Below are 57051 nucleotides of genomic sequence, written 5' to 3'. Positions count from 1 at the left end.
CGATGAGGGAGTCACGCGGGAGGTCGAGCGAGACGTTCTTGAGGTTGTGCTCGCGAGCGCCACGGACGATGAGACGGTCGGCCACGCCGGTCCGCACCTTTCTTGAGAGAGCGGATGTGCCTGAACACCCAACAACCAAGGATGCCGGATGCTTCCATCGAGCTTATAGCACGCACATTCGATTTCCGCAGGGCAGTCACCCTCTTCACCCGAACGAGTGGCGGCGTCGGTGCTCCGCCGCAGGTCCGGCCGGTGCGGGCCTGGCCGCGGAGGCCCGAAACCCCCTAGGGTCGGCGCCATGATCGACCATGTGCGTGACATCGCCTCCGTGCGCGAGGCGACCGACCGGCTCATCGAGACCGTCTCCTCCTGGGACAACGCGGCACTCGCCGAACCGTCACTGCTCCCCGGCTGGACCCGCGGCCACGTCCTGGCCCACCTCTCCCGCAACGCCGACGCCCTCGTGAACGTCCTCCAGGGCCTGCCGATGTACAAGGACGCCGAGACCCGCGACGCCGACATCGAGCGGGACGCCGGCCGGCCGCTCGACGCCCAGCTCGCCGACCTGCGGGCCTCCGCCGAACGCTTCGAGAAGGTCTGCGGCGAGCCCGCCGACTGGGAGCGCACGGTGGAGCTGCGCAACGGCGTCACCGACCGGGCCGCCAGGGTGCCCTTCCGCCGCTGGGTGGAGGTGGCCCTGCACCACGTGGACCTGGGCGCGGGCTACGGGCTCGGCGACCTGCCCGAGGAGTTCCTGCTCCGGGAGATCGACTTCCTCGCCGACCGCTGGTCCGGCCGCCCCGAGGTGCCGCCGGTGACCCTGCGCACCCCGGACGGCACCGGGCGCGGCACGACCGGCGGCGCCGACGGGACCCCGGTCACCGTCACCGGCCCGCTCGACGAGCTCCTGGCCTGGCTGGCCGGGCGCGGCGACAAGGGCGCGCGCCTGACCACCGAGGGCGGCCCGCTCCCCGAGCTCCCGCCGCTGTAGCAGCAGTTGCCGCCCCGGTCACCGCCCGCCCGTCGGTGGCCGGGGCTAGGCTGAGGCCATGACGTACAGCGGAGTGGTGAAGGTCGGCGGTCCTGCGGACGTGCACGAGCTGAGCGAGTTGATGATCTCGAAGGTCGCGGTCGGCCCGATGGACAACAACGCGTATCTGCTGCGCTGCCGGGCGACCGGCGAGCAGCTGCTGATCGACGCGGCCGCCGAGGCCGGCACCCTGCTCACGCTGATCGGCGACGACGGCATCGCGGGCGTCGTCACCACCCACCGGCACGGCGACCACTGGCAGGCCCTCGCCGAGGTCGTCGCGGCCACCGGCGCCCGTACGTACGCGGGCGCGTACGACGCGGAGGGCATCCCCGTGGGGACCGACGAGCTGCTGGACGACGGCGACACGGTCCGGGTGGGCCGGGTCGAGCTCACCGCCCGGCACCTGGTGGGCCACACCCCGGGCTCGATCGCCCTGATCTACGACGACCCGCACGGCCACCCGCACGTCTTCACCGGCGACTGCCTGTTCCCGGGCGGCGTCGGCAACACGTGGAAGGACCCGGAGGCCTTCGCGAGCCTGATCCACGACGTGCAGACCAAGCTCTTCGACGTGCTCCCGGACGAGACCTGGGTCTACCCGGGCCACGGCAGGGACACCACGCTCGGTGACGAGCGTCCGCACCTCGCGGAGTGGCGCGAGCGCGGCTGGTGAGTGCCGTGCGCGGGCGGTGACCCGCGGGTCACCTCCGCGCGCCCCCGTAACCGGGGCGGCGCGCGGGTAGTTGGCGCGACATGCACCAGCACGAGCACCAGCAGCACAGTCACCCTCCGTCGATGGCGAGGCTCGCCGCCGCCTCGCTCGTCGGCACCGCCATCGAGTTCTTCGACTTCTTCGTCTACGGGACGGCCGCCGCGCTCGTCCTCGGCCCGCTGTTCTTCCCGACCTTCTCGCCCGTCGCCGGCACCCTCGCCGCCTTCGGCACCTTCGCCATCGGCTTCCTGTCCCGGCCGCTCGGCTCGATCGTCTTCGGTCACGTCGGCGACCGCCACGGGCGGCGCCCGGTCCTGTTCGCCTCGCTGCTGCTGACCGGCTGCGCGACGGTCGCGGTCGGCTGTGTCCCGACCTACGAGTCGATCGGTGTCGCCGCTCCCGTGCTGCTGCTGGTGCTGCGCTTCCTGCAGGGCCTCGGCCTCGGCGGCGAGTGGGGCGGGGCGGTGCTGCTGACCGCCGAGCACGCGCCGGCGCGGCGGCGGGGCCTGTGGGCGAGCTTCCCGCAGATCGGCCCCGCGGTCGGCTTCCTGCTGGCGAACGGGGTGATGCTGGCGCTGACCGCCGGGCTGAGCGACGCGGACTTCCGCTCCTGGGGCTGGCGGGTGCCGTTCTGGGCCGCGGGGCTGCTCGCCGCCGCGGGGCTCGCGCTGCGCTCCTCGCTCGCGGAGACCCCGCAGTTCGAGGAGCTGGCGGCCGAGGGCCGCCGGGCGACCGCGCCGCTGTCCGAGGTGGTGCGCGGCCACTGGCGCCTGGTGCTGCTCACGGCGGGCGCGCTGGCCGTCGGTTACGCCGTCTTCTACACGGTCTCGACCTGGGCGCTGGCCTACGGCACCGAGCGCCTCGGGGTGTCCAGCACGGTGATGCTGACGTGTGTGATGGCGGCGGTGGCGGTCAAGGGCGCGGCGACGCCCTTCTTCGCGATGCTGGGCGACCGCTACGGGCGCCGGACGCTGTGCCTGGCGGGCTGCGCGGCCTCGGCGCTGTGGATGTTCCCGATGGTGGCGCTGCTGCACACCGCGCGCCCACTGCTGATGTTCCTCGGTTTCCTCGGCTCGCTGCTCGCCTTCATCACGATGTTCGCCGTGGTGGCCGCGTACCTGCCCGAGCTGTACGAGCCGCGGGTGCGCTGTACGGGCGCGGCCGTCGGCTACAACCTGGCGGGCGTGCTGGGCGGGGCGCTCACCCCGATCGTGGCGACGGCGGTCTCGGACGGCGGCTCGGGTCCGCCGTGGGGCGTCGCGGCCTATCTGACGGTGGTGGCCCTGGTGAGCCTGGGCTGCTTCGCGCTGCTCCCCGAGACGCTGCCGGCGCGCGCGGCGGTGCCGGAGCCGGAGCGCGCGCCCGCATAGCCGCCTTCCGCTCGCGGCTCCGGCTATCTGACGACCGTGACCGGTCACCGCGACGCCGGTGACGGACGGCCTGCCCCCCACCTGATGGGGGGGCAGCGCCGCCGTCACCGGCTGCACGGGCCGGCGACGAGGCTCAGGCCTCGACGCTCTCCCGCTCCGGCCCCTCGGCCGCCTCGGCGGCCTCGCGCTGCGCCTGCTTCTTCGAGGCGATCAGGCTCGTGATCGTGGTGACGACCAGGACACCGCAGATGACGGCGAGCGAGAACGGGATGGAGATCTCGGGGACGTGCACCCCGGACTCGTGCAGGGCGTGCAGCACCAGCTTCACGCCGATGAAGCCGAGGATCACCGACAGGCCGTAGCTGAGGTGGACCAGCTTCTTCAGCAGGCCGCCGATGAGGAAGTACAGCTGCCGCAGACCCATGAGGGCGAAGGCGTTGGCGGTGAAGACGATGTACGGGTCCTGGGTGAGGCCGAAGATCGCCGGGATGGAGTCGAGGGCGAACAGCACGTCGGTGGTGCCGATCGCGAGCATGACGACCATCAGCGGGGTCAGCACCCGCTTGCCGTTGTTCCGGATGAAGAGCTTGGTGCCGTGGTAGCGGTCGGCGACGCCGAACTTCTTCTCGATGGACTTGAGGAGACGGTTCTCCTCGAACTCGTCCTCCTCCTCGTCGGAGCGCGCCTCCTGGATGAGCTTCCAGGCGGTGTAGATGAGGAACGCGCCGAACAGGTAGAAGACCCAGGAGAAGCTCGCGATGATCGCGGCGCCGGCGGCGATGAAGATCGCACGCAGGACCAGGGCGATCAGCACGCCGATGAGCAGCACGCGCTGCTGGAGGTGGGAGGGCACCGAGAACTTCGCCATGATCAGGACGAAGACGAAGAGGTTGTCGACGCTGAGCGACTTCTCGGTGATGAAGCCGGCGAAGAACTCGCCCGATGCCTGGCTGTTGCCGAAGACCATCAGGCCGATGCCGAACAGCGCCGCGAGGACGATCCAGACGACCGTCCAGATTCCGGCTTCCTTGACCGACACGTCATGGGGCTTGCGCCCGATGAAGAAGTCGACCGCGATCAGGGCGCTCAGACCGAGAATGGTCAGCACCCACAGGGTCACAGAAACGTCCACTGCGCCTCCGGCTCGTACGGCTGCCGAGACAGCCTCGTCGTTTGCCGGAGGTCTCTTCCACCCGGGACGAACCGGGCCGGCGCCCCGGGATCAGGTGTCCGACCTGTCCGTATTGACGGGTACGCCGCGCACTGGGGAGTACTCCCCTCCGCTCCGAGAAGATTACCCGAAGAACCAAGGGAAGGTAAAGAGAAGGGTAAAGCGGACCCAAAAGCGCTGGTCAGTGACTGTCCGGCCCCCATTGCCCACGGGCGTCGGCCAGCTGGGCGAGCACCTGCCGCAGCACCGCGCTCCCGGCCGGGAAGGCCGGCGGCTCGTACGTCCAGGCGTGGCCCACCCAGGGGTCGGCGAGGTGGTCGTCGGGGACCGGGGTGAGCCGCATGAGGGAGCGCCACAGCGGGTCGAGCACCGGCCCGTACGCCGCCGCGTCCGCCCGGTCCGCGACCAGCAGCAGCTGGGTCCCCACGGCCGGGCCCTCGTCGGCCAGGTAGCGCAGCTGGTTGACCGCCCGGTCGTCGAAGCCGTGCGGGAAGTCGTGCACGACGAGCAGCTCCTCGGCGGTGTCCAGGCCGGGCGGCAGCTCCTCGGAGGCGCCGGCCCGCGCCGCCATCTGCAGCAGGTCGACCCGCTCGGTGAGCTGGGTGAGGACGGCCGAGACCCCGGCCGCGCCGGCGGCCGGCGGGCCCGCGAGCACGCCGGACTCGACGAGCGGGGCGAAGGCGGCAGCGCCCGCGCCCGCCGCGTCGATCACCCGGACGCGGAAGGATCCCGCCGGGTGCACGGCGAGCAGCCGCGCCACGTGGGCGACGGCGCTGTCGAGGGCGAGCCGGCGCAGCTCGGCCTCGTCGAGCAGCCCGGCCGCCGCCGACTGGCCGCGGCCCGAGTCCACCCAGAGGCCGCGGGCGAGCGGCAGGCGGGCCAGGAACGGGATGCGCAGGCCGGTGCGCTCGGGGAGGTGGAGGTCGCCCAGGCGGACGGCCATCGGCGCCTCCATGGGCACCCGGTAGGCCTGCCAGACGGGGCTGTCCCAGCGGGCGTAGGCGGCGGGCAGCGCGGGCTCGACCACCTCGGACTCGGCCACGAGCTGGGCGAGGTCGCGGTCCAGGGCCTCCTGGGCGCGGGCGGTGAGCTCGTCGTGCTTGGCCTTGGCGGCCGCCCTGGCGGTGTCCCCCGCGCCGCCGATCCGGCTGCGCGGGTCCGACAGGACCCGGTCGAGCTCCTGGTCGAGCCGGTCCTCCGCGAAGCGGCAGGCGCTGCGGTACGCGGCGGTGGCGCGCGCCAGGTCCTCGAACATGCCCCACACCTGGTTGTAGAGCCGCTCGTCCATGGACCAGCCGGCGGCGTCGCCGGCGACCGGGGCCGGGAAGCCGGCGGGTGCGGAGGCCGGCTGCGGCCCGGGGGCCTGCGGGGAGCCGGCGGCGGGCTGCGGGGCGGCCGAGGGCGCCGGGCGGCGGCTCGGGTGGGTGTAGTCGATGGGGCCGGCGGCGGGCGGAGGCGGCGGGACCGCCGGCTGGGCGGGAGGCTGTGCGGGAGTCTGGTGGGGGGGCTGCGCCGCGCTCTGGGCGGCCTGGTGGGCGCGCTCGCCCTCGGGGACCCGGTCGGCGTCCGGGACGCGCGGCGGCGGGGCCGCGACCGAGCGGGCCAGTCCCTGGGCGACGGCGTCGAGCACGGCACCGGCGAGTTCCGCGGAGCGGTCGAGACCCTGGTCGGCGAGGAGCGCGGCGAGCCCGCCCTCGTAGCCCTGGCCGACGGCCCGCACCTTCCAGGCGCCCTGGCGGCGGTAGAGCTCCAGGGCGACGAGCGCGGACTCCCGGTCGAGACCGGTGATCGTGTAGCCGGCGACGGCGGTGCCGTCGGGTCCCGTCACCGTGACGACGGGTGCGGCCGAGGCGCCGAAGCGCGTGGGGCCGCCCGCGCCGACGGGCAGGGCGAGGAGCACGGAAACCCGGTGGACGGTGTCCCGTACCGCCTCCAGGTCGACCGCGAGCCGGTGGGCGGTGGCGGCCTGGCGGGGCACCTCGATCCCGGGGAGTGCGGCGGACCCGGGGTGGGCGAGGGCCTCGGGGCCCGCGATGCGGCCCTCCTCGTCGCCGAGGGTGGCCGCGGCGAGGACCGGATGACCGGCCGAGACCCGGATCTCCAGGCGGGTGTGGGGCAGGGGGCGGTTCTGCCCCCGGACCAGCTCGGCGGTCATCTGCTCCGTCTCTCCGTACGAACGTGGGCGCTGCGGCGCCGGGTTACAGGACCGGGAAGATGGCCGGCATCAGGTCCTGGAAGGTGCGGCCGTTGGCCGGGTTGCCCAGGGCGGTCATCTGCCAGCCGGAACCGGCCCGGTGCACCTTGGCCATGATCTGGGCGGTGTACGCGCCGCCGCCGTTGAGCGTGTAGCGGGCGAGCTCCTGGCCGTTGGTCTCGTCCACGAGGCGGCAGAACGCGTTCTGCACCTCCTGGAAGGTCTGGCCGGTGAACGAGTTCACCGTGAAGACGATCGAGTCGATGTGGACGGGGACCCGCTGGAGGTCCACCAGGATCGCCTCGTCGTCGCCGCCCTGGCCGACACCGCCCACCAGGTTGTCGCCGGTGTGGCGGACGGAGCCGTCGTCGCTCACCAGGTGACGGAAGAACACCACGTCCACCGGCTGCTTGTCGGCGAAGAGGACGGCGGAGGCGTCCAGGTCGATCTCGCGCGTGCGCGAGCCGAACAGGCCGCGGCGGGGCGCCGCCTGCCAGCCCAGTCCCATGCGCACGGACGTGAGACTGCCTCCGCCCTGCTTCTCCAGGCTGATGGCCTGCCCCTTGGTCATGTTGACCGTCACGCGCTGCCCCTCTCATCGGTGTGAGCAGCACCTTACGCAGGGGCACTGACAACGTGCCCGGAGCGGCCCGTTTTTGTGTCGGTCTTGCAACACACAGGGCCGCTTCCGGGACTTCGCCGGCAGACGGCGGCCGCCGGGAGACGGACGGCGCCGCCGGCAGGCCGTCAGGCCAGTCCGGCCTCCTTCATCTGGCGCAGCTCCTTCTTGAGCTCCGACACCTCGTCGCGGAGCCGGGCGGCGACCTCGAACTGCAGCTCGGCGGCGGCGGCCCTCATCCGGTCGGTCATCTCCTCGATGATCCCGGCCAGTTCGGTCGCCGGACGGTCGCCGAGCTCGACCGTCGAGCCGGCCTTGGCGCCCTTGCCCTTCGGCGCGTGGGCGGCGAGCGACGGCACCGGGGCCTTGGCGCCCTTGCCGTCCTTCCCGCCCTTGCGGTAGCCGGTGCCGAGCAGCTCCTCGGTGTCGATCTCCTCGCGGGCGATGGTGGCCACGATGTCGTTGATCTTCTTGCGGAGCGGCTGCGGGTCGATCCCGTTGGCCTTGTTGTACGCGATCTGCTTCTCGCGGCGCCGGTTGGTCTCGTCGATGGCCTGGGCCATCGCCGGAGTGACCGTGTCGGCGTACATGTGGACCTGGCCGGAGACGTTACGGGCGGCGCGGCCGATGGTCTGGATGAGCGAGGTGCCGGAGCGCAGGAAGCCCTGCTTGTCGGCGTCGAGGATGGCGACCAGGGAGACCTCGGGCAGGTCGAGGCCCTCACGGAGCAGGTTGATGCCGACCAGCACGTCGTACTCGCCGGAGCGGAGCTCGCGCAGCAGCTCGATGCGGCGCAGGGTGTCGACGTCGCTGTGCAGGTAGCGGACCTGGATGCCCAGCTCCAGGAAGTAGTCCGTGAGGTCCTCGGCCATCTTCTTGGTGAGGGTGGTGACCAGGACCCGCTCGTCGCGCTCGGTGCGCAGCCGGATCTCGTGCACCAGGTCGTCGATCTGGCCCTCGGTGGGCTTGACGACGACCTCGGGGTCGACGAGGCCGGTGGGGCGGATGATCTGCTCGACGAAGCCGTCGGAGCGGGAGAGCTCGTAGGTGCCGGGCGTGGCGGACAGATAGACGGTCTGGCCGATCCGCTCCTGGAACTCCTCCCACTTCAGCGGGCGGTTGTCGAGCGCCGAGGGCAGCCGGAAGCCGTGGTCGACGAGCGTGCGCTTGCGGGAGGCGTCGCCCTCGTACATGGCACCGATCTGCGGGACGGTGACGTGCGACTCGTCGATGACGAGCAGGAAGTCCTCGGGGAAGTAGTCGAGGAGGGTGTTGGGCGGGGAACCGGGCTGACGGCCGTCGAAGTGCATCGAGTAGTTCTCGATGCCGGAGCAGGAGCCGATCTGGCGCATCATCTCGATGTCGTAGGTGGTGCGCATGCGCAGCCGCTGTGCCTCCAGGAGCTTGCCCTGCTTCTCCAGCTCCTTCAGCCGCTGCTCCAGCTCGCGCTCGATGTCGTTGACCGCCCGCTCCATGCGCTCGGGGCCCGCGACGTAGTGGCTGGCGGGGAACACGTACAGCTGCTGGTCGTCGCTGATGACCTCGCCGGTGAGCGGGTGGAGCGTGGACAGCGCCTCGATCTCGTCGCCGAACATCTCGATGCGGACGGCGAGCTCCTCGTACACCGGGAAGATCTCGATGGTGTCGCCGCGGACCCGGAAGGTGCCGCGGCTGAACGCCAGGTCGTTGCGGGTGTACTGGATGTCGACGAAGCGGCGCAGCAGCTGGTCGCGGTCGATCTCGTCGCCGACCTTGAGGGAGACCATGCGGTCCACGTACTCCTGCGGGGTGCCGAGGCCGTAGATGCAGGAGACGGAGGCGACCACGACGACGTCGCGGCGGGTCAGCAGCGAGTTGGTCGCGGAGTGGCGCAGCCGCTCGACCTCCTCGTTGATGGAGGAGTCCTTCTCGATGTAGGTGTCGGACTGCGGGACGTACGCCTCGGGCTGGTAGTAGTCGTAGTACGAGACGAAGTACTCGACCGCGTTGTTCGGCAGGAGCTCGCGGAACTCGTTCGCCAGCTGGGCGGCCAGCGTCTTGTTCGGCGCCATCACCAGCGTGGGGCGCTGGAGCTTCTCGATCATCCAGGCGGTGGTCGCCGACTTGCCGGTGCCGGTGGCGCCGAGCAGCACGACGTCCTTCTCGCCCGCGCCGATGCGCCGCTCGAGCTCGGCGATGGCCGCGGGCTGGTCGCCGCTGGGCTGGTAGGGGCTGACGACCTCGAAGGGCGCCACCGTACGTTCGATCTTGGAAACGGGCCGCATGCAACCACCGTACGACCCGGCACTGACAGCCGGGGGCGATCGGCCCGGCGGCGGGCCGGTCGGGGCCGCCGCCGGTCCGCCGCTACCAGTCCTGGGAGCGGTACGTGCCGCGCTGGACGCCCCGGCGGCCGGAGCGTGCGGCGGGGCGCGCGGAGGACCAGTTCGCGGGCTCCCCGTAGGCGGGGGCGCGGCGCGGCGCGGGCACGCCGGGCGCGCCGTGGCGGTAGCCGCCGCGGGCGGTGGGCCGCTGCCAGTCCGGCTCGCCCATGACGAGCAGCGGGTCGAACATGACCACGACGGCGGCGAGCAGCAGGAAGACGGCGGGGCCGATCAGCATCGGCAGCAGCAGCGAGGTGGCGGTGTCCCCGGTGCCGGGCTCCGGGGTCCCGTGCAGGTTGACGTCGACGGCCGCCATGGCGGTGTAGTGCATGCCGCTGACGGCGAGCCCCATGACGAGGCTCGCGCCGAGGCTGGCCAGGAAGCCGTGCACGGAGACGGCGGCCCACAGGGAGGCGGTGGCGGCCACGACGGCGATGACCACGGACAGGGCGACGGTCAGGGTGTCGTAGGTGATCTGCCCGTGCAGCCGCATGCCGGCCATGCCCAGGTAGTGCATGGTGGCGACGCCGAGCCCGGTGATGGTGCCGCCGGTGACCAGGGTGAGGGCGGTCGCGCCGCGGTAGCCGACGATGAAGATGCCGATGCCCACCATGAGGATGGCGACACCGAGGCTGGCGAAGGTGATGGGCCGGTCGTAGCTGATCGGGGCCTGCCGGACCGAGAAGCCCATCATGGCGACGAAGTGCATCGTCCAGATGCCGGTGCCTATCGAGGTGGCCCCCAGCGCGAGCCAGCCGGCCTTGAAGGTGTCGCGGTGCCGCAGCGATCTGGTGGTGCAGCGCAGACCCAGGGCGCCGCCGAGGCAGGCCATGAGGAAGGCCGCCACCGGCGTGACAAGTCCGTAGCTGAATCCGTCGACCGTGCCCTGCATGAGCGTCCGTCCTCCACCCGTGGTGCAACGTCGTCCGAAAACAGTCGGTACCGCTGAGTAGTGCTACCGGATTATGGCGTCCACCACGGCCCTCCGGCCACGGGGTCCGCGAATTGGGCGGACCGCTGTCGGTGCCGGGTCGTACGGTGGGCCGCATGGAACACGAGAAGGCGCGGACGGACCGCGTCACCGGGCGGGTGGAATGGGCCGTGCTGCCCAGTGCCATCGGTCCCCTGCTGCTCGCCGCGACCGACCGCGGGTTGGTGAACGTGACGTTCCACGCCGACGGCCGGGTCCGCGAGCGGGCCCTGGAGCGGCTGGCCGGAGTGCTCCGCGCGGAGCTCGTCGCGGACGGATCCGGTCGGCTCGCCGAGCCGATACGGCAGCTCGCGGCCTACTTCGACGGGGAGCTGCGGAGCTTCGACGTCAAGCTGGACTGGTCGCTGGTGACCGGATTCAACCGCCAGGTGCTGCGGGAGCTCGCGGACTCCGTCCCGTACGGGACGGTGGTGGGGTACGGCGAGCTGGCCCGCCGGGTGGGCCAGCCGACGGCCGCGCAGGCCGTCGGGTCGGCGATGGGCGCCAATCCGCTGCCGCTGGTGGTGCCGTGCCACCGGGTGGTGGAGAGCGACGGCGGGATCGGCGGCTTCGGCGGCAGCGTGGAGACCAAGCGCCGGCTGCTGGCCCTGGAGGGCGTGCTGCCGGAGCCGCTGTTCTGAGCGACGGCTGCTGCACGGGGCGAGGTCGGGGTTCGTGCCCGCCGGCCGCCGGCTGTCGACCGTCGGCTGAGCTGGTGGCGGCGCTCGGTGGTCGGCTGAGCCGGTTGCGGCGGTCACGGAGTGGCGGCGGTGGTCGGGGCGTTCCCCCCGCGTGGGACGGCTGGCACTATGCGTAAGTGACCAACAGCTCGGACGCTCCTGACGCAGTGCGCTCACCCGCCCCACCGGCCTCCTCCGCGGCCTCCCCCGCGATATCCGGGATATCCGGGCTATCCGCCACCTCCGCCGCGATATCCCCTGCCCGGCTCCCCGCCGTCCGGCGCAGGATACGGGCGGTGCTGATCGCCACCCAGATCCTCGGCGGGCTCGGCATCGCCATCGGTGTCGCGCTCGCCGCCGTGCTCGCCAAGGACGTCAGCGGTACGGAGGCGCTGTCGGGTCTCGCGTCGACCGCCACGGTCTCGGGGCCCGCGCTGCTCGCGATGCCGCTCGCCTCGCTGATGGCCCGCCGCGGGCGGCGCGCCGGGCTGGTCCTCGCGTACCTGGTCGGGGCGCTCGGCGCGGGAGTCGTGGTGCTCGGCGCCGTCGTCGGCAGCTTCCCGCTGCTCCTGGCGGGGCTCGTGGGCTTCGGCGCGGGCTCCTCGGCCAACCTGGCCGCCCGGTTCGCCGCGGCGGACCTCGCCGAGCCCGACCGGAGGGCCCGGGCCATCTCCACCGTGGTGTGGGCCACCACCATCGGCGCCGTCCTCGGACCCAACGTCGCCGCCCCGGCCGGCCGGAGCGTGTCCGGCCTCGGCATCCCCGCCGCGGCCGGGCCCTTCGTGTGGGCGGCCGGCGTCTTCGTCGTCGCCGCCGTCATGGTGGCGCTGCTGCTGCGCCCCGACCCGCTGCTGACCGCCCGGGCGCTCGCGGGCCCCGAGGAGGCCGAGGGCGCCGACGGCCGCTCCCTGAAGGCCGGGCTGCGCGCCGTACGGGCGTCCTCACGGGCCCGGCTCGCGCTGGTGACCGTGGCCGGCTCGCACACCGCGATGGTGTCGATCATGTCGATGACGCCGGTCGCGCTCAGCCATCACGGCGCCGACATCCGGCTGATCGGCCTGGTGATCAGCGGTCACATCGCCGGCATGTACGCGTTCTCTCCCGCGATGGGCTGGCTGTCCGACCGGATAGGGCGGCTCTCGGTGATCGGCCTGGCGGTCGCGCTGATCGCCACGGCGGCGCTGCTCGCGGGCACGGCCGGGGCGGGTCATGGACAGGTGGCGCTCGGGCTGTTCGTGCTCGGGCTCGGGTGGTCGGCCGGCCTGGTCTCGGGCTCGGCGCTGCTGACCGACTCCGTCCCGCAGGCGGCCAGGGCCGCCGTCCAGGGGCTCTCCGACTTCATCATGAACACCTCGGCCGGTCTCGGCGGTCTCGCCGCCGGTCTGATCGTCTCCCAGGCGGGATACGGCTGGCTGAACGCGGTCGGCGCCTGCCTGCTGCTGCCGATGACGCTGCTGGTGCTGCGCAGCGCGTTCCGACGGGCCTGAACCGTCCGACCGGCGTTCATCGCGGCACGACCGGGGACGTCGCCCCAACCGCCACCCGGCGCGGCGAACCGGTGCCGTCGGCGGGCACGCTCCACACCGCGCCCTCGTGGGCGTACGCGATGGTGCCCGGGCCGGTCCAGGACGCCTGGTCGTCGACGGAGCGCGACTCGGCCAAGGGGTGCTCGCGGAGCGTGGCCAGGTCGAGGACGAACAGCCGCCATGGTGCGCGCGGATCGCCGGACACCTTCTTCTTGTAGGCGATGCGGGTGCCGTCCGGGGACAGCGAGGGGCACTCGACGTTCTCCTTCAGCGCGCGCGCCGACCAGTTGCCCAGGTCGCCCTCGACGAGGTACGTGCGTCCGCCGGTGCCGACGGTGGCGTAGAAGCGGTTGTCGTCGCGGGCGAAGGTGACGCCCCAGTAGTTGACGTCGGGCGCGTGGTGGCGGCGCCCGTCGAGGGTGAGCGGGATCTGCTCGATGTTCTTGATCAGGTAGCCGGTGCGCAGGTCGAGGATCGAGGTGCGGGTGGAGAAGGCGGAGGTGGCGTAGGAGTCGCCGGACGCGAAGGTGGTCCAGGCGAGCACCCGGCCGGAGGCGGACACCCGGGCACGGTTGGGGATGCCGGGGAGGCTCATGCGCCGCTGCTCGCGCAGCCGCCGGTCGAGCACGAGGACGTACGAGCGGGCCGGCACACCGGGGCGCAACTGCAGGCAGAGCGCGGTGTCACCGGCGGCGTGGAAGCGGTCGCACCGCGGCCCGAGCGCCACCCGGCCCCCGGGCGCGGAGGCGTCCAGGCGGGCGACGCGCCCGCTCGCGGTGTCGCGGAACCAGAGCGCGCCCGGGGAGCCGTCGTCGAGGGTGAAGCCCGCGTCGGCCCCCGCGTCGGCCCCCGCCTCGGCGGCACTCGCCTGACGGCCGGCGGCGGCGTGCCAGGTGTACGCGCCGGCCCCGCCGGCGAGGAGCAGGAAGCCGAGAACGAGCGCCCACAGGCTGCGGTGCCGGGTCATGACGTCTCCTTCCGGTCGAGCGAGCCGGACGGCGACGGCTCGCGGCGCGCTCGCGGCTCCTGGCGCGCTTGCGGCTCCGGCCGGCGGTCCGGCCCCTCCAGCCGCTCGGGCGGCAGCAGCCGCGCCGCGCAGCACAGGGCGAGCGTGAGGCCGCCGAGTGCCAGGACGAGGGCGGTGCGCGGCCCCCACAGCGTCCAGGCGGCCCCGAAGCCGGCCGCCGCGGCCACCTTGGCGAGGGCCTGGGCGGTCTGGACGAGGGCCAGTCCGCTCGCCCGGCGCGCGGCCGGCAGCAGCGGTCCGGTGAGCGCCATCAGGACGCCGTCGGTGGCGGCGTAGAAGACGCCGAGCAGCAGCGGCACACCCACCAGGAGCAGCGGGCCGGGCAACGGGGCCAGGAGCAGGCCGAGGGCGAGGAGCAGGGCCCCGTGCCCGTACAGGAAGGGGCGTCTGCGGCCGGCCCGGTCGGCGAGCCGCCCGGCCGGTACGGCGAGCAGCAGATAGGCGGCCGATGCGCCGAGCGGCAGGAACGGGAACCAGGTGGTCGCGAGTTCGGTCCGCCGCTGGAGCAGCAGGTAGAGGAACCCGTCGCCGACGGTGGCCGCGCCGAGCAGCGCGGCGGCGAGCACGACCCGGCGCACGGCGGGCAGCCGGAGCGGGGCGCGGGCCGCGAGGTCGCGGACACCGTGGGGCGCGCTCACGGCGGTGCGCCGCCGTCCGCCGGGGACGAGCACGACGAGCAGCAGCACGCCGAGCAGCCCGGTGCAGAAGCTGACGACGAACACGGCGTCGTACGCGTCGGCGGTGGCCCACAGGATCGCGAAGGCGGCGAGCGGGCCGAGCAGGGCGCCGGTGGTGTCCATGGCGCGGTGCACGCCGAAGGCGCGGCCGAGGCCGTCGGGCGGGCTGTCGAGCGTGATGAGGGCGTCGCGCGGCGCGGTGCGGATGCCCTTGCCCAGCCGGTCGGCGGCGAGCGCGGCGGCGATCAGGCCGGTCGCGCCGCCCGCGAGCAGCAGGCCGAGGCGGGAGCAGGCGGAGAGGGCGTAGCCGATGCCGGCGACGCGCTTGTGCCGGCCGCCGCGGTCGGCGGCGTGACCGCCGACGAGCCGTACGAGGGCGGTGGCGCCGGTGAAGAGCCCGTCGAGGAAGCCGAACTGGAGCGGGGTGAGGCCGAGGCCGAGGACCAGGTAGAGCGGCAGGACGGCGGTCACCATCTCGGAGGAGACGTCGGTGACGAGGCTGACCGTGCCGAGGGCGAGGACGGTGGCGGAGACGCGCCGCCGCGCCCCGGTGGGGGCGGGCGGCACGTCCCGGCGACCGGTGGTCGCGAGGTACATCAGTGGCAGCTGTAGGTCGGGCCGGTGTCCTTGACCTGGCCGTCGGTGCCGACGTACTGCCAGGTGTAGGTGGTGTCGGTGAAGTCCAGCTTCAGCACCCCGTACGGACCGCTGATCCGCTTCTGGCTGTTGGGCTGGACCGTCTCGATCGGGTACGGCTCGGCGCCTCCCATGCCTCCGACGATCTCGACGATGCCGTCGGGGGTGGCCCGGCCGTCCGGGTCCTGGGGGGCGAAGCGCTCGTAGTGGTGGTCGTGTCCGTTGAGGACGAGGTCGGCCTTGGCGGCGTAGAGGATCCGCCAGACGGGCTCGGAGACGGGGTCGTTGCCGTGGCCGCCGGAGGAGTACAGCGGGTGGTGGAAGTAGGCGGCGACGCAGCCCTTGGTGGTGCGGGCGAGGTCGTCCTTGAGCCACTGGATCTGGGCGGGGTCGTCGAAGGAGTTGGAGTCGAGGGCGACGAAGTGCCAGTTGCCGTGGTCGTAGCTGTAGTAGGGCTTGCCCTGGGGGTAGGCGATCGCGCCGAAGTACGACTTGTAGCCGGCGAGCGGGCCCGCCGGGTCGTAGGTCTCGTGGTTGCCGGGCACTGGGCGGGTCTTCGCCTTGAAGGCGCCCCAGGTCTTGTCGTAGTAGTTGCGGTAGTCGGACAGCCGGGCGTCGTCGTACTGGTTGTCACCCATCGTCAGGTAGAACGCCGGGTTGATCCGCTGGGCCTGGGCGGCGGTCTTGGGGTGGGCGCAGGAGCTGCTGGAGGCGGTGCACTGCGCGGCGATGTCGCCCGCCGCGACGACCGTGAAGGCGCCGGTGGTGGGCGGGGTCGTGGGCGGCGGGGTGGTGGGCGGGGTGGTGCCGTCGGGCGTTCCGTACACCTCCACTTCGTAGAGGGAGTAGCCGTACGGGGTGCCGCGGGCGGTGCCGTAGACGCGGACGTGGCGTCCCTTGCCGCTGAGCCCGGTCCAGTCGTCGGTGCCGCCGTTGCCCGCCGTCTCGGTGGCGAGGGCGGTCCAGATGGTGCCGTCGGCGGAGATCTCGACGCGGTAGGCCTTGGCGTAGGCCACCTCCCAGTTGAGGCGGACGCGTGAGACGGAGGCCGTGGTGCCGAGGTCGACGCGGAGCCACTGGGGATCGGAGCCCTCGGCGCTGGCCCAGCGGGTGGCCGGGTCGCCGTCGAAGGCCCTGGCGGGTTCGAAGCCGGTGTCCTCGACGGAGGACGAGGTGGCGGGCTTGCCACGGGAGAGCAGCGGGTCGGCTGCGGCCGCCCGGTCGGGCGCGAGGACCAGCAGGCCGCCGACGAGGAGCAGTACGGCGGCGAGCGTGGCGACGAGGAGGGACGGGGTGGTGCGGCGAGGTGGGGCGGAGGCGTTCAGGCGCATACCTGGGACTCCCTGGCCTGGGGACGGCGAGAGCTGGACACCGGTGCGGACATCGCGGCCCGGCCCGCGTGGCGGGGGGCGCCACGGGGCGTGCGGCGGTGCACGGCGGCCGGGTCAGAGCTCTCGCTGAGCGCGTCACGCCCGCACCCGGACACCCGGGGCGGTCGCCGCGCCAAGCCGCCGCGGCGAGAGTATCGGACAGGAAGGTTTCCTACCAGACCTGGGAACGGGGTTGGACGGGGGCGGAGTTGGGACGCGCCCGCGCGGCGCGGCTGGGGGCGGAGGGCGTGGGCGGCGCCGCCCACGCGCGGGGCGTCAGAGGCTGATGTGGTACGCCTTGCGCAGGGTCTCGTGCACGGTCCAGACGGTGCGGTCGCCCTCGCGGAGCACGCACGCGTCACCGGGGCCGATCTCCAGGGTCTCGCCGCCCTCGACCTGCACCGTGGCCCGGCCGCTCACGACGACGAACAGCTCGTTCGCCTCGGTGTCGGTGACCACGCCCGGCGTGATCTGCCAGATGCCGCGGATCTGCTTGCCGTCGACCGACTCCCACAGGACCTTGCCGGTCACCTCCGGCGTGCCGGAGAGGATCTGGCCGGGGTCGAGCGGCTCGGGCTCGAGCTCCGCGTCGGGGATGTGGACGGCGAAGGAAGGCTGCGCGTGAGTCGTCATGGGCGGTGACTGTAGCGGGGCCCGAGGGTCCGGTCCGGGCCTGGTACCCGATGGAGGACTCCCCTCCGTTTCCCGCTCCGACCAGCCACTTCACCGGTACGGAATCCGCAGGCGCGGTGTCACGGAATCCGCAGGAGGCGCATCCGGCCGGAGCGCTGCGCCATCGGCGCGCCGCCGGCGCGGGCACGTCCGCCGGAGCACCGATTCCGTAGCGCCCGGGCCATGAAAACCGCCTCTCGAACGACTGTCGCCCACCACCGTCATCGCTGGTCGGCGCAAGCGTCTTTGGTGGGCCCAATGTTGGTACCGGAGATTGCGCCGCGCCCCCTGACAGCCGGGCCACGACGGCGCCACACTCCCCCCGAGCCCGTGTACCGGGCCCGCCCCCCCGGACCCGTCTCCCCCCTCCTCACCACCTCCTGCCTCACCCTCCCCATCTCCCTCATCTCCCCTCCCCGAACAGGAGAGTGCGATGCCCCCCACCCGCGTTCGCGCCGCCGTCCTCGGCGCCGCGGCCCTGCTGACCGCCGCCATGACCGCCCCCACCGCCTCCGCGAGCTCCGCGACCTCCCCGGCCTCCGGATACTTCGGGGCCTCCGCCGCACCGGCCGCGGAGCCCGCGCCCGGCGCCTCGTACAAGGCCGCGCACGACACGCTCGGCCCGCAGCGCCTGACGCCCGCCCAGCGGGCGCTCGCCGCCGCCAAGCAGGCCGAGGCGGAGAGATCGTACGAGCGGGCCCGTACCTTCGGCACGACGGGCATCCTCGCCGGATACAAGCTCTCCGGCGGCATCCACCAGTCCCAGCAGACCTCCTACTGGTGCGGCCCCGCCACCCTGGTGATCACCCAGTCCGCCCACGACGAGGTCGGCGGGCGCTCGCAGCAGGACGCGGCGACCCTTCTCAAGACGAACACGAGCGGCACCGCCTGGTACGGCATCAACATCAACGTGTCGAACCCCACCGGCTATCCGATGGCGGACGCGCTCAACTACCGCCTTCCCGGCGCCGGTTACGTCCCGAAGGCACTGCCCTACACCCCGACCGCCACCGACAAGGCGAACTTCAGGCAGCACATCACCCACAACACCGACAACGACTACGCCATCGCGGGCAACGCCTGGGAGGTGCCCGGCGGTCCGCACCTCGTGGGTCACCCCAACATCGAGATCTTCCACTGGGTCTCGATCGACGGCTACAACACGGACACGGCTGCCGGCCAGGTCAACTACCTCGACCCGGTCGGCGGTGTGAGCACCAGCGTCATCTCCTGGGCCGGTCCCGTACCCAAGTCCGCGCACATCTCGTCCGACACCATCACCACCATCATGGGCGGCCGTGGCTACGTCTGGTAGGCAGCCGCTTCCGGTGTCCGTCCAGGCGGGCGCATCGGCACGTGACCTGAAGGGTGCCCCGGCGCGCGTCTCGACCGGTGCCTTGGCGCGCGGGCTGGTCGGCGTCGCCCTGACGGTGGCCCTGCTCCCGGGATGCTCTTCAGGAGGGACCGGCCCCGGCCGGCCGGCCGCGCGACCCACCACCCCACCGCCGACCGCGCGCGCCCCTCGCGCCCCCGCCTGCGAGGTGCCGCCGCCGGCGGCCTGGGGCACGGCGTTCGCCGCGGGCGAGTACCGGCCGCCGGGCGGGGAGCGCGCGGCCCTCGCGGACGCCGGTCCGGGCTGGACGGCGCTCCAGCTCACCGGCGGCGACGGCCGGCGAGCCGTCCTCGTACGCGCGGGGGAAACGTCTCCTCGGACGCTGCTGCGGTTCGCCGACCCGGTCGGACACCAGCTGCTCGCGGCCGACTTCGACGGGCGCCGGTGGGCCGCGTTCGCCGTTCTCGAAGGCAGGACCCTGGACAGCCCGTGGAGCCTGTACGTGTGGGACGCGGCCACCGGTACGACCCGGCGCCTCGCCCGCGCCGACCGACCGGGCCCGCTCCCCCGCCCGGTCGTCCACGACGGCACCGTGGTGTGGGCCCAGGGCACCGGCGCCGGGAAGGCCGCGATCTTCGCCGCCCCGGCGGGCGGTGGGCACGCGCGCGCGTGGCACACGGGAGTCCTGGACACCCCCTTCACCGCGGGCGGACTGCTGGTGTGGCGGGAGGCCGAGGGCGGCCACACCCGGCCGGCGGCCCTCTCGCTGCGCGACGGGCGCCCGGCCGCGCTGCCCGCGCCGGTGGCCGCGCTGCGCGACATCCGCTCGCTCGTCTCCGACGGCCGCACCTGGGCATGGGTCGAGGGCGAGACCGAGCCACGGCTGATGGTGTGGCGCACGGCCGATACCCGGCCGCCCTGGCCCGCCGTGACCACCTCGCCCGCGGCGGACGGCATGGACCAGCTGCGGATCGCCGGCCGGCTCGTCACCTGGCGCACGCCGGAGACCTCGTACGCCCTGGACCCCGTCCCCGGCTCGTACACACGGATCACTCCCCCGTACGGTTACGCGGCGGCCGACGGGAACGCACTGGTCCTCGCGTACAGCGTCGGCAACGCCAAGACCGCGGGCGCGCGAGCGGTGATCCAGGTCGTGGACCCGACCCGGCTGCCCGCGCTGCCGCGCTGCGGCTGACGACCGCGGACGCTACTGCGGGTTCAGAGGTTGTGGCTGTGGCTGTGGCTGATGTACGCCGCCGAGGTTTGCGAGGCATGCGGGTGCGCCAGAGATCCAGCATGTCCACACAGGTGTCCGAAGAGGTACGGGAGGCGCTCCACGAGGGGCGCCCCGTCGTCGCGCTGGAGTCGACGATCATCGCCCACGGCCTGCCGCGCCCGCGCAACCTGGCCGTGGCGAGAGAGCTGGAGGCCCTGGTCCGGGACGGCGGGGCGGTTCCCGCGACGATCGCGGTGCTCGACGGCGTCGCCCGGATCGGCCTGGACGAGGCCGCCCTCACCCGGATCGCCGAGGACACCTCGGTCCGCAAGCTCGGCCACCGCGACCTGGCCCCGGCGCTCGCCGTCGGGGCGTCGGGCGCGACGACCGTCTCGGCGACGGCCTGGCTCGCCGACTCCGCCGGCATACGGGTCTTCGCGACGGGCGGTCTCGGCGGGGTCCACCGGGAGTGGGCCGAGACCCAGGACGAGTCGGCGGACCTGCGACTGCTCGCCGAGGTCGGCATCACCGTCGTCTGCGCGGGCGTGAAGTCGATCCTCGACGTGCCGGCGACCCTCCAGCGCCTGGAGACCCTCGGGGTGACCGTCGTCGGCTACGGCACGGAGACCTTCCCCGGCTTCTACCTCTCGTCCTCCGGCGAACGCGTCGACTGGACCGTGCGGACACCGCAGGGCGTGGCGCGGGTGATGCGAGCCAGGGACGAGCTGGGCGGGCCGTGTGCGGCACTGGTCGTCGGCAATCCCGTACCGCCCGAGCAGCAGCTCGATCCGGCCCTGCACGACCGGGTCCTCGCAGCCGGTCTCGCGGCGGTGCGGGAGAAGGGGATCACGGGGCAGGCGGTGACCCCGTTCCTGCTGGAGTACCTGACGGTGCACACGGAAGGAGCGTCCCTGGAGGCCAACCTGGCGGCGGTACGGGGCAATGTGTGGCTCGCGGCCCGGATCGCCGCCGCCTACGACAGACAGCGGGAGGAACTCCGCGACGAGCGCGGAACCAGGCAGCCGTGACCGGTCCCCGGCAAGGGCCCGGCCCCTGTTCGGGCACAGGGCCCGGTGCAGGCACGGAGCCCGGTTCTGCCCCCGACCCCACGCCCCGCCCCGGCCCCGGTGCGCTGCTGGTCGTCGGTGACGTCGTCACCGACGTGGTCGCCCGGCACCGTACGCCGCTCGCGCCCGCGACCGACACCGCGGCCGAGATCCGCACCCTGCCCGGCGGCGCCGGGGCGAACGTGGCCTGCTGGGCGGTCCGTTCGGGCTGCCGGGAGGCGCGCCTCCTCGCCCGGGTCGGCACCGACTCCGCCGTCTGGCACGACCTGGAGCTGCGCCGCGCGGGCGTACGGCCGCTGCTCGTCCCGGACCAGGAGGCGCCGACCGCGACCGTGATCGCCCTGGTCGGCGCGGACGCGGAGCGTACGTTCCTGACGGACAGCGGCGCGGCGCTGCGGCTCTCGCCCGGCGACTGGTCGCCGTCCCTGCTCGACGGTGTCGCTCGGGTCCATCTCTCCGGCTACCTCTTCTTCGCCGAACGGAGCCGCGAGACGGCCCGACGGGTGCTGCGGGACGCGGGCGCGGCGGGTGTGCCGGTGAGCGTCGACCCGGCCTCGGCGGGCTTCCTCGCGGAGCTCGGCGCCGAGGCGTTCCTCGCCGCGGCGGCCGGTGCCGAGTGCCTGCTGCCCAACGCGGACGAGGCCCGTCTCCTGACCGGTGACCGGGACCCGGCCGCGGCCGCGGCGGCGCTGAGCCGACGCTTCCCGCTGGTCGCGGTGACCCTGGGCGCCGGAGGCGCCGTACTCGCCGCCGACGGGAGGGTGACCGGGCGCGTCCCTGCCCCGGCCGCCGACCCGGTCGACACCACCGGCGCGGGCGACGCCTTCACCGGCGCCTTCCTGGCGGCCCGGCTCACCGGCGCGTGCCCCGCCCGCGCGGCGGAGGCGGGCTGCCGCGCGGGGGCGCTGGCGGTGACGTCGGTGGGCGGGCGGCCCTGACTCCGCCAGTCGATCCCTGTCGTTCCGCCAGGCGTCTCTGTCGCTACGCCAGGCGTTCCCTGTCGCTCCGCCAGGCGTCCTCCGTTGCTCCGCCCGTCGTTCTGTGACGCTCCGCCAGTCGCTTCCCCTCGACGATCGCTGTCCGCCTGGATCCGCGTGCGTCAGTCCGCGAAACCGGTCCAGGCCGGGCGCCGCGGGTCGTCGACGCGGACGACGGCGTCGGCGGCATCGACGGGCCCGACCTCCTCCTCGTACCGGGCGAACGCCGGCAGCGTCCACGACTCCTCGGTGCGGCGGGCCAGCGCACCCGGCGAGAGCCGCAGGTGCAACTTCACGTCGAAGGGGAACCAGTGGCCGAGCAGGAACGGGCCGTGGACCACGAGGACTCCGCCCGGCGACAGCGGTACGGCGGGGCTTCGGGTGGCCCGGTCGGTCACGGGGTTCCACAGGTCGGGCAGGACCCGCCCGCTGCCGCCCGGCTCCAACGGGCCGAACACCTCCCGCCACAGCGCGCCGGTGTCGTACCAGTCGCTGTAGTACGCGTCGGGGTCCTGCCTGCCGTGCTCGAAGCGCAGCGACGCGGGGCGCAGGAAGCCGCCGGTCGCGACGACGAGGACGGACCTGCCGCGCAGCCGCAGCACCTCGGCGACGCGCTCGGCGAACTCCCCGCCAGGCGCGGCAGGGGCACCGTCGACACCCACCTTGAGCCAGTCGCTGCCGTCACCGGGTTCGGCCCGGTCGACGCGGTCGGCCACGGTGTCGGCCAGCCGCTCCCAGCTGATCGCTTCGAATCGCATCCGCCCCATCCTGCCGTACGGGCCTGATCCCACGCGTGGCGGCGGGACCGGGACCGACTTGACCTTGACACTGGCGGCAGGGTTCGACGATCACCTCATGAACGGCGAGACACAGCCCCAGACAGAGGCACGGACACGGACACGCACGCAGAAGCAGGCGCAGACAGACGCACAGGAGGAGCAGGCACAGGCGCAGGCACAGTCACAGACGCACGCACAGACGCACCGCACCGCCCGAGTCGTCGTCGTCACCGGCGCGGGCACCGGGATCGGCCGGGCCACGGCCCGGGCCTTCGCCCGGCAGGGCGCGACGGTCGTGGCGGTGGGTCGCAGGCCGGGGCCGCTCGACGAGACGGCGGAGGGCTTCCCGGGGATCCGGCCGCTGGTCGCCGACATCACGGCGCAGGGCGCGCCGCAGGACGTCGTCCGCGCCGCCGTCGACACGTACGGTCGGCTCGACGTCCTCGTGAACAACGCCGGGATCGCCGGCGGCGGTCCGCTCGGCACCCTGGACCGCGAGGTGATCGGCCCGCTCGTCGAGACCAACCTCGTCGCGCCGGTGCTGCTCACGCAGGCCGCCGTGCCGGCGCTCGAGGCGTCCCGTGGCGTCGTGGTCAACGTGACCACGACGGTCGGACAGCGGGGCTGGCCCGGCAACTCCGTCTATCCGGCGACGAAGAGCGGCCTGGAGACGCTGACCCGTTGCTGGGCAGTGGAGCTCGCGCCGCGCGGGATCCGGGTCGTGGCGGTCGCGCCCGGTGCGATCGAGACGCCGATCGCCGACCACATGGGACTCTCCGAAGAGCAGCGCGAGGCGGTCCGGAAGTGGCAGCTGGCGCATGTCCCGCTGGGCCGGATCGGCCGGCCCGAGGAGGTGGCCTGGGCGATCACCGCGCTGGCGGCGCCGGACGCCGCGTATCTGACGGGCACGGTGCTGCCCGTGGACGGCGGGGCGCTGGTGTCGTGATACGACTGCGCGGGGAGGTGGGGTCCTTGCGCATCGGTGAACTGGCCCGGAGGACGGGGACGACGGCACGCGCGCTGCGCCACTACGAGCAGGCGGGACTGATCTCCTCGGTACGCGCGGCCAACGGGTACCGCGTGTACGAGGCGGACGCCGTCGTCCGCGTGGCCAACATCCGGTACCTGCTGGGAGCGGGCCTCACGCTGGACGACGTGTCCGCGTTCGCGAGCTGTCTCGACGGGGACGTGCCCGCGACGCGGCCCTCCGTCGGCGGACTGCGGATCGCCCGCGAGCGCCTCGCGGTGCTGGACGCGCGGATCGCCGCGCAGACGGAGGCCAGGGACCGGCTGGCCGCGGCCCTGGCCCGCTACCCGGAACCCTCGACGCCGGACGCCCAGGCCCCTCTGCATCCGGCCACACGCCGCTGACAAACCACCGGAGGCCGAGCGACCAGGAGGCGTACGCCTCGCGCCCGCGGAGCTGGGGCCGTCAGGAAGCATGCACCCCGCACCGGCAAAGGGCGGGGCCGTCAGGAGACGTGCGCCTCGTGCCGGCGGAGGCGGGGGCGCCGGCAGGCCTGCGCCTCGCACCGGCGGAGTCGCGGACCCGTCAGGAGGCCTGTGCCTCGTCCCGCAGTTCGGCCCGGCCCGTCTCGACCGCCTCCGCGAGGGTCAGTTCGCCGTCCGCGAGGGCCCGGCAGGTGGCCGCGTCCGTGCGCAGCCGCACCTCGGCGTCGGCCGCCGGCCCTTCCCCGTACGAGAGCTGCCCGCCGGCCTCGGCGCGTACGTGGAACTCGCCCTCGTCCAGCGTCACCTGGACGACCTTCGCGCCGAGCCCGGCCAGGGCGTCGAGGAGCGGGATCGCGAACCAGTGGGCGCGGACGGCGTCGGTCGGCCGGGGTTCGCCGAGGGCGGGCGCGCCCCACGCGGCGAGGGCGCGCAGGACCGGCAGCAGCTCGCGGCCGCGCTCGGTGAGCTCGTACACGTACGCGGAGACGGGCGGCGGCAGCCTGCGCCGGGTGACGAGTTCCGCGCCCTCCATGTCCTTGAGCCGGCCCGCGAGCATGTCGGTGCTGACGCCGGGGAGATCGGCGTGCAGATCGGTGTAGCGCCGTGGGCCCGCGAGGAGTTCACGGACGATCAGCAGGGTCCACCGGTCTCCTACGGCGTCGAGGGCGCGGGCTGCGGCGCAGTACTGGTCGTAGCTCCGGCGGCGTGGCTGGCGCGACGGTCGCGACTGAGATGACTGAGGTGGCATGCGACGCAGTCTAGACATGTTGTTGGACTTTCCAAGCTCGAACTTGGTAAAACCAAGCATCAACACTTCTGGGGAGGTCGGCGCATGGAGTTCCGGCAGTCGAGCAAGCTGAGCGAGGTCTGCTACGAGATCCGCGGCCCGGTCATCGAGCAGGCCAACGCCCTGGAGGAGGCGGGCCACAGCGTCCTGCGCCTCAACACCGGAAACCCGGCGCTCTTCGGCTTCGAGGCGCCCGAGGAGATCGTCCAGGACATGATCCGGATGCTCCCCAAGGCGCACGGCTACACCGACTCGCGCGGCATCCTCTCCGCCCGCCGCGCCGTCGCCCAGCGCTACCAGTCGATGGGACTGACGGGCGTGGACGTCGACGACGTCTACCTCGGCAACGGCGTCTCCGAGCTCATCTCCATGGCCACGCAGGCCCTCCTGGAGGACGGCGACGAGGTCCTCATCCCGGCCCCCGACTACCCGCTGTGGACGGCGGTCACGACCCTCGCGGGCGGCAGGCCCGTGCACTACCTGTGCGACGAGTCCGCCGACTGGTACCCGGACCTCGACGACATGGCCTCGAAGATCACCGACCGGACCCGGGCCGTCGTCATCATCAACCCGAACAACCCGACCGGCGCGGTGTACCCGAAGGAGATCCTGGAGGGCATCCTCGACCTCGCCCGCCGCCACGGCCTGATGGTCCTCGCCGACGAGATCTACGACCAGATCGTCTACGACGAGGCCGTCCACCACCCCGTCGCCACCCTCGCCCCCGACCTGGTCGTCCTCACCTTCGGCGGCCTGTCCAAGACCTACCGTGTGGCCGGCTTCCGCTCCGGCTGGCTGGTCGTCAGCGGCCCCAAGGAGCACGCCAGGAGCTATCTGGAGGGCCTGACCATGCTGGCCTCCATGCGGCTCTGCCCCAACGCCCCCGCCCAGTACGCCATCCAGGCCGCGCTCGGCGGCCGGCAGTCCATCCACGAGCTCACCGCCCCCGGCGGCCGGCTGCGCGAGCAGCGCGACCGGGCCTGGGAGAAGCTCAACGAGATCCCCGGCGTCACGTGCGTCAAGCCGAAGGGCGCGCTCTACGCCTTCCCGCGCCTCGACCCGGCCGTGCACCGGATCCACGACGACGAGAAGTTCGTGCTCGACCTGCTGCTGCGGGAGAAGATCCAGGTGGTGCAGGGCACCGGGTTCAACTGGCCGCGTCCGGACCACTTCCGCATCCTCACGCTGCCGTACGCCGACGACCTGGACGCCGCGATCAGCCGCATCGGGCGCTTCCTCGGCGGCTACCGGCAGTAGCGTTCCGCCTCGCCGCGCATCCGGCTCTCCTGCGATGATCTGACGGATCATCGCAGGAGAGACAGGAGAGAGGGGCCGATCCGCCATGGACGCCGCGCTGATAGCCGTCGCCGGAACCCTGCTGGGCGTGGTGGCCACCCACTGGTTCCAGGGCCGCGCCGCGCAACGCACGGCCTCGCTCGCCAGGACCGAGCAGCTGCGGCAGGAGCGGATCGCGACCTACAGCGCGTTCGCGGGAGCGGTCGTCGACTACCGGCAGAGCCAGAACGACCGCTGGTTCCGGGCCCATCTGGAACCCGGCACGGAGGAGGCCGAGCAATCGCGCTACGCCTCGTACCGGCAGCGCAGCGCCGCCCGGCAGGCCCTCTTCCGGGTCCAGCTGATCTGCGACGACGCGGAGACCCGGCGGATCGCCCAGGACGCCTTCGAGAAGACCCACTGCATGCACGAGGCGACGGACGACGAGGACCGCGTGCGGCGTTCGTACGAGGCGAGGGACGCCCTCGCGCTCTTCATCGAGACGGCCGCGCCGAGCGTGCGCTGAGCGGATGCGGGTGCGCGAGGAGTGCGCCGCGGTTGCGACGGGTCGCGCGGTGCGCGCGGGAAGTCTGCGGGTACGGACGCGCGGGTAGGACACCCGTGTGGATCTCGTCGCTCCCGTCGTGGTCGAACCGCTCAGGCGACGCCGCTGCTCGGAATGCCACCAGGGCCCGCTGGAGCGGATGATCGTCGAGTTCAACGCGCCCGTCTGCCTGGACTGCGCCGATCTCGGACACCTCGTCTTCCTGCGGCGCGGCGACACCGCCCTCACCCGCCGGGCCCGCGAGGGCAGTTCGCTGTGGGCGGTGGTGGTACGGCACAACCGGCGCCGCACCCGCTACGAGCGCCAGGGCCTGCTCGTCGAGGAGGCGGCGCTCGCCCGGGCTGAGGCCGCCTGCCTCGCGGATGCCGAGGCCCGGGCGCGCCGCCGGGCCAGGGACGCGGTGCGCCGCGCCGGGCGGGACGCGGAGATCACGGCCGCCCTGGAGGCGGAGATCCTGCGGCTGTTCCCGGGCTGCCCGGCCGAGCGGGCGGAGCGGATCGCCGCGCACGCCTCGGCCAAGGGCAGCGGACGGGTGGGGCGTACGGCGGCCGGCCGGGCCCTCGACCCGGGCGCCGTCACGGCCGCGGTGCGGGCCGCCGTACGCCACGTCGACACCGACTACGACGCGCTGCTGATGGCCGGGGTGCCCCGGCACCAGGCCCGCGCCCGGATCGCACCCACCGTCGAGACGGTGCTCCGGTCCTGGCGGACGGGATGAGGGACGGGCGGGGCGGGAGGGCTGAGGGGCACGGCGACGCGGCGCCCTGAACTCGGCCCCGGCCCGCCCTCGGCGGGCGGCGGTCCGGCGGCACGGCCCGGTGCGAGCACCGGCGCGCTTCGGTACGGGGGCGCCGGTGCGGGTGCTGGGCAGGTGTCGGTGCGGGCCGGCGCGGACCGGTGCGTCAGGCCTGGTCGGCCGCCGCGCGGCGGGCCCGGCGGTACAGGAGCGCTCCGCCGAGGAGCAGGGCGGCGCTCGCCGGGGCCGCGTAGCCCAGGGAGTCGGCGCCGGTGCTGGCGAGCTGGACCGAGTGGGACTGCGGCGCAGGGCCGGGGAGCTGCTCGGTGCTCGGGGCGGGCGGCAGGTTGCGCACCGGGGTCTGCGGGCGCGGGGTCGGGGTCTCGGGGTGCTCGCACTCCTCCTCGGGTCCCGACTCGTTCACCGAGGTGTTGCCGAAGGCGGGGTTGCCGATGCCGACCACGTTGACCGAGTTGCCGCTGACGTTGACCGGGAGGTCGACGGGCAGCTGGATGCCGTTGCCGGAGAGGACGCCCGGGGAGCCCTCGGCGTGGCTCTCGGCGCTCGCGCCGCCGCCGCTGTGGGCGCCGCCGTTGTGGGCGCCGCCGTGCCCGGAACCGCCGCCCCCGCGGCTGCCGTTGTCGGACGAGCCGGCCCGCGGAGTGCCGGGCAGGTCCTTGTGGGCCCGGCCGCCGGCGCGGTCCTCGGAGCCGTGACCCGAGGCCCCGGAGCGGTTGGCACAGCTGTTGCCCGCCGCGGGGTTGAGCAGACCGACGACGTTGACGGTGTTCCCGCAGACGTTCACGGGCGCGTGCACCGGCAGCTGAACCGCGTTGCCGGAGCCGACCCCCGGCGAACCGGCGGCGACGCCCTGCGCCGCGGAGTCCGCGTGGGCGGCGCCCGCCGACAGCGCGAGCGCGCCGCCGGTGACCAACAGTGTGGCCAGACCACTTCGGCCAATCTGCCTCATGGTTTCCTGCCTTCCGGATGTCTTCACGGGCCCTCGCCCGTACCCGAAATAACGCCGTCCGCGAGGTGGCCGGATCCGACCGTCCGCGTGTTTCACTCCTTCGAGGGAGCGCGCGACGGCCGATCATGGCCCGACGTCGGGCGTTCTCGGTGCGTTACGGTGACGCGGGAGGGGGGCGAGGTGACCGTGAGGCAGGAGCGACTGCGCGTGCCGGTGGGGCAGGACGCGGCGCGCTGGCGGACGCGCGGCACCAGGCGCACGGTGCTGTTCGTCGTCCACAACGTCACCTCCGCGACCCGGCTGCTCGACGTACAACCCCTCTTCGACGACGCCCTGGACGTGCAGACTCTCGCGACCTGCACCGGCTCGTCCCCGTTCCTGGCGGGCGTCGACGAACTGCTCCGCGCGGCCGGGCTGCCGGTGATTCCCTGGGAGCAGGCGAAGGAACTGGCCGCGGACGGCGGCGTGGACCTCGCGATCAGCGCGAGCTACGGAGGCGAACTCCAGGCCCTCCAGGGGAAGTTGGCCATCCTCTCACACGGTGCCGGATACAATAAGAGGCTGGCGACACCGGACACCGGACACCGGACACCGGACTCGGGGCGCGGGAGCCGGGCGCCCGGAACGCCGAGCACACCACCGCTCCCCCAACGGGCTCCGGGCAGGCACCCGTGTTCGGCATCGATCCGGAGTGGCTGCTGCACCAGGGCAAGCCGCTCGCGACCGCGACCGTACTCTCCCATCCCGAGCAGCTCGACCGGCTGCGCCGCGCCTGCCCCGAGGCCGCCGCCACCGCCGTCCTCGCCGGTGATCCCTGCTTCGACCGGATGCTCGCCGCGCGCCGCCGGCGGCCGGCGCTGCGGCGCGCGCTCGGGGCGGGCGACGGCCGCCGGCTCGTCGTCCTGAACTCCACCTGGGGCCGCTCCTCCCTCCTCGGCTCGGAGGGATTCCCTTCTCTTCTGCGCGAGTTGACCGAGACGCTGCCGGTCGACGAGTACCGGCTGTGCGCGGTGCTCCACCCCAACATCTGGTACGGCCACGGCCCCGGCCAGGTGCGCGCGTGGCTGCGCCGGGCCGCCGAGTCCGGCCTCACCCTGATCGACCCGCTCGGGCCCTGGCGGCAGACCGTCGCGGCGGCCGACTGCGTCATCGGCGACCACGGCTCGGTCACCTACTACGCCGCCGCACTCGGACTGCCCGTCCTGCTCGGCGCCTTCGCCCCGCAGGACCTCGACCCCGCCTCGCCCGTCGCCGCACTCGGCCGGAGCGCACCCCGGCTGCGGCCGGGAACCCCGCTGCGGACACAGCTCGACGCGGTGATCGACGGCCATGCGCCGGGGCGGTACGACGGGTTCGCGGCGCTCGCCAGCTCGGACCCCGGCGCGTCGGCGGGACTGCTGCGGACGCTGTTCCACGGCCTGCTCGGGCTCCCCGAACCCGTACGCCCGGCCCGGCTGCGGCCCCTGCACCCGGAGGAGACCGGGCCACCCGACGTCACCGTGCCCGTCCGGGTGCTCACCACGATCGCGTACGACGGCCCCGGCGGCCCGCCCGAGGTCACCGTCACCCGCTACGCCGACCCGGCCGCCGAGCCGGACGGGCCCGAGGCGGCGGACGCGCACACGGCGGTGGACGTGCGGACCGCCGACGAGAGCCGGCTCTCCCTCGCGGACCTCGTCCTGGACACGAACGGCGGCGGCGCCCCGGCGGGCCCGCGCGCGGCGGAGCTGCTCGCCGAGCACCCGTACGCCGCCCTCGCCGCCGTGCGCACCGGCCCCGGACGCTGTCTGGTGCTCGACCGGGAGGGCACGGCCCTCGAACTGGCCACGCTCCCCCGCCCCGACGGATTCGCCGACCCGTGCGACCCCTTCGCCCACGCCTCGGCCGCCTACGCCTGGCGGGCGAGCGGCCGACCGCTCGGCGCGCTCGCCACCGCGGGCGCCCTCGTCGTGACGACGGGCCCGATACGCCACCGCGTGACGGTCCACGAGGTGCCGTACGGGCTCTAGGAGCCGACGGACCTAGGAGCCGAGCGCGTCCCGTTCGGCGCGCAGGGCCGCCGCGCGGGGCGCGCCGAGGCGTTCGTAACGCTCGATCGCCTCGGTCAGGAAGCGCCGGCGTTCCTCCGGCGCGGCCGCGGCACGGGCGCGCAGCTCCGCGATCTCCGAGTCCTGGACCGGGGCCTGTTCCCGGGCCATCCGCTCGGCGGCCTCCGCGAGGATCGCGGCGGCACGCCCGCGGTCCCCCGCGGCGAGCGCGTCCTGACCGAGGCTGGTCAGGACCCGGGCCTGGTTGTACGTGTCGGGGACGGGCAGCTCGGCCAGGAGCCGTGCGGCCCGCTCCAGAGTGGCGGCGGCCTCCTCGTGGCGGCCCTGGCCGGAGAGGGCGCGGCCCAGGTGGTGTTCCAGGAGGGCGCGGGCGCGCGGGTCCTCGGTGAGCTCACGGGCGGCGCGGAAGCACTCGGCTGCCTCCTCGTGGCGGGCCTGGGCGAGCCGTACCAGGCCCAGGGACTCGACCGCCGTGGCCTCGCCCCGGCGGTGTCCGCAGCGCCGGTCGGCCTCGGCCGCGGAGACGAAGGCCTCCTCGGCCTCGCTGTGGCTGCCGAGGCCGAGCAGCGCGAAGCCGAGCTGGGCGTGCATCCGGCCCTCGGCCTCGGGGACGTCGGGGCAGCGGGCGGCGGCGCGGACGCCGAGCCGGTGGGTGGTGAGCCAGTCCTGATGGAAGCCCTGCCGCAGGAAGAGGCTCCACAACGCCTCGCACAACTGCCAGGTGAGGTCGTCGAGTCCGTATTCGTCGGCGGTCCGCACCGCCTCGACGAGGTTCTCGCGCTCGGCGAGCTGCCACGCCGCCGCGGCACGTCGCCGGTCCTCGTCGGAACCGGTGGCCTCGGCGGAACCGGTGGCCTCGGCGGAACCGGTGGCAGGGGCGGGCTCGGTGGCCCGGTCCGGTCCGGTGGCCTCGGCGGATCCGGTGGCGGGGTTGCGGGCCGGTCGGTCGTAGGCGGGGCCGAGGTGCCAGCGGCCCGGCATGACGGTCGCGTCCGCGGCGACGGCGGCGGCCAGGTGGTGGCGCAGCAGCCGTCCCACGGCGGCGGCCGAGCGGGCGTGGCCGTCGACGCGGAGGGCGCGGCGCTCCGCGTGGGCGCGCAGCAGGTCGTGCTGGCGATAGCGGCCGGGAGCGTGCTCCTCGACGAGATGGACGGCGGCGAGTTCGTCGAGCAGTGTGGCGGCCTCCGGCTCGGACACCTGGACGAGCGCGGCGGCCGCCGGGGCGGTGAGTCCGGGCCAGGGGCGCAGTCCGGCAAGCCGGTAGAGGCGGGCGGCGTCGGGGCCGAGGTCGCCGTAGGAGGTGTCGGCCGCCGCGGTGACGGGATCGCGCTGCGGATCGCCGGGCTCGCCCGGTCCGCCGTGGTCGTCCGGGCCGGGTGCCGCAGCCGATGCCATGTCGCGCTCCAACTGACGCCAGGTGAGATGGGTCCGTACGGCGAGGCGTTCGCCGGCCACGCAGAGGGCGAGCGGGAGGCCGCCGCAACGGCGGGCGACGGCTTCCGCGCCGTCGGCGGACCGCGGGTCGTCGCGGCCGGACAGGCGGGTGAGGAGAAGGGCCGCGTCGGCGGGTCCGAGCGGCGGGAGCGCGATGCGATGGGCGCCGACCTCGCGCGTCAGACCGTCGAGCCTGCGGCGGCTCGTGACCAGCGTGAGCGAGCCGGGACCGGTCGGGAGCAGCGGGAGCACCTGAGCGGCGGAGTGGGCGTTGTCGAGGACGGTGAGCAGGCGGCGGTCGGCGGTGAGGGTGCGGAACCAGTCGGTCTGCTCCTGCTCGTCCGCCGGCAGGTACGGGGGCGCGACGCCGAGGGCCCGCAGGAAGCGGACGAGGACGGTGGAAGGGGTGACCGCCGTGGCGGTGGCGTCGCCGCGGAGGTCCGCGTGGAGCTGGCCGCCGTCGTAGCGGTCGCGGAGGCGGGCGGCGAAGTGCAGGGCGGTCGCGGACTTGCCGATGCCGCCGGTTCCGGTGAGGACGACGACGCGGGGCGCCGGGTCGTCGTCCACGCCGTCGAGCAGGGCCAGCAGACGATCGAGTTCGTCGTGCCGGTCGGTGAAGTGGCGGGCCGGGGCCGGGAGTAACCGGGGCGGCGGACTGCCGGGGAGGATCGCCGGGACGACGGCCTGCTCGACGGTCAGGGCGTCGATGTGCTGGGCCTGGACGACGGTGCCGTGGACGGCGCCGGTGACCTCGTTGCGCACCGAGGGGTTCACGGGCGCGATCCACCGGGGCCGCCGGGGCCGCCCTGGCCGTACACGCCGCCGACGGTGCCGGCCTGCACGGAGATGCTGTGGAAGACCCCGCCGTTGATGGTGTTGTTGATCACCGTGGCGGGCTGCGTCACCGGGCCCAGCTCGTCGAGAATCGACCGGAGTTCGGCGGCCGCCTCGCGGTCGGCGAGCAGGCTCCGGCGCATCCGGGCGCGCCACTCGGTGCGTGCCTCGGACCGGGCCTCCTCCGCCGTCTGCTCGTCACCGCTGCCCGTGGCGCGGAGCAGGTCTTCGCGGGCGGACTCCAGCTCGGCGGCGACCGCCTCCTCGTCGCCGCCCGAGCGCGCGGCGAAGAACGCGGCGACCCTGGTGCGGGCACGCTCCCAGCCGTCGCCGACCATCTGCTGGACGAGGGCGGTCGCCCCCGCCGTCGCCAGTGCCACCAACTCGGCTTCCACGAGGCCCCCTTCGAAGCGTGTACGTCGTCACCAGCCTATCGGTCACCTTCCGAGCAGGTCGGTGATCACGCCGACCGGGTCGGCGTCGGGGGTGCCGCGCGGCCACCAGTCCTCACGGTCGGCGTCCGACTCGTACCCGTACCAGAGTCCGTCGCGGCCGAAGCGCAGCTGGAGGGAGCGGGTGGACAGCCGGTTGCGCCAGGGGCGGAAGGCCGGCAGGTCGGCGGCGAGCAGGGCGGGTCTCGCCCGGTCGAAGGGCCCGGCGGGCGGGTCCCAGGCCTCCTCCAGGACGGCGAGTCCGGCGGGCCCGCCCTGCCGCCAGGCGGCGACGGCGCGGGACAGGTCCGTGGGCGTGCGGTCGAGGGCGTAGGCGAGGTCGCGGTAGAGGGCGCGGGTCGAGGCGGTGAGGCCGGAACCGGGGTGCGCGGCGGCCAGCCGTACCGCGTCCTGCCAGGGGGTGAGGGCGGCGACGGGGTCGTGTCCGGTGGTGAGGAAGGTGTGGGCGCGCGCGGCGGCCTCTCCGGCGAGCAGGTCGAGCGCGAGCGGGTCGGGGGCGTCGGGGTCGGCGGGGAACACGGCGGGCCGGCCGGGCCGGACGGGCGCGGGCAGTGGCGGGGGCAGCGGCGGCAGGGTGTGGCCGGTGGTCGGGGCGAGCACGGTGCGCGCCGGGACGGTGGGGAGGGCCGGGACGGCCGCCGCGGCGAGGGCGCTCTCGGCGGCGGAGCGCGCCGCGTTGCGCCGGGTGAGCTCGGCCAGCAGCTCCTGTTCACCCCGGCCGCGCATGAGGAAGAGGACGAACGGATCCTCGTCGAGGAGGCGGGCGGACTGGTAGCACAGGGCGGCGGCGTGCTTGCAGGGATACCCGTCGTCGGGGCAGGTGCAGTCGGGAACGAGGTCTCCCGGGGCGGGCAGGAGTCCGGTGACGGCCTCCAGGGCGTGCGGGACGTCCTTGTCCAGGAGCGCGGCGATGTGCTCGGGGCGTGCGGTGGCCTCGTCGAGGAAGCGCTCCCAGTCCTCGTCGGCGAGGGTCCGCAGCCGGATCTCCGCGCGGTACGGCCTTGGCCGGCTGCCGTGCACGTAGGCGACGACGCGGCCGGGGGTGACGGTGATCGCGTCGACGTGGCCGCGCTGGGCGTAGGCCCTGCCCCGGGCGAGGCGGGCCGGGTCGAGAGCGGTGTCCTCCAGGGCGTCCACCCACGCGTTGCCCCACCAGCTGGCGGCGAACTGTCCGTCGGGGGCCTCGTGCGGGGCGAGCTGGGGGAAACTCCTGCGCCGGTCGTCGTGGCGGGCCTGGGCGCCTCGGGTCCCGCCCGCGCGGAGACGGGAGGGCCGGGGGCGACCGGGAATGCGGGGACCGTCGGCGGGGCGGGAGGCGTCGGGGCTCATGCGGGCCTCCTCAGGGACACCAGATCGGCCAGCTCGCGGTCGGTGAGCTCGGTGAGGGCGGCCTCGCCGGTGCCGAGAACAGCGTCGGCGAGGGCCCGCTTGGCGCGCAGCATCTCGGCGATCCGGTCCTCGACGGTGCCCTCGGCGATGAGCCGGTGGACCTGGACCGGCTGGGTCTGGCCGATCCGGTAGGCGCGGTCGGTGGCCTGCTCCTCGACGGCGGGGTTCCACCAGCGGTCGTAGTGCACGACATGGCCGGCCCGCGTCAGGTTGAGGCCGGTGCCGGCGGCCTTCAGGGAGAGCAGGAAGACGGGGATCTCGCCGGCCTGGAAGCGGTCGACCATCCGCTCGCGTTCGGCGACGGGCGTGCCGCCGTGCAGGAGCTGGGTGGCGATGCCCCGGCCGGCCAGGTGGTCGGCGAGCAGCCGCGCCATCGACACGTACTGCGTGAAGACGAGGACGGAGCCGTCCTCGGAGAGGATCGTGTCGAGGAGCTCGTCGAGCAGGGCGAGCTTGCCCGAGCGGCCGGCCAGCCGCACGCCGCGGGCCGTGGCGCGTGCGGCGGAGCCCGGCGCGGGCCGCTCCTTGAGGAAGAGCGCGGGGTGGTCGCAGATCTGCTTGAGGGCGGTCAGCAGCTTCATGACGAGACCACGCCGGGCGATGCCTTCGGCGCCCTCGATGTGCGCCATCGTCTCGCGCACCACCGCCTCGTAGAGCGAGGCCTGTTCGCGGGTGAGGGCCACAGGGTGGTCGGACTCGGTCTTGGGCGGCAGCTCGGGGACGATGCCGGGGTCGGACTTGCGGCGGCGCAGCAGGAACGGCCGGACGAGCCGGGCCAGGCGCTCGACCGCCTCCTGGTTCTCGATCTCCTCGCCGTTCTCCACGGCACGGGCGTGCCGCGAGCGGAAGGCCTTCAACGGGCCGAGGAGACCGGGCGTGGTCCAGTCGAGGAGCGCCCACAGCTCGGAGAGGTTGTTCTCCACGGGCGTGCCGGTGAGCGCGACCCGGGCGGGGGCGGGCACGGTGCGCAGGGCCTTGGCGGTCGCCGAGAAGGGGTTCTTGACGTGCTGGGCCTCGTCGGCGACGACCATGCCCCATTCCTGCTCGGCGAGCCGGGGCGCGCTGGTGCGCAGGGTGCCGTAGGTGGTGAGGACGAATCCGCCGTCGAGTCCTTCGAGGGTGCGGTCGGCGCCGTGGAAGCGGCGGACGGGAACGCCGGGGGCGAAGCGCTCGATCTCGCGCTGCCAGTTGCCGAGGAGCGAGGCCGGGCAGACCACCAGGGTCGGTGCGGGGCGGGCGCGGCGCAGATGGAGGGCGATGAGGGTGACGGTCTTCCCGAGGCCCATGTCGTCGGCGAGGCAGCCGCCGAGGCCGAGGGAGGTCATGAGGTCGAGCCAGGCGAGCCCGCGCAGCTGGTAGTCGCGGAGGGTGGCGTCGAGGCCGGGCGGCTGGGGCACGTCCTCGGGGCCGGCGAGCAGCCGGTCCCGGAGGGCGGCCAGGGCGCCCACGGGGACGGCGGGAACGGTCTCGCCGTCGACGTCGGCGGTGCCGGTGAGGGCGACGGCGAGCGCGTCGACCGGTTCGAGCAGGCCGAGCTCGCGCTTGCGGGCCTTGCGGACGAGATCCGGGTCGACGACGACCCACTGGTCGCGCAGCCGGACCACGGGCCGGTGGGCCTCGGCGAGGGCGTCCATCTCGCGGGCGGTGAGCGGGGCGCCGTCGAGGGCGAGCTGCCAGTTGAACCGCAGCAGCTCCGTGCTGTCGAAGAAGGCGGTGCCGTCGGTGGCCGAGCCGGGAGCGGCCCGGTCGGACCGGACGACGGCGGACGCGGTGAGGGAACGCGCGAGGTCACGGGGCCAGTGGACGGCGACGCCGGCGTCGGAGAGCCGGGCGGCGGCCGGGCCGAGCAGCTCGTACAGCTCGTCCTCGGTCAGGGGCAGGACGTCGGGCACTCCCCGCTCGAGCAGGCGGGCGAGGGGAGGCCAGACGCGTGCGGCCCGGCGGAGGGCGAGAACGGCGTCGATCCGGGCGCGCGGGCCGAAGTGCTCGTCGCCGTCACCGGCCCAGAGGGCGGCGGCGTCGATGACGAGCGTGGGGTCGGCGAGGCTGTGGACCTGGAGGAGGGCCGCCGCGGCCTGCTGCGCCTCGCCCCTCCCGGCGGCGTCCGCTTCCGCGGACACGTCGAAGAGCTCGAACGGGGACAGGTCGAGCCGGAGCGAGATCCGGACACCGGCGTCCATGCCGGCGGCGGCCTCCGCGGCCCAGGCACGCGCGCGTGGCAGCCGACTGGCCTCGCGCGCGGCGAACGGCGCTCCGGCCGCGTGGGGCGCGGCCGGGGTGCGCGGCAGGACATCGGCGACGGCGTCGAGGAAGGCACGGACCAGCGCCTCGGGCTCGGGCAGCCGGAGCGGTCCGGGCCCGGCCACGGGCGTCGCGTGCGCCTCGTAGGGCATGGCGGCGGCGACGGCCCGCAGATGGGCGATGTCGTCGGCGTCGAGCGGCCCGGCCCGCCAGGCGTCGTGGTCGTCGGCGGTGAGGCCGGGCAGCAGCCGGCCGCGGGCGACGAGGTGCAGGGCGTGGAGGGCGGCGGCACCCCAGCAGGCGGTCGCGGGGTGTGCTTCGGGGTGGTGGCGGGCGGCGACGAGGTGGGGCAGGGCGTCGGCGACGGGCAGCAGCACGGCGGGTACGGTCCGGGCTCGTGTTCCGGCGCCGTGTCGCCGCACCACGGTGAGCTCGCCGCGCTCGGCGGTGGCGGGCAGGTCCGTCCCGCCGTCCGCACCGGTACGGGCGGCGGGCAGGATGCCGCCGTCGGGCGCCCAGAAGGCGACGCGGCCGTCCCTGGGCAGGGCCGCGGGGAGGAAGACGGCGGCGGCGCCGGGGAAGACGCGGGGTGCCGCGGCGGGGGTCGCTGCCGGTGTCACCGCACGGCTCACCGCTGGTGTCACTGCACGGCTCATCGCTGGGGTCACTGCACGGCTCATCGCTGGGGTCACTGCACGGCTCATCGCTGGGGTCACTGCACGGCTCATCGCTGGGGTCACGGCGCTGCTCACCTCCCGGTCCGCGACGGATTCCGACTGGACTTCCGACCTTACGGGTGAGGTCTGACAACGGCCTCACCCGGCGCTTCCCCCGGGCGGCCCAACAGAACATGACACCCGGTCCGGGAGGCGGCAGGGTGGCGGGGAACAGGCTTCGGCCGTCTCCCGACAGACGAGGATCCCGCCATGTCCCTTCACCGGCGTCTCACCATCGCCACCGGGGCCGCCCTGCTCTCGCTCGCGGTCGCGGGCTGCTCGGGCCTCGGCCGCAGCGCGGTGGGCACGATCTCTTACGAGACCGGGCGCGAGGTCGGTGTGATGGTGACCAGCCCCTCCGTGAAGGGCTGCCACCGACTGGCACCGGCGGGCGCGACGAAGGTCGAGAACTCGACGCTGGTCGACATCGTGCTCTACCGGACGAGGGACTGCCGCGGCAAGGAGCCCGTCTACCTGCCGAGCAACAGCGGGAACGAGATCACGCCGGGCACCCTGCCCTGGCGCAGCTACACCGTCGTCCACTGATCCCGGCGGGCGTCAGTCGCCGTTCCCGGCGGGCCGGGCCAGGACCCATGTGCCGTCGTCGGTCAGATAACGGTCGACGACGAGTCCGGCCTGCCCGAGGTGGCCTTCGAAGGCCTCGGGCGAGAGCTTCCGGGACAGGAAGGTCTGGGTCCAGCGCACGTCGGGGAAGACGTACTCGCACAGCACCCGGTCGACGCCGTCGCCGACCGGCTCCGACGACACGATCCGCACGGTGTAGCCGGCCGGATCGCGCCTCTCCCGCGGCACGTCGTCGTGGTAGTCCGCGCCCTCGCGCTGGATGAGGACGCGGCCGTCGTCCTTCACATGGCGGCGGCAGGTCTCCAGGAGGCCCTGCCGGGTGCGGTGGTCGGCGGTGTGGACGAGGAACGAGCCGAGCACGACCGCGTCGAAGCGGCGGGGCAGCCGCAGGTCCTCGATGGGGCTGAGCACGGTCTCGACGCCGGGGGCGCGCTCGCGGACCACGTCCAGCATCTCCGCGGACTCGTCCACGGCCGTCACCGCGAAGCCGCGTTCGGCGAGCGGCGCGGTGACCCGGCCCGCGCCGCTGCCGAGTTCGAGGAGCGAGGCGCCGGCCGGCAGCGCCGCCTCGATGACCTGGGGTTCCGTGCCGACGGACAGCCGCCGGTAGAGATCGACGGCGCAGCCGTCCGGGGTGATCGGCCCGGGGCCGGTCCCTCCGTGTCCGTCGCGCTTCCGGTGGGTGTTCCGCGGTTCGCTCATGCCCTCACGTCCTCTCGGCTCGGTGGTCGACGTGCTTTCGGATCGCGCTCGACGGGTGGATGCTGGAAGTGCCCGAGGGGACACCTCACCCGGGAGATGCGACGTCATGCGTACGGGGAGTGAACCGGTGACCGCGCGCAGTGCGCTGCGGCTGCGGTTCTGGCTGAGTCTGTGGGGCGTGCTGTGGGCGGCCTTCGGAACGGTGATGTTCTCACTGGTCGAACGGCCCGGCTGGGCGGCCGCGTGCGCGGTGCTCTTCGTGGTGGCGGCCGTCGACCTGACGCTGGTCACGCGCCACATCCGGCAGGGCCCGCACTGGCAGCCGGGGCGGGACATCCCGCCGTACGAGTCCGATCACGGCGGCCGGGGACGCTGGGGCCGCACGGGCCAGGCCGACCACGAACCGCCGAAGAGACCCTAGGGAGGGTCCCGTCGATCAGGCCGGCATGCTCGGCGGGACACCCCCTAAGGGCGGTCAGGCGAGTCCGCCGCGGCCCCGCCGGAGGGGCCACGGCCGTCCACGGGGGCGAAACGGGCCGCTTCCAGGTACTCCGGCTTGGGGTCCAGGGCGGCGGCGAGGCGGAAGTGGCGCATCGCCTGGTCGGGGCGGCCGGAGCGCTCGAAGGTGCGGGCGAGCGCGAAGTGCGCGAACGCGTTGTCCGGCTCTCTCTCCAGGACCAGGCCGAACTCCAGCTCGGCCGAGCGCAGTTGGGCGGCGGCGAAGAAGGCGCGGGCACGCAGCAGCCGCGCGGCGGTGTTCTCGGGGTGGGCGGCGATCACCGAGTCCAGGAGCTTGACGGCGCCTCTCGGGTCCCGCGCGGCCAGCAGCTGCTCGGCGGCGCGGAAGTCGATGACATGGGTGTCCGGGTTGCTCTCGGCCACGGTGGATTCCTTCCCCTCGCTCCGGCGGTTCAACAGCGGGCACGGTGGCCGTATTCCGTCGGGGCCCGTGATGGCGGGCCCTCGCGAGGGTCATCTCTACCCCGTCCGGCGGGGCATGTGCGCCGAAACTCAGGAGGCGCCCGCGGCGCGCTGCCGGAGCTCCTCCCAGACCTTGCGGACCTGCGGCTCGAGTGCCTCCAGAGGGCCGTCGTTGTCGATGACCAGGTCGGCGACGGCCCGCCGCTGGGCTCGGGTGGCCTGGGCGGACATGCGGGCGCGGGCCTCCGGCTCGGTCATCCCGCGGAACCGTACGAGCCGGTCGAGCTGGGTCTCGGGCGAGGCGTCCACGACGACGACCACGTCGTAAAGGGGGGCGAGGCCGTTCTCGGTGAGCAGGGGCACGTCGTGGACGACGACGTCGCCGGGGCCCGCGAGGCTCTCGAGCTCGGCGGAGCGGGCGCCGACGAGCGGGTGGACGATCGCGTTGAGGGCGGCGAGCCGCTCGGGGTCGTTGAAGACGATCGCGCCGAGCGCGGGCCGGTCGAGGGTGCCCTCGGGCGTGAGGATGCCCTCCCCGAACTCCGCGACGACGGCCGCGAGCCCGGGGGTGCCGGGCTCCACGACCTCGCGGGCGATCCGGTCGGCGTCGATCAGGACGGCCCCGTACGACACGAACAGCCGGGACACTTCGCTCTTGCCGGCGCCGATACCGCCGGTCAGACCCACCTTCAGCATGAGCGGCAGCTTAGATCCCGCCGGAGGGCGGCTAGGCGTCGCCCTCCCGTTCGGCGAGGAAGCGCTCGAACTCCCGGCCCAGCTCGTCAGCGGAGGGCAGGTCGACCGGCTCGGCGACCAGACTGCCGCGGCTCTCGGCACCCGCCATCGCGTCGTACTGGTGCTCAAGGCCCTGGACGAGCGCGATCAGCTCCTCGTCGCCCTCGCCGATCTGGCGGTCGATCTCGGTCTGGGTCCGCCGGGCCTCGGTGCGCAGGGCGTGGGCGACGCCGGGCAGGACCAGGCCGGTGGCAGCGGTGACCGCCTCGAGGGCGGTGAGTGCGGCGTCCGGGTACGGGGAGCGGGCCACGTAGTGCGGGACGTGGGCGGCGACGCCGAGGGTGTCGTGTCCGGCCTCGGTGAGGCGGAACTCGATGAGGGACTCGGCGCTGCCGGGCACCTGGGCCTCGTCGAAGGGGCTGCGGTGGCCGGGCATGAGGTCCGTGCGGTTCCCGTGCGGGGTGAGGCCGACGGGTCGGGTGTGCGGGACGCCCATGGGGATGCCGTGGAAGTTGACCGCGAGCCTGACGCCCAGGCGCTCGACGATCTGGCGCACGGCGGCGGCGAAGCGCTCCCACTCGACGTCCGGCTCGGGTCCGGTCAGCACCAGGAAGGGGGCTCCGGTGGCGTCCTGGACGATGCGCACCTCGATCGCCGGCGTCTCGTACGCGGTCCAGCGGTCGCGGCGGAAGGTCAGGAGGGGACGGCGGGCGCGGTAGTCCACCAGCCGGTCGTGGTCGAAGCGGGCCACCACCTGGTGGGGCAGGGTGTCGAGCAGGCGGGTGACGATCTGCTCGCCGGTCTCACCGGCGTCGATGTAGCCGTCGAAGTGGTAGAGCATGACCAGTCCGGCCGACTCCTGCGCCAGGGCCATGTCGACCACGGCCAGACCCTTCTGGTCCCATTCGTACAAATCCTGGGGATCAAGCACGATTTCCGCTCCTCCTCGCGTTCTCCCTGGACAACACCGGCCGCTGCACGGCCATTCCCGGGTCGGCGGCGAATGGCGGTGAAAGGCCGAAGCGCGGAAGGAGGGGGCGGAAAACGAACCGAGGCCCGCCTCCCCGAAGGGAGGCGGGCCTCGACGCTAGCTACTGGAGCTCAGCGGAGAGCCGGATTCAGCTCTGGCCGCCGGCCAGCTTCTCGCGCAGGGCGGCGAGGGCCTCGTCCGACGCCAGGGCGCCGGAGTTGTCGTCCGACTCCGAGGAGTAGGAGCCACCGGTCGGCGCGGCGGCCGGAGCGGCGGCGCCACCCTCGGCAGCGGCGGCCTCGTCGGCCTCGCGGGACTTGATGACCTGGGCCTGGTGCTGCTCGAAGCGCTGCTGCGCCTCGGCGTACTGGGTCTCCCACGCCTCGCGCTGGGCCTCGTAGCCCGGCAGCCAGTCGTTGGTCTCGGGGTCGAAGCCCTCGGGGTAGATGTAGTTGCCCTGGTCGTCGTAGGACGCGGCCATGCCGTACAGGGTCGGGTCGAACTCGACCGAGGCCGGGTCGGCACCGAAGGACTCGTTGGCCTGCTTCAGCGAGAGGCTGATGCGACGGCGCTCGAGGTCGATGTCGATGACCTTGACGAAGATCTCGTCGTTGACCTGGACGACCTGCTCCGGGATCTCCACGTGGCGCTCGGCCAGCTCGGAGATGTGGACCAGACCCTCGATGCCCTCGTCCACGCGGACGAACGCACCGAACGGAACCAGCTTGGTGACCTTACCCGGGACGACCTGGCCGATCTGGTGGGTACGGGCGAACTGCTGCCACGGGTCCTCCTGGGTCGCCTTCAGCGACAGGGAGACGCGCTCGCGGTCCATGTCCACGTCGAGAACCTCGACGGTGACCTCCTGGCCGACCTCGACGACCTCGGACGGGTGGTCGATGTGCTTCCAGGACAGCTCGGAGACGTGCACGAGACCGTCGACGCCACCCAGGTCCACGAAGGCACCGAAGTTGACGATCGAGGACACGACGCCGGAGCGGACCTGACCCTTCTGGAGGGTCGTGAGGAAGGTCTGGCGGACCTCGGACTGGGTCTGCTCGAGCCAGGCGCGGCGGGACAGGACCACGTTGTTGCGGTTCTTGTCCAGCTCGATGATCTTCGCCTCGAGCTCCTTGCCCACGTAGGGCTGGAGGTCGCGGACGCGACGCATCTCGACCAGGGAGGCCGGGAGGAAGCCGCGGAGGCCGATGTCGAGGATGAGACCACCCTTGACGACCTCGATGACGGTACCGGTGACGATGCCGTCCTCTTCCTTGATCTTCTCGATGGTGCCCCAGGCACGCTCGTACTGGGCGCGCTTCTTCGAGAGGATCAGGCGGCCTTCCTTGTCCTCCTTCTGGAGAACCAGGGCCTCGATCTCGTCGCCGACCTTGACGACCTCGTTCGGGTCGACGTCGTGCTTGATCGAGAGCTCGCGGCTCGGGATGACACCTTCGGTCTTGTAACCGATGTCGAGCAGGACCTCGTCCCGGTCGACCTTCACGATGACGCCGTCGACGATGTCGCCGTCGTTGAAGTACTTGATCGTCTCGTCGATCGCGGCGAGGAAGGCTTCCTCGTTACCGATGTCGTTGACCGCAACCTGCGGGGTGGTGGCGGTGGTCTCGGTGCTGCTCGTCATGTGGGAAAGGGCTCCGGTACGGACATGAAGTCGTAGGTACTGCTACGCCGAGAGCCCGTATCGCAGCTGAAGAAGCCGGACAGCAAAGGAAGCACCAGGCCCGGTGAAGGGCGGCGCCTCGAGAACCGAGGGGACATACAACAGATGCGAGCGCGGCCTGCTCCGTCTGAGGCGCGCAGGCCCGCAGCGCAACCTTTAGCATACGGGGGCGGCCGGACAGGGTCAATGCGCGAAGCGCACACCCGGGGCGGATCGCCGCATACCCGGCACAACTCATGTCGGCCCAGGCCATCCTGGCCACGGGCGAGCCTCGACGCGCACCCGCTCGCGGCTCTGAGCGCAAACTACATCGACGGGCGAGATGAACCAAGAGTACGGACAGGAAGACGGTCCCGGCGGGCTCGAGGACGAGGCGGAGGCGACCCGGCGTGACGCCGGGGACGCGGAGAGCAGCCGGGCGAGCCGGAGCTGGTGGGACCGCAACGCCGACGAGTACCAGAGCGAGCACGGCACGTTCCTCGGGGACGACCGGTTCGTGTGGGGTCCGGAGGGTCTGGACGAGGCGGAGGCGGGGCTGCTCGGCCCGGCCGGCTCGCTGAAGGGCCTCTCCGTGCTGGAGATCGGCGCGGGCGCGGCGCAGTGCTCGCGCTGGCTGGCCGCCCAGGGCGCCCGGCCGGTGGCGCTGGACCTCTCGCACCGCCAGTTGCAGCACGCGCTGCGGATCGGCGGCGAGGTGCCGCTGGTCGAGGCGGACGCGGGGGCGCTGCCGTTCCGCGACGGCAGCTTCGACCTGGCCTGCTCGGCGTACGGCGCGGTGCCGTTCGTGGCGGATCCGGTACGGGTCTTCCGCGAGGTGCGCCGGGTGCTGCGGCCGGGCGGGCGGTGGGTCTTCTCGGTGACCCACCCGATCCGCTGGGCCTTCCCGGACGAGCCGGGGCCCGAGGGGCTGTCGGTCGCCGCCTCCTACTTCGACCGGACGCCGTACGTGGAGCAGGACGAGCAGGGACGCGCGGTCTACGTCGAGCACCACCGGACCATCGGGGACCGGGTGCGGGACGTGGTGGCCGGCGGTTTCCGGCTGCTGGACCTGGTGGAGCCGGAGTGGCCGGCCTGGAACAGCCAGGAATGGGGCGGCTGGTCCCCGCTGCGCGGCAACCTGATCCCGGGCACGGCGATCTTCGTGTGCGAGCGCGCGGACGACTGAGTCCGGCGGAGGGCCGGGGCACGACCGGCCGGCGCACCACCATTAGTCATATGAATCGGTGGTGCCTGTGGACAACCGGACGCAGCCGGTCGGCCCGTCGTACGAGACTTGCCACGTGATCCGAAACGACGCACTCGACCTGCTTCCCGTCCGCCATGCCGTCCCCGAGCTGCTGACCGCGCTCGAGGAGCGCGGCACGGCCGTGCTGCACTCCCCGCCCGGGACCGGCAAGACCACGCTGGTCCCGCTGGCGCTCGCGGGATGCATAGGGGACGGGCCGGAGCGGCGGGTGCTGGTGGCCGAGCCGCGCCGGATGGCGGTGCGGGCGGCGGCACGGCGGATGGCCTGGCTGCTGGGCGAGGAGGTCGGCGGGGCCGTCGGATTCTCCGTGCGCGGAGAGCGGCGGGCCGGGCCGGCGACCCGGGTCGAGGTGGTGACCACGGGAGTGCTGCTCCAGCGGCTCCAGCGAGACCCGGAGTTGTCCGGCGTGGACGTGGTGCTGCTCGACGAGTGCCACGAGCGGCATCTGGACGCGGACACGGCGCTGGCGTTCCTGGTGGACGTGCGGGCGGCTCTGCGGCCGGAGCTGAAGCTGATCGCGGCGTCGGCGACGAGCGACGCGGAGGCGTGGGCGCATCTGCTGACAGTCCTGGACGACAGCGGCGGCCCGGCGCCGGTCGTGCGGGCCGAGGGCAGGATCCACGGCTCCGTGATCCACTTCGCGCCGCCACCGTCCGGTGTGCGGCCGGCGCACGGCACATGGGTGGATCCCGCGCTGCTGCGCCATGTCGCGGCCACCGTCCGGCAGGCCCTGGAGCGGCACGAGGGCGATCTGCTCTGCTTCCTGCCGGGCACCGGCGAGATCGCCAGGACCGCGGGGCTGCTCGCGGACCTGGACGCCGAGGTGCTGCAGCTGCACGGACGGGCCCCGGCGGCGGTGCAGGACGCGGTGCTGCGGGGAGCCGGGCCGGGCGGGCGGCGCCGGGTGGTGCTGGCGACCTCGGTGGCGGAGTCGAGCCTGACGGTGCCAGGAGTGCGGATCGTGGTGGACTCCGGGCTCTCCCGGGAGCCGCGCATGGACCACGCGCGGGGCCTCGGCTCGCTGGCCACGGTGCCGGTGTCGGTCGCGGTCGCGACCCAGCGCACGGGCCGGGCCGGGCGCGAGGGCTTCGGGACGGTGTACCGCTGCTGGTCCCCGGCGGAGGACGCGCGGCTCGCGCGTTTCCCCGCGCCCGAGATCAAGGTCGCCGACCTGGCCGACTTCGCCCTGCGGGCCGCGTGCTGGGGCGATCCGTCGGCCGCCGGGCTCGCACTGCTCGACGCGCCGCCGGCCGGGGCGATGGCGGCGGCCCGGCAGGTCCTCACGGCGATCGGGGCCGTGGACGAGGACGGCCGGGCCACGGACCGCGGCGTGCGGATGTCCCGGCTCGGACTGCATCCGCGGCTCGGCAGGGCTCTCCTCGACGGGGCGCCCGAGATCGGGGCGCGGCGGGCGGCGGAGGTGGTGGCGCTGCTCAGCGAGGAACCGCCCCGGGAGTACGGGGACGATCTGGCGGCGGCCTGGCGCGAGGCGCGCCGGGGCGGCGACGGGTACGCGGCGCGCTGGAAGGCGGAGGTCCGGCGCCTCGAACGCTCGGCCGGCGAGGAGGCCGGCGGCGGGGGCGGCGGGCGGACCGGGTCTTCCGCGGCGGGCGGCGCGGAGGACGCGGCGGCGGGTCTGGTGACGGCCCTGGCGTTTCCGGAGCGGGTGGCGCGGGCGCGCGAGCAGGGCGGCCTGCTGATGGTGTCGGGCACGGGGGCGCGGCTGGCCGAGGGCTCGGGGCTGCGGTCGAGTCCGTGGCTGGCCGTCGCGGTGGCGGACCGTACGGCGCAGAGCGCCACGGCGCGGGTGCGACTGGCCGCCGTGGTGGACGAGGAGGTGGCGCGGCGCGCGGCGGGGCATCTGCTGAGCGCGGGCGAGGAGGTCCGCTGGGAGGACGGCGACGTGGTGGCCCGGTCGGTGGAGCGGCTCGGGGCGGTGGAGCTGACGGTCCGGCCGCTGCGGGAGGACGCGGATCCGGCGCTGGTGCGGGAGGCACTGCTCGACGGGCTGCGCCGCGAGGGCACCGGGCTGCTGCGCTGGGGCCGGGACGCGGAGGAGCTGCGCGACCGACTGGCCTTTCTCCACCGGGAGTTGGGCGAGCCGTGGCCGGACGTGTCGGAGGAGGCACTGCTCGGCCGGGTGGCCGACTGGCTGGAGCCCGAGCTGTCGCGGGCGCGCCGGCGGGCCGATCTGGGGCGGATCGACGCCGGTGAGGGGATGCGGCGGCTGTTGCCGTGGGCGACCGGTGAGGCGCTGCGCCTTGACGAACTGGCGCCCGAGCGGATCGAGGTGCCGAGCGGTTCGCGGATACGGGTGGAGTACGGCGGGGAGCGGCCGGTGCTCGCGGTGAAGCTCCAGGAGATGTTCGGGCTCGCGGAGACGCCGCGGGTGGCCGGGGTCCCGGTCCTGGTGCATCTGCTCTCCCCCGCCGGGCGGCCGGCGGCCGTGACGTCCGATCTGGCCTCGTTCTGGCGGGACGGCTACCGGGCGGTGCGTGCGGAGCTGCGGGGCCGTTATCCGAAGCATCCGTGGCCGGAGAACCCTTCGTCGGCGGAGCCGACCCGGCACACCAGCGCCCGGCTCAGGCGGGAGCGGTGACGGGCGCCGGGCGGCGGGAGCGGGCTTCGAGCCAGAAGGAGAGGGCGAGCAGGAGGAGGGCGAGGGCGGTGAAGGTCCACGGGAGATAGGAGACGAGCATCAGGACGATGAGCCGGTTGCCTTCGACCAGGTCGACGACGTAGGCGATGTAGTCCTCGCGCATCTTCACGTGGCCCTCGAAGACGGTGACGGTGTCCTGGCCCATCAGGGCGCGGGCGTTGCGGAGCTCCTCCTTGTGGATCTCCTCGCCGTTGACGGGAGCGCCGGTGACCGGGTCGATCCAGAACATGCGCTTGGTGGTGTACCAGCGGGTGAGGCCGGTCTTGGCGAGGACGTCGGGGGCGATGTCGACGGGCATCGTCTTGGGCATGGGGACCTTGGTCCAGGGGACGGTCTGCTCGAAGTAGTAGACCTCCAGGCCGCGGAAGGTGCGGGTGCCCTTGTAGTGGATGGGGGCGGAGGTGCGGGTCTGGGCGTCGAAGTACTGGTAATCCCGCTTCTCCGTGAGGAAGGGCCACTTGAACTCGATGCCCTCGCGGCGGACCGGGTCGCCGTCGACCGTCTCGCCGGTGGCGTGGACCGGGTCCTGCGTGTGGGCGTCGAAGATGTAGCGCTCGGGGATCTTGGAGACCATCTTGCCGTCGGGGCCGAGGACGTAGGAGAGCGAGTCCCAGACGACGACGTCGCGGCCGGCGTCGCGCTCGATCTTCTTCGACTCCTCCACGTTGCCCTTGAGGGTCTGGACGATGGTGATCTTGTCGACCTTCTCGGCCTTGAGGGTGGAGTAGTCGAGCAGGGTCGCGGGCTTCGCCTCCAGGACCGTCTCCTGGTACTGGTTCGGCGGGATCTTGGCCAGGCGGGGGAAGGCGTACCAGCGCATGGTGGGGGCCATGGCGGCGAAGAAGACGGCGAAGGCGAGCAGGACGAGGCTGGCGCGGCGGCGCATCGGACGTCCCCTCACTTCTTGGGGCCGGGGTCGGCGGTGAGCAGGGGCTGCGGCGAGGTGGGCCCGTCCGGCGGCAGATCGACGAAGGAGACGAGGAGGATGAACAGGAGGACGGGAACGAGTCCGATGGCGGCGGCGGCAAGAGCGCGCAAGGTCGGCCTCCCGGTGCTCGATCTGATACTGCGTCAGGGCGGGGGCACCGTAGCAACGTCGCCGTGAGATGAGAACACGTTGCACCCGGAACACGGGTGCCGCCCTCGCGTCCGGCGGGGACACGAGGGCGGCGTGTGGTGACGAGCGGGAGACCTCGGGCGGTCAGGAGGTCGGCGTGGCCTCCGGGGTGCCGCCGGTCGACGAGGAAGGCGACGGCGTCGGGGTCGGCGTCGGCTCGGGCGCCGGGGCGGTGACCTTGATCGTGATCGTCACCGTGCCACCGCCCGGCGCGGTCAGCCGCAGCAGGAAGGTGCCGGCCTTGTCGCCCGCGTAGATCTCCGGCAGCTCGTACGTGCCGTCGGCGCGGGTCGTCAGGCCGGTCAGGGTGCGCACGGCGGTGCCGTCGGCGGCCTTGAAGTAGGGGCCGTCGGTGGCGGGCTGCGGGTCGGTCGCGGACGTGACGAACGTGGCGGTGAGGGCGACACCGGCCGCGGCGGCACCGCCGTCGGTGGCCTTGACCGTCACCGGGCCGGTGACGGTGGCGCCGGTGGTGGCGGCGAGCTCCTTGGCGTCGACGTGGGTGAGGGTGTCGGCGGAGCGCTCGGTGACGGTCGCGGTGAACTCGACCGCGTTCAGGGCGCGGCCCACGACGGTGGCGCTGACCGCGAAGCCGCCGGTCAGTTCGCCGGCCTTCAGGGACGGCGCGACGGCCTTGCCGCTCGAGCCGGTGACGGCGGTGACCTCGCGCGCACCGACGGCGAAGCGGGTGTCCGTCTCGCCGGTGATCCGGAAGCGCACCTGGACACCGGCGACCGGCCGGCCGGCCAGGTCGACGGCGAGCACCGTCGGCCTCGTGGCGAAGGTGCCGCCGGCGGTGGCCCTGAGGCTGGTGGCGCCGTCCCTGGTCAGGCGCACCACCTTGGCCGCCGGGTCGGTGGTGGGCGGCGGGGTCGGCTTGGTGGGCGTCGGCTCGGCCGGCTTGGACGGGGTCGGCTTCGGCGCGGTCGGCTTCGGCGACGCGGGGGCCGTCGGCGTCGGACGGGTGCCGGGCCTGGTGCCCGGGCGGTCGCTGCGGTTGCCCGGGAGCACACCGGTGCCGTCGGGCACCTGGTGGGTGCCGCGCTTGTAGTACTCGAACCAGGACAGGACCGTGTTCAGGTACTCCCGCGAGCGGTTGTAGCTGAGGACCGCCTGGTCCAGGTCGGCCTTGACGGCGAGGTTGCGGCCGTTGGCGCAGAGGTAGAGACCGGCGGCCTGGGCCGCGTCGTAGATGTTGTTCGGGTCCTTCTTCCCGTCGCCGTTGGCGTCCTGGCCCCACGTGGCCCAGGTGGACGGGATGAACTGCATCGGGCCGACCGCCCGGTCGTGCGTGCTGTCGCCGTCGTAGGCGCCGTTGTCGGTGTCGGAGATGTTGGCGAACCCGACGCCGTTGAGGACCGGGCCGAGGATCGGCGAGTTCGTGGTGCCGTTGGCGTCGACGGCTCCGCCGCGCGCCTGCCCGGACTCGACCTTGCCGATGCCGGCCAGCAGCTGCCAGGGCAGGTTGCAGTCGGGGTCGGTGGAGCGTATCGACTGCTCGGCGCGCTGGTAGGCGGCGAGGACGGACGCGGGTATGCCGGCCTCCGCGGGGCCGGTGATGATCGGCAGCGTGCTGCTGGGAGAGCCCGGCTTGTTGGGCGTGTTCAGCGGAGGGAGCTCGGTGTAGTACGGCGAGTCGCCGGAGGCCGAGCCGTCCGGCGGCATGGTGCTGTCGCCGGCCCCGATCGGCAGGTCACCGCTCGCGCCGTCGGCGGGCGGCTGAGTCGTGCCCGGCCCCTGCGAGGCGGCGAGCGCCGCGACCGCCGCGGCCACCACCGCACCGCTGGTGGCTCCCCTGCGCAGCCGGCGGCCCAAGTGCGCTGCCATACGTGTGGTCCCTCCCCGAGTCCCTCGTCCGCGCTCCCCGCGCGAGTCCGACCCGCCGACCCTATGCCAACTCCGACGCCCGGCACACCGCGCCCTGACCGTGTTTCACGGTTTCGTCACCACTTGGCCGTCCGGGCTTTCTGCTCGGAACGGTCAGGAATACTTGGCTGGCACATCGGACGAGGGGGAGCTCGGTGCCTTTCACGCTCAGTCATGCCGCCGCGGTGCTGCCGGGACTCCGGCGGGACGCCACGGCCCGGGGCCCGTTGGTGGCGTCGGCCCTGGTGACGGGCTCGTTCTCACCCGACATGACCTACTTCGCCGCTTCTGTCGTGCCCGGCGCGATGCGGTTCGGGAACGTGACGCACTCCTTTCCCGGAGTCGTCACGGTGGACGTGCTCATCACCGCCGTGGTGGTGGCGCTGTGGCTGATGGTGCGTGAGCCGCTGGTCGCGCTGCTTCCGGGACGGTGGCAGGGACGGGTGTACGGCTTCGTGCGCGGCCGGTCGTGGCGGGAGCGCCGCCCGGTGGCGCTCGCGGGCTGGTTCGCCGTGTCGGCGGCCGTCGGCGCGACGACGCACGTCGTGTGGGACGCCTTCACCCATCTCGACCGCTGGGGCACCCGGCTGATCCCGGTCCTCGGCGAGGTGGTGGGCGGATTCCCCGTCTATCTGTACGCGCAGTACGGGGGTTCGGCGCTGGCGCTGGTCCTGCTGGGCTGGTTCACGCTACGGGCGCTGCGCGCGGTGCCCGCCGGCGGGCACCGGCCCGCGCCGGTGCCGGTCCTCGGCCGGCGCGGGCTGCTGCTCGCGGTGGGCGTCATCGGGGCGTGCGTGCTGGCCGGGGTGGTCCACCGGGTGCAGCGCTTCTACGCGTACTGGGGCGGCATCGGCACGCCCGTGGACATCATCCCGACGATCTGCTTCGGGGCCGGTTCGGGGCTGTTCCTCGGCGTGCTGGTGTACGGGGCGGGGATGCGGGTGGGGGCCGCGTCACGGCAGGCGTCGCGGCCGGCTCCTCGTGCGGAGGCAGACGGTCGTGCGGAGGAAGGCGGTCGCACGGAGGGTCTCCGTGCGGGAGATCCGGCCTCGGGGCGGCGGCCGGAGCACTCCCGTCCAGGACCGCGCTGAGCCCTCCGGCCGGGTGCAGCCGCGAGTGGCCGCGCCTCCGGGACGCCGCTTGCCGGGCCCGGGCTGCCACGCCTGAACGGCCAGCCACACGTAGGGCGCGGAGCTCTGATGGTGCGGGCAGGAACAGGGGGCGGAACGCGCCCGCAAGGGCGCCGTCCCGTGTGCCCACCCGTCCCGCCCCAGCGGGACGAATGCCCACACGGAGGTGCGACGGGCCGAGGCCCCGCAGGTAGGCCCGCACCCCATGAGGCGCGGGCCCCGTGGGGCCCGTCGGGTGCGGGCGGTTCTCTGCCGTCTTGTCAGTGGGCTGCTGAGTCCCAGTCGGTGCCTACGCCTACCGAGACGTCCAGGGGGGCGCGGAGGTCCACTGCCGTGGACATCTGGGCGCGGACGAGGGATTCGACCTGGGCGCGTTCGCCGGGGGCGAGTTCCAGGACGATTTCGTCGTGGACCTGGAGGAGCATGCGGGACGCGAGGCCCGCCTCCCGGAGGGCGCGGTCGACGTTCAGCATCGCGACCTTGACGATGTCCGCGGCGGTGCCCTGGATCGGGGCGTTGAGCGCCATACGCTCGGCGGCCTCGCGGCGCTGGCGGTTGTCGCTGTTGAGGTCCGGGAGGTAGCGGCGGCGGCCGAGCATCGTCTCGGTGTAGCCGGTGGCCCGGGCCTCGTCGACGACCCGGCGGAGATAGTCGCGCACACCGCCGAAGCGCTCGAAGTACGTGTCCATGAGACCGCGGGCCTCGGCCGGCTCGATGCCCAGCTGCTGGGAGAGGCCGAAGGCCGACAGGCCGTACGCCAGGCCGTACGACATGGCCTTGATCTTGCGGCGCATCTCGGCGTCGACGGCGGACCGCTCGACGCCGAAGACCTGCGAGGCGACCGTGGTGTGCAGGTCCTCGCCGGAGGTGAAGGCCTCGATCAGGCCCTCGTCCTCGGAGAGGTGGGCCATCACGCGCAGCTCGATCTGGCTGTAGTCGGCGGTCATCAGGGCCTCGAAGCCCTCGCCGACCACGAAGCCGTGCCGGATGGCGCGGCCCTCGTCCGTCCGCACCGGCACGTTCTGCAGGTTGGGGTCGGTGGAGGAGAGGCGGCCGGTGGCGGCGACGGTCTGGCTGAAGGTGGTGTGGATGCGGCCGTCCGCCGCGACGGTCTTGATCAGACCCTCGACCGTGGACCGCAGACGGGCCTGCTCGCGGTGGCGGAGCATGATCACCGGGAGCTCGTGCTCGGTCTGGCCGGCCAGCCAGGCCAGCGCGTCGGCGTCCGTCGTGTACCCGGTCTTGGTCTTCTTGGTCTTCGGCAGGTTCAGCTCGCCGAAGAAGACCTCCTGGAGCTGCTTGGGCGAGCCGAGGTTGAACTCGTGGCCGACGGAGGCGTGGGCCTCCTTGACCGCCTGCTGCACCGCGCCCGCGAACTGCTGCTCCAGGGCCTCCAGGTGGTCGCGGTCGGCGGCGATGCCGTGCCGCTCCAGGCGGGCGAGGAGGACCGACGTGGGCAGCTCGACCTCGTGGAGGAGGTCCTTGGCGCCCACCTCGACGAGCTTCTCCTCGAAGGCCGCGCCGAGGTCCAGGACCGCCCGGGCCTGGCTCATCAGGGCCTCGGCCTCGGCGGTGTCGTCGGCGCCGAACGCGAGCTGGCCGTCGGCGGCCGCGGCGGGCGCGAGCTCGCGTCCCAGGTACTCGACGGACAGCGCGTCCAGGGCGAAGGAGCGGCGGCCGGGCTTCACCAGGTACGCGGCGAGCGCGGTGTCCATGGTGACGCCGGCGACGCTCCAGCCGTGCTCGGGGAAGACCCGCATGGCGCCCTTGGCGTTGTGCATGACCTTGGGCCGGGCGGGGTCGGCGATCCACGCCGACCAGGACCGCTCGTCCGCCTCGTCCAGCTCGCTCGGGTCGAACCAGGCGGCGGCGCCGTCGCCGGCGGCGAGGGCGATCTCCGAGACGTTCCCGGTGCCGAGGGCCCAGCTGTCGACGGTGGCGATGCCGAGGGGCTGGTCGCCGTGCTCGGCGAGCCAGCCGGAGAGCTCGCCGGTGCCGAGGACGGTGAAGTCGAGCTCGACGCCGGGCGCGGGGGCCGGGGCGGCCTCCTCGGCGGCGCCGGGGTCGACGGCGAGGAGGCGCTCACGCAGCGAGGGGTTGCGGATCTCCAGGGTGTCGAGGACGAGCGCGACGGCCGTGCGGTCGTACGGCGCGCGGGCGAGGTCCGCCACGGTCTTCGACAGCTCGACGTCGCGGACCATCTCGGTGAGGCGGCGGTTGAGCTTCACCGACTCCAGATGGTCACGGAGGTTCTGCCCTGCCTTGCCCTTGACCTCCTCGGCGCGCTCCACCAGCTCGGCGAAGGAGCCGAACTGATTGATCCACTTCGCGGCGGTCTTCTCGCCGACGCCGGGGATGCCGGGCAGGTTGTCCGACGGGTCGCCGCGCAGCGCCGCGAAGTCGGGGTACTGGGAGGGCGAGAGCCCGTACTTCTCCTGGACCTTCTCCGGAGTGAAGCGGGTCAGCTCGGAGACGCCCTTGGTGGGGTACAGGACCGTGGTGTGCTCGCTGACCAGCTGGAAGGAGTCCCGGTCGCCGGTGACGATCAGGACCTCGAAGCCCTCGGCCTCCGCCTGGGTGGCGAGGGTGGCGATGACGTCGTCCGCCTCGAAGCCGTCGACCGCGAAGCGCGGGGCGTGCATCGCGTCGAGCAGCTCGCCGATCAGCTCGACCTGGCCCTTGAACTCGTCGGGCGTCTTGGAGCGGTTCGCCTTGTACTCGGGGAACTCGTCGGAGCGCCAGGTCTTGCGGGACACGTCGAACGCGACGGCGAAATGCGTGGGCGCCTCGTCGCGGAGCGTGTTCGCCAGCATCGACGCGAATCCGTAAATCGCGTTCGTCGGCTGCCCGGTCGCGGTGGTGAAGTTCTCCGCGGGCAGCGCGAAGAACGCCCGGTACGCCAGCGAATGCCCGTCCATGAGCATGAGCCGGGGGCGCTTCTCGTCGGTCTTCTCGGTCTTCTTCGATGCTGTCTCAGCCACGGGACGATCCTCCCACGGCCCACTGACATTCCCGCCCGCGCGGGACGACCGCACCGGGCCGGGGGCCCCGTCTGTCGGTGGTCCGTGACAGGATCGGAGACGTACGACACTCGTCACCGCTCAAGGGAGAGCGCGATGGTCAGCAAGCCGCCCGTCGGCGACCCGGTCCAGGACGCGCCGCAGGTCGCGGCGCCGCAGCACGCCGCGGCCGGGCTGCCCGCCGTCGCGCACACCCTGCGGATCGCGCAGGCGCAGATGGGCGTGCGGCGCACCGCGCGGACGCTGCTCAAGGTCAACCAGAAGGACGGCTTCGACTGTCCCGGGTGCGCCTGGCCCGAGGCCGACAAGCGGCATGTGGCGGAGTTCTGCGAGAACGGGGCGAAGGCGGTCGCCGAGGAGGCGACGCTGCGCCGGGTGACGCCGGAGTTCTTCGCCGCGCACCCGGTGGCGGACCTGGCGACGCGCAGTGGCTACTGGCTGGGCCAGCAGGGCCGGATCACGCAGCCGATGTATCTGCCCGAGGGCGGCGACCGGTACGAGCCGGTGAGCTGGGAACGGGCGTTCTCGATCATCGCGGAGGAGCTGACGGCGCTCTCCTCCCCCGACGAGGCCCTGTTCTACACCTCGGGCCGGACCAGCAACGAGGCCGCGTTCCTGCTCCAGCTGTTCGCCCGCGAGTTCGGCACCAACAACCTGCCGGACTGCTCGAACATGTGCCACGAGTCCTCGGGCTCGGCGCTGACCGAGACGATCGGCGTCGGCAAGGGCAGCGTGTCCCTCGAGGACCTGCACCGGGCCGACCTGATCGTCGTGGCCGGGCAGAACCCGGGGACGAACCACCCGCGGATGCTGTCGGCCCTGGAGAAGGCGAAGGCGGCCGGCGCGCGGATCATCTCGGTGAACCCGCTGCCCGAGGCCGGTCTGGAGCGGTTCAAGAACCCGCAGACGGCGCAGGGCATGATCAGGGGCGCCGCGCTCACCGACCTCTTCCTGCAGATCCGCATCGGCGGCGACCAGGCCCTGTTCCGCCTGCTCAACAAGCTGGTGCTGGAGACGGAGGGGGCCGTCGACGAGGCCTTCGTACGGGACCACACCCACGGGTACGAGGAGTTCGCCGCGGCCGCGAAGGCGGCCGACTGGGACGAGACGCTGGCCGCGACCGGTCTATCCCGGGCGGAGATCGAGCGGGCCCTGGAGATGGTGCTCGCCTCGGAGCGGACCATCGTCTGCTGGGCGATGGGGCTCACCCAGCACAAGCACTCCGTGCCCACCATCCGCGAAGTGGTCAACTTCCTGCTGCTGCGCGGCAACATCGGGCGGCCGGGTGCCGGCGTGTGCCCGGTGCGCGGTCATTCGAACGTGCAGGGCGACCGCACGATGGGCATCTTCGAGCGGCCGGCACCGGCCTTCCTCGATGCCCTGGACAAGGAGTTCGGGATCGTCTCACCGCGCCACCACGGCTTCGACGTGGTGCGTTCCATCCAGGCGCTGCGCGACGGCGAGGCGAAGGTCTTCTTCGCGATGGGCGGGAACTTCGTCGGGGCGACGCCGGACACGGACGTCACCGAGGCGGCGATGCGGAACGCCCGCCTGACGGTGCACGTGTCGACGAAGCTGAACCGCTCGCACGCGGTCACCGGCACGCGCGCGCTGATCCTGCCGACGCTCGGCCGCACGGACAAGGACGTGCAGAAGAGCGGCAAGCAGTTCGTGACGGTCGAGGACTCCATGGGCCTGGTGCACGCCTCGCGCGGCAATCTGCCGCCGGCGAGCCCGCACCTCCTGTCCGAGCCGGCGATCGTGGCGCGGATGGCGCGGGCGGTCCTGGGCGAGGGTTCGGCGACGCCGTGGGAGGAGTTCGAGGCGGACTACGCGCGGATCCGCGACCGCATCGCGCGCGTGGTGCCCGGTTTCGAGGACTTCAACGCGCGGCTGGCCGCCGACCCGGGCGGCTTCGCGCTGCCGCACGCGCCGCGCGACGAGCGCCGCTTCCCGACCAGGACCGGCAAGGCGAACTTCACGGCGGCGCCGGTGGAGTACCCGAGGGTGCCGGAGGGCCGGCTGCTGCTGCAGACGCTGCGCTCGCACGACCAGTACAACACCACGATCTACGGTCTGGACGACCGTTACCGGGGCATCACAGGCGGCCGCCGGGTGGTTCTGGTCCACCCCGAGGACGCGGCGGCGCTCGGCTTCGCGGACGGGGCGTACGCCGATCTGGTGAGCGAGTGGACCGACGGCAGCGAGCGGCGGGCGCCCGGTTTCCGGGTGGTGCACTATCCGACGGCCCGGGGCTGCGCGGCGGCCTACTACCCGGAGACGAACGTGCTCGTGCCGCTGGAGTCGACGGCCGACGTCAGCAACACCCCCGCCAGCAAGTCCGTGATCGTGCGTCTGGAACAATCCGAGTCCGCCTAAGCGTTTGCTCAGGCAGCTCGGAGTGTGTCGAGAGACCACTCGGAGTGTGTCGAGAGACCAGCCGTACGACGACGAACGGAGCCCGGCTATGGGTGAGCAGCAGCATGTGAAGTTCCCGCAAGAGGTCATCGACGAGTACGCCTCGCTCGGCGTGGACCTGCCGGCGCTCTTCTCGGCCGGGCACCTGGGCAACCGGATGGGCGTGCAGATCGTGGAGGCCTCGGCGGAGCGGGTGGTCGGCACCATGCCGGTGGAGGGCAACACCCAGCCGTACGGTCTGCTGCACGGCGGTGCCTCGGCGGTGCTCGCCGAGACGCTGGGCTCGATCGGTTCGATGCTGCATGGCGGGGTGTCCCGGATCGCCGTGGGCGTGGATCTGAACTGCACGCACCACCGTGGGGTGCGCAGCGGTCTGGTGACCGGTGTCGCTACGCCGGTGCACAGGGGGCGGTCGACGGCCACGTACGAGATCGTGATCACGGACGAGCAGGACAAGAGGGTCTGCTCGGCCCGGCTGACGTGCATGCTGCGGGAGATCGGCGAGAAGGACGCGGGCAACCTGCCGGCGGCGGGGCGGCTCGACGGCGGCGACGCCTAGACCGTTCCGGCGCCCCCCCTCGCGACGGCGCCGCGCTGCGCTGCGCTGCGCCCTCAGACCCGTGGGACTACGGGGTCCGGGGTCTCCGCGGGGGCGGGGGTGTCCGGACTGCCACCTCCGCTTCGCTTCGCTCGCGGAGGAGGCCTAAACG

General features: G+C 73.6%; 48 protein-coding genes (1 of these 48 only partly in view). 22 read left to right on the top strand and 26 right to left on the bottom strand.

The genetic code is table 11. The features are described 5' to 3' along the window. Window positions 1-85, bottom strand: partial view of an excinuclease ABC subunit UvrA gene (gene uvrA / locus ACFVGS_RS31640; protein WP_385695333.1) — the beginning only. Its footprint begins 2918 nt before the window's first position; the window shows 85 of its 3003 coding nt (coding positions 1-85); the start codon lies at window positions 83-85; its stop codon lies off the left edge, out of view. A 213-nt stretch (window positions 86-298) separates the two neighbouring features. Here uvrA and ACFVGS_RS31635 point away from each other — a divergent pair, with 213 nt between their 5' ends. The 3 genes from ACFVGS_RS31635 to ACFVGS_RS31625 all read left to right on the top strand — a co-directional run bounded on the left by ACFVGS_RS31635 (window position 299) and on the right by ACFVGS_RS31625 (window position 3115). After that, window positions 299-991, top strand: coding sequence for a maleylpyruvate isomerase family mycothiol-dependent enzyme (locus ACFVGS_RS31635; RefSeq protein WP_384423548.1), 693 nt, complete (start codon window positions 299-301; stop codon window positions 989-991). Window positions 992-1049: 58 nt separating this feature from the next. After that, the gene (locus ACFVGS_RS31630; protein ID WP_384423546.1) at window positions 1050-1706 is read left to right on the top strand and encodes an MBL fold metallo-hydrolase; all 657 of its coding nucleotides are present in this window, start codon (window positions 1050-1052) and stop codon (window positions 1704-1706) included. A gap of 122 nt (window positions 1707-1828) precedes the next feature. Continuing rightward, window positions 1829-3115, top strand: coding sequence for an MFS transporter (locus tag ACFVGS_RS31625; RefSeq protein ID WP_385695330.1), 1287 nt, complete (start codon window positions 1829-1831; stop codon window positions 3113-3115). 133 nt (window positions 3116-3248) lie between these two features. On the opposite strand, the gene ACFVGS_RS31620 is transcribed toward ACFVGS_RS31625, so the two are convergent. From ACFVGS_RS31620 to ACFVGS_RS31600, 5 genes are all read right to left on the bottom strand, one after another. After that, window positions 3249-4247 (bottom strand): TerC/Alx family metal homeostasis membrane protein, encoded by a 999-nt coding sequence (locus ACFVGS_RS31620; protein ID WP_384419883.1) that lies wholly within the window; start codon window positions 4245-4247, stop codon window positions 3249-3251. A gap of 220 nt (window positions 4248-4467) precedes the next feature. Then, window positions 4468-6441 carry a TerD family protein gene (locus ACFVGS_RS31615; RefSeq protein WP_385695327.1) on the bottom strand — a complete coding sequence of 658 codons (1974 nt, stop codon included), beginning with the start codon at window positions 6439-6441 and terminating at the stop codon, window positions 4468-4470. A gap of 43 nt (window positions 6442-6484) precedes the next feature. Beyond that, complete coding sequence (locus ACFVGS_RS31610; protein WP_384419890.1) at window positions 6485-7063, bottom strand: TerD family protein; 579 nt, start codon at window positions 7061-7063, stop codon at window positions 6485-6487. A 164-nt stretch (window positions 7064-7227) separates the two neighbouring features. Then, on the bottom strand, window positions 7228-9363 hold the full coding sequence (gene uvrB / locus ACFVGS_RS31605) for an excinuclease ABC subunit UvrB (RefSeq protein WP_384419893.1): 2136 nt from the start codon (window positions 9361-9363) through the stop codon (window positions 7228-7230). A gap of 82 nt (window positions 9364-9445) precedes the next feature. Then, window positions 9446-10354 carry an MHYT domain-containing protein gene (locus ACFVGS_RS31600; protein ID WP_385695323.1) on the bottom strand — a complete coding sequence of 303 codons (909 nt, stop codon included), beginning with the start codon at window positions 10352-10354 and terminating at the stop codon, window positions 9446-9448. Between the two features lie 155 nt (window positions 10355-10509). Here ACFVGS_RS31600 and ACFVGS_RS31595 point away from each other — a divergent pair, with 155 nt between their 5' ends. Then, window positions 10510-11073, top strand: a complete 564-nt coding sequence (locus ACFVGS_RS31595) for a methylated-DNA--[protein]-cysteine S-methyltransferase (RefSeq protein WP_384419898.1) — start codon at window positions 10510-10512, stop codon at window positions 11071-11073. A 251-nt stretch (window positions 11074-11324) separates the two neighbouring features. Continuing rightward, on the top strand, window positions 11325-12599 hold the full coding sequence (locus ACFVGS_RS31590) for an MFS transporter (protein ID WP_384420002.1): 1275 nt from the start codon (window positions 11325-11327) through the stop codon (window positions 12597-12599). 16 nt (window positions 12600-12615) lie between these two features. Here the strand turns inward: ACFVGS_RS31590 and ACFVGS_RS31585 are convergent, their stop codons facing one another. The 4 genes from ACFVGS_RS31585 to ACFVGS_RS31570 all read right to left on the bottom strand — a co-directional run bounded on the left by ACFVGS_RS31585 (window position 12616) and on the right by ACFVGS_RS31570 (window position 16981). Further along, window positions 12616-13605: a hypothetical protein gene (locus tag ACFVGS_RS31585; RefSeq protein WP_385695320.1), complete on the bottom strand. Its 990-nt coding sequence runs from the start codon at window positions 13603-13605 to the stop codon at window positions 12616-12618. Beyond that, the gene (locus ACFVGS_RS31580) at window positions 13602-14939 is read right to left on the bottom strand and encodes an MFS transporter (protein WP_385695317.1); all 1338 of its coding nucleotides are present in this window, start codon (window positions 14937-14939) and stop codon (window positions 13602-13604) included. Before ACFVGS_RS31580 ends, ACFVGS_RS31585 begins: the two co-directional genes overlap by 4 nt. After that, complete coding sequence (locus ACFVGS_RS31575; protein WP_385695314.1) at window positions 14939-16309, bottom strand: discoidin domain-containing protein; 1371 nt, start codon at window positions 16307-16309, stop codon at window positions 14939-14941. The genes ACFVGS_RS31580 and ACFVGS_RS31575 overlap by 1 nt, the downstream gene beginning before the upstream one ends. Window positions 16310-16624: 315 nt before the next feature. Beyond that, window positions 16625-16981, bottom strand: a complete 357-nt coding sequence (locus ACFVGS_RS31570; protein WP_384419910.1) for a cupin domain-containing protein — start codon at window positions 16979-16981, stop codon at window positions 16625-16627. A gap of 472 nt (window positions 16982-17453) precedes the next feature. On the opposite strand from ACFVGS_RS31570, the gene ACFVGS_RS31565 reads away from it, so the two are divergent. From ACFVGS_RS31565 to ACFVGS_RS31550, 4 genes are all read left to right on the top strand, one after another. Continuing rightward, a complete protein-coding gene (locus ACFVGS_RS31565) occupies window positions 17454-18335 on the top strand; it encodes a hypothetical protein (protein ID WP_385695311.1) in 882 nt (293 codons plus the stop codon). A 226-nt stretch (window positions 18336-18561) separates the two neighbouring features. Further along, window positions 18562-19548: a hypothetical protein gene (locus ACFVGS_RS31560; protein ID WP_385695308.1), complete on the top strand. Its 987-nt coding sequence runs from the start codon at window positions 18562-18564 to the stop codon at window positions 19546-19548. A 101-nt stretch (window positions 19549-19649) separates the two neighbouring features. Beyond that, window positions 19650-20597, top strand: a complete 948-nt coding sequence (locus tag ACFVGS_RS31555) for a pseudouridine-5'-phosphate glycosidase (protein ID WP_385695305.1) — start codon at window positions 19650-19652, stop codon at window positions 20595-20597. 104 nt (window positions 20598-20701) lie between these two features. Next, window positions 20702-21574 (top strand): carbohydrate kinase family protein, encoded by an 873-nt coding sequence (locus tag ACFVGS_RS31550; RefSeq protein ID WP_384420005.1) that lies wholly within the window; start codon window positions 20702-20704, stop codon window positions 21572-21574. A gap of 161 nt (window positions 21575-21735) precedes the next feature. Here the strand turns inward: ACFVGS_RS31550 and ACFVGS_RS31545 are convergent, their stop codons facing one another. Beyond that, entirely contained in the window at window positions 21736-22371 is a 636-nt protein-coding gene (locus ACFVGS_RS31545) for a uridine kinase (protein WP_384419921.1), read from the bottom strand. 97 nt (window positions 22372-22468) lie between these two features. Between ACFVGS_RS31545 and ACFVGS_RS31540 the strand changes: the two genes are divergently transcribed. Together ACFVGS_RS31540 and ACFVGS_RS31535 are read left to right on the top strand one after the other, a co-directional pair. After that, a complete protein-coding gene (locus ACFVGS_RS31540) occupies window positions 22469-23338 on the top strand; it encodes an SDR family NAD(P)-dependent oxidoreductase (RefSeq protein ID WP_385695303.1) in 870 nt (289 codons plus the stop codon). A 26-nt stretch (window positions 23339-23364) separates the two neighbouring features. After that, window positions 23365-23763, top strand: coding sequence for a MerR family transcriptional regulator (locus ACFVGS_RS31535; protein ID WP_385695300.1), 399 nt, complete (start codon window positions 23365-23367; stop codon window positions 23761-23763). Between the two features lie 181 nt (window positions 23764-23944). Here the strand turns inward: ACFVGS_RS31535 and ACFVGS_RS31530 are convergent, their stop codons facing one another. Then, window positions 23945-24592, bottom strand: a complete 648-nt coding sequence (locus ACFVGS_RS31530; RefSeq protein WP_385695297.1) for a winged helix-turn-helix transcriptional regulator — start codon at window positions 24590-24592, stop codon at window positions 23945-23947. 84 nt (window positions 24593-24676) lie between these two features. On the opposite strand from ACFVGS_RS31530, the gene ACFVGS_RS31525 reads away from it, so the two are divergent. From ACFVGS_RS31525 to ACFVGS_RS31515, 3 genes are all read left to right on the top strand, one after another. Continuing rightward, complete coding sequence (locus ACFVGS_RS31525; RefSeq protein WP_384419931.1) at window positions 24677-25888, top strand: pyridoxal phosphate-dependent aminotransferase; 1212 nt, start codon at window positions 24677-24679, stop codon at window positions 25886-25888. 85 nt (window positions 25889-25973) lie between these two features. Further along, window positions 25974-26432 carry a hypothetical protein gene (locus tag ACFVGS_RS31520; RefSeq protein ID WP_384419934.1) on the top strand — a complete coding sequence of 153 codons (459 nt, stop codon included), beginning with the start codon at window positions 25974-25976 and terminating at the stop codon, window positions 26430-26432. A 97-nt stretch (window positions 26433-26529) separates the two neighbouring features. Beyond that, on the top strand, window positions 26530-27189 hold the full coding sequence (locus tag ACFVGS_RS31515) for a DUF2293 domain-containing protein (protein WP_385695293.1): 660 nt from the start codon (window positions 26530-26532) through the stop codon (window positions 27187-27189). 184 nt (window positions 27190-27373) lie between these two features. On the opposite strand, the gene ACFVGS_RS31510 is transcribed toward ACFVGS_RS31515, so the two are convergent. Next, window positions 27374-28177 (bottom strand): chaplin, encoded by an 804-nt coding sequence (locus ACFVGS_RS31510; protein WP_385695290.1) that lies wholly within the window; start codon window positions 28175-28177, stop codon window positions 27374-27376. Between the two features lie 671 nt (window positions 28178-28848). Between ACFVGS_RS31510 and ACFVGS_RS31505 the strand changes: the two genes are divergently transcribed. Further along, complete coding sequence (locus ACFVGS_RS31505) at window positions 28849-30186, top strand: hypothetical protein (protein WP_385695288.1); 1338 nt, start codon at window positions 28849-28851, stop codon at window positions 30184-30186. Window positions 30187-30198: 12 nt separating this feature from the next. On the opposite strand, the gene ACFVGS_RS31500 is transcribed toward ACFVGS_RS31505, so the two are convergent. Genes ACFVGS_RS31500 through ACFVGS_RS31485 form a run of 4 tightly spaced genes read right to left on the bottom strand, consistent with a single transcriptional unit; the run spans window position 30199 to window position 37231 of the window. Further along, window positions 30199-32433, bottom strand: coding sequence for an NB-ARC domain-containing protein (locus tag ACFVGS_RS31500; protein ID WP_385695285.1), 2235 nt, complete (start codon window positions 32431-32433; stop codon window positions 30199-30201). After that, entirely contained in the window at window positions 32430-32888 is a 459-nt protein-coding gene (locus ACFVGS_RS31495) for a hypothetical protein (protein WP_385695282.1), read from the bottom strand. The genes ACFVGS_RS31500 and ACFVGS_RS31495 overlap by 4 nt, the downstream gene beginning before the upstream one ends. Window positions 32889-32930: 42 nt before the next feature. Then, complete coding sequence (locus ACFVGS_RS31490) at window positions 32931-34274, bottom strand: SWIM zinc finger family protein (RefSeq protein WP_385695279.1); 1344 nt, start codon at window positions 34272-34274, stop codon at window positions 32931-32933. Beyond that, window positions 34271-37231, bottom strand: a complete 2961-nt coding sequence (locus tag ACFVGS_RS31485; RefSeq protein WP_385695276.1) for a DEAD/DEAH box helicase — start codon at window positions 37229-37231, stop codon at window positions 34271-34273. The genes ACFVGS_RS31490 and ACFVGS_RS31485 overlap by 4 nt, the downstream gene beginning before the upstream one ends. Window positions 37232-37501: 270 nt before the next feature. On the opposite strand from ACFVGS_RS31485, the gene ACFVGS_RS31480 reads away from it, so the two are divergent. Continuing rightward, the gene (locus ACFVGS_RS31480) at window positions 37502-37837 is read left to right on the top strand and encodes a hypothetical protein (protein ID WP_384419955.1); all 336 of its coding nucleotides are present in this window, start codon (window positions 37502-37504) and stop codon (window positions 37835-37837) included. Between the two features lie 12 nt (window positions 37838-37849). Here the strand turns inward: ACFVGS_RS31480 and ACFVGS_RS31475 are convergent, their stop codons facing one another. Beyond that, complete coding sequence (locus ACFVGS_RS31475; protein ID WP_385695274.1) at window positions 37850-38578, bottom strand: class I SAM-dependent methyltransferase; 729 nt, start codon at window positions 38576-38578, stop codon at window positions 37850-37852. 106 nt (window positions 38579-38684) lie between these two features. On the opposite strand from ACFVGS_RS31475, the gene ACFVGS_RS31470 reads away from it, so the two are divergent. Beyond that, a complete protein-coding gene (locus ACFVGS_RS31470) occupies window positions 38685-38999 on the top strand; it encodes a DUF6343 family protein (RefSeq protein WP_385695271.1) in 315 nt (104 codons plus the stop codon). Window positions 39000-39043: 44 nt separating this feature from the next. Here ACFVGS_RS31470 and ACFVGS_RS31465 read toward each other — a convergent pair whose 3' ends face one another. The 4 genes from ACFVGS_RS31465 to rpsA form a co-directional block, all read right to left on the bottom strand. Next, a complete protein-coding gene (locus ACFVGS_RS31465) occupies window positions 39044-39460 on the bottom strand; it encodes a tetratricopeptide repeat protein (RefSeq protein ID WP_385695268.1) in 417 nt (138 codons plus the stop codon). A 129-nt stretch (window positions 39461-39589) separates the two neighbouring features. Then, entirely contained in the window at window positions 39590-40195 is a 606-nt protein-coding gene (gene coaE / locus ACFVGS_RS31460; protein WP_385695266.1) for a dephospho-CoA kinase, read from the bottom strand. 31 nt (window positions 40196-40226) lie between these two features. Beyond that, window positions 40227-41165, bottom strand: coding sequence for a PAC2 family protein (locus ACFVGS_RS31455; RefSeq protein ID WP_385695263.1), 939 nt, complete (start codon window positions 41163-41165; stop codon window positions 40227-40229). Window positions 41166-41352: 187 nt separating this feature from the next. Then, window positions 41353-42846 carry a 30S ribosomal protein S1 gene (gene rpsA, locus ACFVGS_RS31450; RefSeq protein ID WP_031072721.1) on the bottom strand — a complete coding sequence of 498 codons (1494 nt, stop codon included), beginning with the start codon at window positions 42844-42846 and terminating at the stop codon, window positions 41353-41355. 361 nt (window positions 42847-43207) lie between these two features. On the opposite strand from rpsA, the gene ACFVGS_RS31445 reads away from it, so the two are divergent. Continuing rightward, window positions 43208-44050 (top strand): class I SAM-dependent methyltransferase, encoded by an 843-nt coding sequence (locus ACFVGS_RS31445; RefSeq protein WP_384419973.1) that lies wholly within the window; start codon window positions 43208-43210, stop codon window positions 44048-44050. Window positions 44051-44165: 115 nt separating this feature from the next. After that, window positions 44166-46730 carry an ATP-dependent helicase HrpB gene (gene hrpB, locus ACFVGS_RS31440; RefSeq protein ID WP_385695260.1) on the top strand — a complete coding sequence of 855 codons (2565 nt, stop codon included), beginning with the start codon at window positions 44166-44168 and terminating at the stop codon, window positions 46728-46730. Here hrpB and ACFVGS_RS31435 read toward each other — a convergent pair. The 3 genes from ACFVGS_RS31435 to ACFVGS_RS31425 form a co-directional block, all read right to left on the bottom strand. After that, window positions 46714-47676 (bottom strand): DUF3068 domain-containing protein, encoded by a 963-nt coding sequence (locus ACFVGS_RS31435; RefSeq protein ID WP_384419975.1) that lies wholly within the window; start codon window positions 47674-47676, stop codon window positions 46714-46716. The two genes, hrpB and ACFVGS_RS31435, sit on opposite strands and share 17 nt — an antisense overlap. Window positions 47677-47687: 11 nt before the next feature. Further along, complete coding sequence (locus ACFVGS_RS31430; RefSeq protein ID WP_384419978.1) at window positions 47688-47828, bottom strand: SPW_0924 family protein; 141 nt, start codon at window positions 47826-47828, stop codon at window positions 47688-47690. Between the two features lie 163 nt (window positions 47829-47991). Then, entirely contained in the window at window positions 47992-49734 is a 1743-nt protein-coding gene (locus ACFVGS_RS31425) for a lytic transglycosylase domain-containing protein (RefSeq protein ID WP_385695256.1), read from the bottom strand. 194 nt (window positions 49735-49928) lie between these two features. Between ACFVGS_RS31425 and ACFVGS_RS31420 the strand changes: the two genes are divergently transcribed. Further along, window positions 49929-50864: a DUF4184 family protein gene (locus ACFVGS_RS31420; RefSeq protein WP_384419983.1), complete on the top strand. Its 936-nt coding sequence runs from the start codon at window positions 49929-49931 to the stop codon at window positions 50862-50864. A 299-nt stretch (window positions 50865-51163) separates the two neighbouring features. On the opposite strand, the gene polA is transcribed toward ACFVGS_RS31420, so the two are convergent. After that, window positions 51164-53884: a DNA polymerase I gene (polA, locus tag ACFVGS_RS31415; protein WP_385695254.1), complete on the bottom strand. Its 2721-nt coding sequence runs from the start codon at window positions 53882-53884 to the stop codon at window positions 51164-51166. Between the two features lie 135 nt (window positions 53885-54019). Between polA and ACFVGS_RS31410 the strand changes: the two genes are divergently transcribed. Then, entirely contained in the window at window positions 54020-56302 is a 2283-nt protein-coding gene (locus ACFVGS_RS31410) for an FdhF/YdeP family oxidoreductase (RefSeq protein WP_385695251.1), read from the top strand. Window positions 56303-56390: 88 nt separating this feature from the next. Next, entirely contained in the window at window positions 56391-56900 is a 510-nt protein-coding gene (locus tag ACFVGS_RS31405; RefSeq protein WP_384419992.1) for a PaaI family thioesterase, read from the top strand. The last annotated feature ends 151 nt before the right edge of the window (window positions 56901-57051 follow it).

This window comes from Streptomyces sp. NPDC127114, assembly GCF_042677525.1.
Taxonomy (GTDB): Bacteria; Actinomycetota; Actinomycetes; order Streptomycetales; family Streptomycetaceae; genus Streptomyces.
Note: the sequence above shows the minus strand (reverse complement) of the source record. Positions and strands in the feature narration are given on the sequence as shown.

Coding starts and splice junctions, on each gene's coding strand:
- ACFVGS_RS31525 (WP_384419931.1), top strand. CDS start 24,677: ATGGAGTTCCGGCAGTCGAGCAAGCTGAGCGAGGTCTGCTACGAGATC.
- ACFVGS_RS31595 (WP_384419898.1), top strand. CDS start 10,510: ATGGAACACGAGAAGGCGCGGACGGACCGCGTCACCGGGCGGGTGGAA.
- ACFVGS_RS31630 (WP_384423546.1), top strand. CDS start 1,050: ATGACGTACAGCGGAGTGGTGAAGGTCGGCGGTCCTGCGGACGTGCAC.
- ACFVGS_RS31410 (WP_385695251.1), top strand. CDS start 54,020: ATGGTCAGCAAGCCGCCCGTCGGCGACCCGGTCCAGGACGCGCCGCAG.
- ACFVGS_RS31570 (WP_384419910.1), bottom strand. CDS start 16,981: ATGACGACTCACGCGCAGCCTTCCTTCGCCGTCCACATCCCCGACGCG.
- rpsA (WP_031072721.1), bottom strand. CDS start 42,846: ATGACGAGCAGCACCGAGACCACCGCCACCACCCCGCAGGTTGCGGTC.
- ACFVGS_RS31555 (WP_385695305.1), top strand. CDS start 19,650: ATGTCCACACAGGTGTCCGAAGAGGTACGGGAGGCGCTCCACGAGGGG.
- ACFVGS_RS31520 (WP_384419934.1), top strand. CDS start 25,974: ATGGACGCCGCGCTGATAGCCGTCGCCGGAACCCTGCTGGGCGTGGTG.
- ACFVGS_RS31635 (WP_384423548.1), top strand. CDS start 299: ATGATCGACCATGTGCGTGACATCGCCTCCGTGCGCGAGGCGACCGAC.
- ACFVGS_RS31580 (WP_385695317.1), bottom strand. CDS start 14,939: ATGTACCTCGCGACCACCGGTCGCCGGGACGTGCCGCCCGCCCCCACC.
- ACFVGS_RS31485 (WP_385695276.1), bottom strand. CDS start 37,231: ATGAGCCGTGCAGTGACACCAGCGGTGAGCCGTGCGGTGACACCGGCA.
- ACFVGS_RS31435 (WP_384419975.1), bottom strand. CDS start 47,676: ATGCGCCGCCGCGCCAGCCTCGTCCTGCTCGCCTTCGCCGTCTTCTTC.
- ACFVGS_RS31480 (WP_384419955.1), top strand. CDS start 37,502: ATGTCCCTTCACCGGCGTCTCACCATCGCCACCGGGGCCGCCCTGCTC.
- ACFVGS_RS31470 (WP_385695271.1), top strand. CDS start 38,685: ATGCGTACGGGGAGTGAACCGGTGACCGCGCGCAGTGCGCTGCGGCTG.
- ACFVGS_RS31405 (WP_384419992.1), top strand. CDS start 56,391: ATGGGTGAGCAGCAGCATGTGAAGTTCCCGCAAGAGGTCATCGACGAG.
- ACFVGS_RS31545 (WP_384419921.1), bottom strand. CDS start 22,371: ATGCGATTCGAAGCGATCAGCTGGGAGCGGCTGGCCGACACCGTGGCC.
- uvrB (WP_384419893.1), bottom strand. CDS start 9,363: ATGCGGCCCGTTTCCAAGATCGAACGTACGGTGGCGCCCTTCGAGGTC.
- ACFVGS_RS31445 (WP_384419973.1), top strand. CDS start 43,208: ATGAACCAAGAGTACGGACAGGAAGACGGTCCCGGCGGGCTCGAGGAC.
- ACFVGS_RS31575 (WP_385695314.1), bottom strand. CDS start 16,309: ATGCGCCTGAACGCCTCCGCCCCACCTCGCCGCACCACCCCGTCCCTC.
- ACFVGS_RS31510 (WP_385695290.1), bottom strand. CDS start 28,177: ATGAGGCAGATTGGCCGAAGTGGTCTGGCCACACTGTTGGTCACCGGC.
- ACFVGS_RS31490 (WP_385695279.1), bottom strand. CDS start 34,274: ATGAGCCCCGACGCCTCCCGCCCCGCCGACGGTCCCCGCATTCCCGGT.
- ACFVGS_RS31530 (WP_385695297.1), bottom strand. CDS start 24,592: ATGCCACCTCAGTCATCTCAGTCGCGACCGTCGCGCCAGCCACGCCGC.
- ACFVGS_RS31540 (WP_385695303.1), top strand. CDS start 22,469: ATGAACGGCGAGACACAGCCCCAGACAGAGGCACGGACACGGACACGC.
- ACFVGS_RS31425 (WP_385695256.1), bottom strand. CDS start 49,734: ATGGCAGCGCACTTGGGCCGCCGGCTGCGCAGGGGAGCCACCAGCGGT.
- ACFVGS_RS31615 (WP_385695327.1), bottom strand. CDS start 6,441: ATGACCGCCGAGCTGGTCCGGGGGCAGAACCGCCCCCTGCCCCACACC.
- ACFVGS_RS31585 (WP_385695320.1), bottom strand. CDS start 13,605: ATGACCCGGCACCGCAGCCTGTGGGCGCTCGTTCTCGGCTTCCTGCTC.
- ACFVGS_RS31600 (WP_385695323.1), bottom strand. CDS start 10,354: ATGCAGGGCACGGTCGACGGATTCAGCTACGGACTTGTCACGCCGGTG.
- ACFVGS_RS31625 (WP_385695330.1), top strand. CDS start 1,829: ATGGCGAGGCTCGCCGCCGCCTCGCTCGTCGGCACCGCCATCGAGTTC.
- ACFVGS_RS31475 (WP_385695274.1), bottom strand. CDS start 38,578: ATGAGCGAACCGCGGAACACCCACCGGAAGCGCGACGGACACGGAGGG.
- coaE (WP_385695266.1), bottom strand. CDS start 40,195: ATGCTGAAGGTGGGTCTGACCGGCGGTATCGGCGCCGGCAAGAGCGAA.
- ACFVGS_RS31565 (WP_385695311.1), top strand. CDS start 17,454: ATGCCCCCCACCCGCGTTCGCGCCGCCGTCCTCGGCGCCGCGGCCCTG.